At 49.5% G+C, this 57,210-nt stretch carries 54 protein-coding genes and 1 pseudogene (1 of these 55 running past the window's edge); 44 read left to right on the top strand and 11 right to left on the bottom strand.

The window, feature by feature from the left end:
• Nucleotides 1-186: 186 nt before the first annotated feature.
• From AB3Y96_RS15020 to AB3Y96_RS15005, 4 genes are read left to right on the top strand one after another with little or no spacing between them, the layout of a single operon-like run.
• Complete coding sequence (locus AB3Y96_RS15020; RefSeq protein WP_072308440.1) at nt 187-564, top strand: copper resistance protein; 378 nt, start codon at nt 187-189, stop codon at nt 562-564.
• Nucleotides 565-616: 52 nt separating this feature from the next.
• Nucleotides 617-2,644 carry a protein-disulfide reductase DsbD family protein gene (locus tag AB3Y96_RS15015; RefSeq protein ID WP_367299585.1) on the top strand — a complete coding sequence of 676 codons (2,028 nt, stop codon included), beginning with the start codon at nt 617-619 and terminating at the stop codon, nt 2,642-2,644.
• 4 nt (nt 2,645-2,648) lie between these two features.
• Entirely contained in the window at nt 2,649-3,392 is a 744-nt protein-coding gene (locus AB3Y96_RS15010) for a DsbA family protein (RefSeq protein WP_367299584.1), read from the top strand.
• Nucleotides 3,389-3,895, top strand: a complete 507-nt coding sequence (locus AB3Y96_RS15005) for a protein disulfide oxidoreductase (protein ID WP_367299583.1) — start codon at nt 3,389-3,391, stop codon at nt 3,893-3,895. The genes AB3Y96_RS15010 and AB3Y96_RS15005 overlap by 4 nt, the downstream gene beginning before the upstream one ends.
• 594 nt (nt 3,896-4,489) lie before the next feature.
• Here the strand turns inward: AB3Y96_RS15005 and AB3Y96_RS15000 are convergent.
• Nucleotides 4,490-5,419 carry a DMT family transporter gene (locus tag AB3Y96_RS15000; protein ID WP_367299582.1) on the bottom strand — a complete coding sequence of 310 codons (930 nt, stop codon included), beginning with the start codon at nt 5,417-5,419 and terminating at the stop codon, nt 4,490-4,492.
• Nucleotides 5,420-5,571: 152 nt separating this feature from the next.
• Here AB3Y96_RS15000 and AB3Y96_RS14995 point away from each other — a divergent pair, with 152 nt between their 5' ends.
• The 17 genes from AB3Y96_RS14995 to hisP all read left to right on the top strand — a co-directional run bounded on the left by AB3Y96_RS14995 (nt 5,572) and on the right by hisP (nt 21,337).
• A complete protein-coding gene (locus AB3Y96_RS14995) occupies nt 5,572-6,348 on the top strand; it encodes a helix-turn-helix transcriptional regulator (protein WP_367299581.1) in 777 nt (258 codons plus the stop codon).
• Nucleotides 6,349-6,456: 108 nt separating this feature from the next.
• Complete coding sequence (pdxB, locus tag AB3Y96_RS14990) at nt 6,457-7,584, top strand: 4-phosphoerythronate dehydrogenase PdxB (protein ID WP_367299580.1); 1,128 nt, start codon at nt 6,457-6,459, stop codon at nt 7,582-7,584.
• A gap of 244 nt (nt 7,585-7,828) precedes the next feature.
• Entirely contained in the window at nt 7,829-8,839 is a 1,011-nt protein-coding gene (locus tag AB3Y96_RS14985) for an aspartate-semialdehyde dehydrogenase (RefSeq protein WP_367299579.1), read from the top strand.
• A 23-nt stretch (nt 8,840-8,862) separates the two neighbouring features.
• Nucleotides 8,863-9,702: a tRNA pseudouridine(38-40) synthase TruA gene (truA, locus tag AB3Y96_RS14980; RefSeq protein ID WP_367300330.1), complete on the top strand. Its 840-nt coding sequence runs from the start codon at nt 8,863-8,865 to the stop codon at nt 9,700-9,702.
• Between the two features lie 92 nt (nt 9,703-9,794).
• On the top strand, nt 9,795-10,460 hold the full coding sequence (locus AB3Y96_RS14975) for a DedA family protein (protein WP_072308449.1): 666 nt from the start codon (nt 9,795-9,797) through the stop codon (nt 10,458-10,460).
• A gap of 400 nt (nt 10,461-10,860) precedes the next feature.
• A complete protein-coding gene (gene accD / locus AB3Y96_RS14970; protein ID WP_040046406.1) occupies nt 10,861-11,769 on the top strand; it encodes an acetyl-CoA carboxylase, carboxyltransferase subunit beta in 909 nt (302 codons plus the stop codon).
• 227 nt (nt 11,770-11,996) lie between these two features.
• A complete protein-coding gene (folC, locus tag AB3Y96_RS14965; RefSeq protein WP_367300329.1) occupies nt 11,997-13,271 on the top strand; it encodes a bifunctional tetrahydrofolate synthase/dihydrofolate synthase in 1,275 nt (424 codons plus the stop codon).
• Nucleotides 13,272-13,286: 15 nt separating this feature from the next.
• The gene (gene dedD / locus AB3Y96_RS14960) at nt 13,287-14,099 is read left to right on the top strand and encodes a cell division protein DedD (RefSeq protein WP_367299578.1); all 813 of its coding nucleotides are present in this window, start codon (nt 13,287-13,289) and stop codon (nt 14,097-14,099) included.
• 278 nt (nt 14,100-14,377) lie between these two features.
• Nucleotides 14,378-14,893 carry a colicin V production protein gene (gene cvpA / locus AB3Y96_RS14955; RefSeq protein ID WP_367299577.1) on the top strand — a complete coding sequence of 172 codons (516 nt, stop codon included), beginning with the start codon at nt 14,378-14,380 and terminating at the stop codon, nt 14,891-14,893.
• Between the two features lie 21 nt (nt 14,894-14,914).
• Nucleotides 14,915-16,432 (top strand): amidophosphoribosyltransferase, encoded by a 1,518-nt coding sequence (gene purF, locus AB3Y96_RS14950; RefSeq protein ID WP_367299576.1) that lies wholly within the window; start codon nt 14,915-14,917, stop codon nt 16,430-16,432.
• A 232-nt stretch (nt 16,433-16,664) separates the two neighbouring features.
• Nucleotides 16,665-16,970: a type II toxin-antitoxin system HigB family toxin gene (locus tag AB3Y96_RS14945; protein WP_072308476.1), complete on the top strand. Its 306-nt coding sequence runs from the start codon at nt 16,665-16,667 to the stop codon at nt 16,968-16,970.
• Nucleotides 16,971-17,351, top strand: a complete 381-nt coding sequence (locus AB3Y96_RS14940; RefSeq protein ID WP_072308451.1) for a type II toxin-antitoxin system HigA family antitoxin — start codon at nt 16,971-16,973, stop codon at nt 17,349-17,351. It begins immediately after the preceding gene.
• The gene (locus AB3Y96_RS14935; protein WP_367299575.1) at nt 17,348-17,923 is read left to right on the top strand and encodes a UbiX family flavin prenyltransferase; all 576 of its coding nucleotides are present in this window, start codon (nt 17,348-17,350) and stop codon (nt 17,921-17,923) included. Before AB3Y96_RS14940 ends, AB3Y96_RS14935 begins: the two co-directional genes overlap by 4 nt.
• 370 nt (nt 17,924-18,293) lie before the next feature.
• Entirely contained in the window at nt 18,294-19,076 is a 783-nt protein-coding gene (gene hisJ, locus AB3Y96_RS14930) for a histidine ABC transporter substrate-binding protein HisJ (protein ID WP_072308453.1), read from the top strand.
• A gap of 77 nt (nt 19,077-19,153) precedes the next feature.
• Complete coding sequence (gene hisQ / locus AB3Y96_RS14925) at nt 19,154-19,840, top strand: histidine ABC transporter permease HisQ (protein ID WP_072308454.1); 687 nt, start codon at nt 19,154-19,156, stop codon at nt 19,838-19,840.
• A complete protein-coding gene (locus AB3Y96_RS14920; RefSeq protein ID WP_367299574.1) occupies nt 19,837-20,553 on the top strand; it encodes an ABC transporter permease in 717 nt (238 codons plus the stop codon). Before hisQ ends, AB3Y96_RS14920 begins: the two co-directional genes overlap by 4 nt.
• Before the next feature lie 10 nt (nt 20,554-20,563).
• Complete coding sequence (hisP, locus tag AB3Y96_RS14915) at nt 20,564-21,337, top strand: histidine ABC transporter ATP-binding protein HisP (RefSeq protein WP_367299573.1); 774 nt, start codon at nt 20,564-20,566, stop codon at nt 21,335-21,337.
• 706 nt (nt 21,338-22,043) lie between these two features.
• Here hisP and AB3Y96_RS14910 read toward each other — a convergent pair.
• The 3 genes from AB3Y96_RS14910 to yfcG form a co-directional block, all read right to left on the bottom strand.
• Nucleotides 22,044-22,949, bottom strand: a complete 906-nt coding sequence (locus AB3Y96_RS14910; RefSeq protein ID WP_367299572.1) for a TIGR01777 family oxidoreductase — start codon at nt 22,947-22,949, stop codon at nt 22,044-22,046.
• Between the two features lie 70 nt (nt 22,950-23,019).
• Complete coding sequence (gene folX, locus AB3Y96_RS14905) at nt 23,020-23,397, bottom strand: dihydroneopterin triphosphate 2'-epimerase (RefSeq protein ID WP_072308458.1); 378 nt, start codon at nt 23,395-23,397, stop codon at nt 23,020-23,022.
• Between the two features lie 99 nt (nt 23,398-23,496).
• Nucleotides 23,497-24,123: a GSH-dependent disulfide bond oxidoreductase gene (gene yfcG / locus AB3Y96_RS14900; RefSeq protein ID WP_367299571.1), complete on the bottom strand. Its 627-nt coding sequence runs from the start codon at nt 24,121-24,123 to the stop codon at nt 23,497-23,499.
• 211 nt (nt 24,124-24,334) lie between these two features.
• On the opposite strand from yfcG, the pseudogene yfcF reads away from it, so the two are divergent.
• From yfcF to yfcD, 3 genes and pseudogenes are all read left to right on the top strand, one after another.
• Nucleotides 24,335-24,979: pseudogene (gene yfcF / locus AB3Y96_RS14895) on the top strand (glutathione transferase).
• Nucleotides 24,980-25,133: 154 nt separating this feature from the next.
• Entirely contained in the window at nt 25,134-25,682 is a 549-nt protein-coding gene (gene yfcE / locus AB3Y96_RS14890) for a phosphodiesterase (protein ID WP_072308461.1), read from the top strand.
• 122 nt (nt 25,683-25,804) lie between these two features.
• Nucleotides 25,805-26,422 carry an NUDIX hydrolase YfcD gene (yfcD, locus tag AB3Y96_RS14885; RefSeq protein ID WP_072308462.1) on the top strand — a complete coding sequence of 206 codons (618 nt, stop codon included), beginning with the start codon at nt 25,805-25,807 and terminating at the stop codon, nt 26,420-26,422.
• Nucleotides 26,423-26,441: 19 nt separating this feature from the next.
• Here the strand turns inward: yfcD and AB3Y96_RS14880 are convergent, their stop codons facing one another.
• Nucleotides 26,442-27,461, bottom strand: coding sequence for a LacI family DNA-binding transcriptional regulator (locus AB3Y96_RS14880; RefSeq protein WP_072308463.1), 1,020 nt, complete (start codon nt 27,459-27,461; stop codon nt 26,442-26,444).
• Between the two features lie 308 nt (nt 27,462-27,769).
• Between AB3Y96_RS14880 and AB3Y96_RS14875 the strand changes: the two genes are divergently transcribed.
• From AB3Y96_RS14875 to AB3Y96_RS14855, 5 genes are all read left to right on the top strand, one after another.
• Nucleotides 27,770-28,213 (top strand): PTS sugar transporter subunit IIA, encoded by a 444-nt coding sequence (locus tag AB3Y96_RS14875; protein ID WP_072308464.1) that lies wholly within the window; start codon nt 27,770-27,772, stop codon nt 28,211-28,213.
• Nucleotides 28,214-28,297: 84 nt separating this feature from the next.
• On the top strand, nt 28,298-28,567 hold the full coding sequence (locus AB3Y96_RS14870; protein ID WP_072308465.1) for a PTS sugar transporter subunit IIB: 270 nt from the start codon (nt 28,298-28,300) through the stop codon (nt 28,565-28,567).
• A 40-nt stretch (nt 28,568-28,607) separates the two neighbouring features.
• A complete protein-coding gene (locus AB3Y96_RS14865) occupies nt 28,608-29,993 on the top strand; it encodes a PTS ascorbate transporter subunit IIC (RefSeq protein WP_072308466.1) in 1,386 nt (461 codons plus the stop codon).
• Nucleotides 29,994-30,002: 9 nt separating this feature from the next.
• Nucleotides 30,003-30,833, top strand: coding sequence for a transketolase (locus AB3Y96_RS14860; protein ID WP_367299570.1), 831 nt, complete (start codon nt 30,003-30,005; stop codon nt 30,831-30,833).
• Complete coding sequence (locus AB3Y96_RS14855) at nt 30,830-31,795, top strand: transketolase family protein (RefSeq protein ID WP_367299569.1); 966 nt, start codon at nt 30,830-30,832, stop codon at nt 31,793-31,795. The genes AB3Y96_RS14860 and AB3Y96_RS14855 overlap by 4 nt, the downstream gene beginning before the upstream one ends.
• 71 nt (nt 31,796-31,866) lie before the next feature.
• On the opposite strand, the gene AB3Y96_RS14850 is transcribed toward AB3Y96_RS14855, so the two are convergent.
• From AB3Y96_RS14850 to ackA, 3 genes are all read right to left on the bottom strand, one after another.
• Nucleotides 31,867-32,709, bottom strand: coding sequence for a hypothetical protein (locus AB3Y96_RS14850; RefSeq protein ID WP_367299568.1), 843 nt, complete (start codon nt 32,707-32,709; stop codon nt 31,867-31,869).
• 197 nt (nt 32,710-32,906) lie between these two features.
• The gene (gene pta / locus AB3Y96_RS14845) at nt 32,907-35,060 is read right to left on the bottom strand and encodes a phosphate acetyltransferase (protein ID WP_072308470.1); all 2,154 of its coding nucleotides are present in this window, start codon (nt 35,058-35,060) and stop codon (nt 32,907-32,909) included.
• 256 nt (nt 35,061-35,316) lie between these two features.
• Nucleotides 35,317-36,516 carry an acetate kinase gene (gene ackA / locus AB3Y96_RS14840; RefSeq protein WP_072308471.1) on the bottom strand — a complete coding sequence of 400 codons (1,200 nt, stop codon included), beginning with the start codon at nt 36,514-36,516 and terminating at the stop codon, nt 35,317-35,319.
• A gap of 404 nt (nt 36,517-36,920) precedes the next feature.
• Here ackA and yfbV point away from each other — a divergent pair, with 404 nt between their 5' ends.
• The 4 genes from yfbV to AB3Y96_RS14820 all read left to right on the top strand — a co-directional run bounded on the left by yfbV (nt 36,921) and on the right by AB3Y96_RS14820 (nt 40,786).
• Nucleotides 36,921-37,376, top strand: coding sequence for a terminus macrodomain insulation protein YfbV (yfbV, locus tag AB3Y96_RS14835; RefSeq protein WP_025797871.1), 456 nt, complete (start codon nt 36,921-36,923; stop codon nt 37,374-37,376).
• A gap of 256 nt (nt 37,377-37,632) precedes the next feature.
• Nucleotides 37,633-38,127 carry a YfbU family protein gene (locus AB3Y96_RS14830; RefSeq protein ID WP_072308472.1) on the top strand — a complete coding sequence of 165 codons (495 nt, stop codon included), beginning with the start codon at nt 37,633-37,635 and terminating at the stop codon, nt 38,125-38,127.
• A gap of 15 nt (nt 38,128-38,142) precedes the next feature.
• Nucleotides 38,143-38,796: a sugar phosphatase gene (locus AB3Y96_RS14825; protein ID WP_367299567.1), complete on the top strand. Its 654-nt coding sequence runs from the start codon at nt 38,143-38,145 to the stop codon at nt 38,794-38,796.
• Nucleotides 38,797-38,953: 157 nt separating this feature from the next.
• On the top strand, nt 38,954-40,786 hold the full coding sequence (locus AB3Y96_RS14820) for an SLC13 family permease (RefSeq protein WP_367299566.1): 1,833 nt from the start codon (nt 38,954-38,956) through the stop codon (nt 40,784-40,786).
• Nucleotides 40,787-41,400: 614 nt separating this feature from the next.
• On the opposite strand, the gene yfbR is transcribed toward AB3Y96_RS14820, so the two are convergent.
• Together yfbR and AB3Y96_RS14810 are read right to left on the bottom strand one after the other, a co-directional pair.
• Nucleotides 41,401-42,006 (bottom strand): 5'-deoxynucleotidase, encoded by a 606-nt coding sequence (gene yfbR, locus AB3Y96_RS14815; RefSeq protein ID WP_040046426.1) that lies wholly within the window; start codon nt 42,004-42,006, stop codon nt 41,401-41,403.
• 114 nt (nt 42,007-42,120) lie between these two features.
• Nucleotides 42,121-43,341, bottom strand: a complete 1,221-nt coding sequence (locus AB3Y96_RS14810) for a pyridoxal phosphate-dependent aminotransferase (protein ID WP_367299565.1) — start codon at nt 43,339-43,341, stop codon at nt 42,121-42,123.
• 299 nt (nt 43,342-43,640) lie between these two features.
• Between AB3Y96_RS14810 and AB3Y96_RS14805 the strand changes: the two genes are divergently transcribed.
• Together AB3Y96_RS14805 and AB3Y96_RS14800 are read left to right on the top strand one after the other, a co-directional pair.
• Nucleotides 43,641-44,231 carry a carboxymuconolactone decarboxylase family protein gene (locus AB3Y96_RS14805; protein WP_367299564.1) on the top strand — a complete coding sequence of 197 codons (591 nt, stop codon included), beginning with the start codon at nt 43,641-43,643 and terminating at the stop codon, nt 44,229-44,231.
• Nucleotides 44,224-44,844, top strand: a complete 621-nt coding sequence (locus AB3Y96_RS14800) for a CDP-alcohol phosphatidyltransferase family protein (protein WP_367299563.1) — start codon at nt 44,224-44,226, stop codon at nt 44,842-44,844. Before AB3Y96_RS14805 ends, AB3Y96_RS14800 begins: the two co-directional genes overlap by 8 nt.
• Before the next feature lie 55 nt (nt 44,845-44,899).
• Here the strand turns inward: AB3Y96_RS14800 and AB3Y96_RS14795 are convergent, their stop codons facing one another.
• The gene (locus AB3Y96_RS14795) at nt 44,900-46,210 is read right to left on the bottom strand and encodes a rhodanese-like domain-containing protein (protein WP_367299562.1); all 1,311 of its coding nucleotides are present in this window, start codon (nt 46,208-46,210) and stop codon (nt 44,900-44,902) included.
• 212 nt (nt 46,211-46,422) lie between these two features.
• Between AB3Y96_RS14795 and AB3Y96_RS14790 the strand changes: the two genes are divergently transcribed.
• The 9 genes from AB3Y96_RS14790 to nuoH all read left to right on the top strand — a co-directional run.
• Nucleotides 46,423-47,049 carry a TVP38/TMEM64 family protein gene (locus AB3Y96_RS14790; protein ID WP_367300328.1) on the top strand — a complete coding sequence of 209 codons (627 nt, stop codon included), beginning with the start codon at nt 46,423-46,425 and terminating at the stop codon, nt 47,047-47,049.
• Nucleotides 47,050-47,413: 364 nt separating this feature from the next.
• The gene (locus tag AB3Y96_RS14785) at nt 47,414-48,364 is read left to right on the top strand and encodes a LysR family transcriptional regulator (RefSeq protein ID WP_367299561.1); all 951 of its coding nucleotides are present in this window, start codon (nt 47,414-47,416) and stop codon (nt 48,362-48,364) included.
• 674 nt (nt 48,365-49,038) lie between these two features.
• Complete coding sequence (locus tag AB3Y96_RS14780) at nt 49,039-49,479, top strand: NADH-quinone oxidoreductase subunit A (RefSeq protein WP_072309854.1); 441 nt, start codon at nt 49,039-49,041, stop codon at nt 49,477-49,479.
• Nucleotides 49,480-49,527: 48 nt separating this feature from the next.
• Nucleotides 49,528-50,202 carry an NADH-quinone oxidoreductase subunit B family protein gene (locus AB3Y96_RS14775; RefSeq protein ID WP_004092613.1) on the top strand — a complete coding sequence of 225 codons (675 nt, stop codon included), beginning with the start codon at nt 49,528-49,530 and terminating at the stop codon, nt 50,200-50,202.
• 130 nt (nt 50,203-50,332) lie between these two features.
• Nucleotides 50,333-52,129: an NADH-quinone oxidoreductase subunit C/D gene (gene nuoC / locus AB3Y96_RS14770; protein ID WP_025797893.1), complete on the top strand. Its 1,797-nt coding sequence runs from the start codon at nt 50,333-50,335 to the stop codon at nt 52,127-52,129.
• Nucleotides 52,130-52,131: 2 nt separating this feature from the next.
• On the top strand, nt 52,132-52,632 hold the full coding sequence (gene nuoE, locus AB3Y96_RS14765) for an NADH-quinone oxidoreductase subunit NuoE (protein ID WP_004092610.1): 501 nt from the start codon (nt 52,132-52,134) through the stop codon (nt 52,630-52,632).
• Nucleotides 52,629-53,990 carry an NADH-quinone oxidoreductase subunit NuoF gene (gene nuoF, locus AB3Y96_RS14760; protein ID WP_025797895.1) on the top strand — a complete coding sequence of 454 codons (1,362 nt, stop codon included), beginning with the start codon at nt 52,629-52,631 and terminating at the stop codon, nt 53,988-53,990. Before nuoE ends, nuoF begins: the two co-directional genes overlap by 4 nt.
• Before the next feature lie 113 nt (nt 53,991-54,103).
• Nucleotides 54,104-56,854, top strand: coding sequence for an NADH-quinone oxidoreductase subunit NuoG (gene nuoG, locus AB3Y96_RS14755; protein WP_072309855.1), 2,751 nt, complete (start codon nt 54,104-54,106; stop codon nt 56,852-56,854).
• On the top strand, nt 56,851-57,210 hold the 5' portion of the coding sequence (gene nuoH / locus AB3Y96_RS14750; RefSeq protein ID WP_025797899.1) for an NADH-quinone oxidoreductase subunit NuoH. Its footprint extends 618 nt past the window's final position; 360 of the gene's 978 nt are visible here — the first part of the coding sequence; its start codon is at nt 56,851-56,853; the stop codon falls past the right edge of the window. Before nuoG ends, nuoH begins: the two co-directional genes overlap by 4 nt.

Genomic DNA, 57,210 nt, shown 5'->3' with positions numbered 1-57,210 from the left:
TGACGAGTAACTGACGGGGTTACGATCCTCTAGCATCGTTAAAAATGCAAGTTCAGCGCGTAACAGGCGTTTTCCCAGCAGCATAAAACAGACAAACGTAAAGTTACCGCTAATGGGTTGTTTATCCTCGCTTACTCGGTAAGATAAGGCGTATCTATCTTTGGTGGTGAGAAATTTAAACGGTTTATGGTTGAACGGCAGCGTGTGGCTAAGTGGTTTCTGATATTGGCTTGTCTGGTCGTACTAACGTGTACAACTCAGCGCATGGCCGGTATGCACATGCTCAGTAAATACCTTCCCACTGATATTACGGCAACTCAAATGACTGGCGATTCACAGATCGGTGATAGCCAAGAAAGCCCCATTTCTCCCTGTGAGCTCAGTGCTAAGTCATTGCTTGCGGCTAACGGCATGGCGGTTGAACACCTGTTTTTTGCACTGCTGCTGTTTGTTGCTTTATTGCTTGAGCCCGCGCGGCAACTGCAATTACTCATTCCCCCTCTACGGGCGGTCTCTTTGCCCCGCTTGCGAGTACATCTCCGGCTGTGTGTTTTCCGAGAATAAATTTCTACGTAACTAACTGTTAACGTAGCGAAATTATTTTTGGAGAAAATCTATGTTCCTATTATTTAGGGCGCTGGCGTTCAGCCTGAGCCTCTGGTTGCCCATCTCTTGGGCAGCCGATAGTGGATGGTTGCAGAATCCACAAAACGACCATGCACAGGTCCGAATCAGCTCAAACCAGCCTGAAAACGGTATGGTGCGCCTTTTGCTTGATGTGAAGCTTAATGAGGGGTGGAAAACCTATTGGCGTTCACCGGGTGAGGGTGGTATTGCACCAGAAATTAAATGGCAAACGCCAATCGAAAGTATGCACTGGGGATGGCCAACGCCGCAGCGCTTTGACGTTTCTGGCATTTCAACTCAGGGATATCACGGCGATACCGTTTTTCCAATCACCGTAAATATTCCAGCATCAGCCCAGCGGCTACAAGGTGTACTGACACTTTCTACTTGTAGCAACGTTTGCGTGCTCAGCGATTTCCCTTTTGTTTTGGATCTCACACAAGCGGCACCCCAAGAATTTGAGCATGGTTTTACACGCGCTCAGGGAACGCTGCCGCTGGCAGAGGGCATGGTTAACCACGTTCAGGCCGGTTATCACAGCGGTGAACTGCGCGTAAGTGCCCAGAGAGAAGAGGGATGGCAAAAGCCCGAAGTTTTCTTTGATGTGCCAGACGGAGCTGATTTTGCCAAGCCCAAAATCCAAATTGACGGCAGTCGCCTTGTTGCCACGGTTCGCGTGACCGACGGTTGGGAGGGCAATGCGCCCGATCTTCACGGGCAAAAACTAAGTATGGTCTTTAGCGATGCGGGTATTGCCCAGCAGGCTATTCTCACCGTTGACGATCAACTGCCAGCTCCGGTCACCCCTGTTTTAGCACTATCAACGGCCATCCTATTTGCCTTGCTAGGAGGGCTGATTCTCAATCTGATGCCTTGTGTTCTACCTGTTTTAGCCATGAAGCTTGGATCCGTGTTGCAGCTGGAGAACCGTGAAAGTCGGGTCGTTCGTCGCCAATTTATGGCCTCGGCTGCCGGTATTCTCGTGTCGTTTTGGGCATTAGCCGGTGTGATGACGGCGTTGAGGCTAAGCCAGAGAGCGGTTGGTTGGGGGATCCAATTCCAAAGTCCGTGGTTTATCGGACTGATGGTGGTGGTCACGGCATTATTTAGTGCCAACTTGCTCGGCTTCTTTTCCATTCGCTTAGGCAGTAATACCACAACGCGGATAGCAACAGCCGGTGGCAACGGTAACAGCAGCCATTTTTGGCAGGGTGTTTTCGCCACGTTATTAGCCACGCCTTGCTCTGCACCATTCTTAGGTACGGCACTGGCGTTTGCGCTGGCGGCACCGATGACCGATCTCTGGCTAGTGTTTACGGCTTTGGGTATTGGTATGAGTTTGCCGTGGCTGCTGATTGCCGCTTTCCCGATCGCTGCAAAAATGCTGCCGAAGCCAGGACAATGGATGAACCGCTTACGCATCGTGCTGGGGATGATGATGCTGGCCTCAAGCCTGTGGCTGATTAGCCTGCTCACAGCGCATGTCGGAATACTGGCTGCGTGGTCTCTTTGTGCAGCGCTGCTGGTGGTATTGCTGATCCTAACGGGAATTCATTACGGGCGTCGGCAGTTGCTGATCTGGGGAGCGATATTGCTCTTGCTGACTGGCGCGACGCTAGCGGCGGGGTCGTTAAGCGCCGAGCATTGGCGCACGCCAATGACCGATAGTGTGCAGTGGCAGCCTTTAAGTGAAGAGGCTATTTCACAGGCGTTAAGCCAGAACAAAAGGGTGTTTGTTGATGTTACGGCAGACTGGTGTGTGACCTGTAAAGCGAATAAATACAACGTATTACTACGCGATGATGTGCAGAAGGCGTTGAATGAACCTGATGTTGTGGCTCTACGAGGTGACTGGACGACGCCATCATCTGCGATTAATCAATTCCTTCAACAACGCGGCGCAGTCGCGGTTCCGTTTAATCAAATTTATGGTCCAAACCTGCCAAACGGTGAGGTGCTTTCCCCATTGTTAGATCGTCAAATCCTACTTAAAACGCTGTCGAATGCTAAGGAATAATGCCATGAAAACCAAAATAACGATGCTAATCCAGAGTGCGTTGTTCTCTATTGCTGCCGTGAGTTTTACGGCTACTGCCGCTCCATTAACGGTTGAACAGCAGAATCAGGTGCGTGAATTAATACGCGAGACCTTAGTGAATAACCCACAGATCTTGGAAGAAGCGGTGACCGCATGGCAGCAGCAGAGTGCGGAACAGGCCGGAGCCCAGTTAAGTAAAGTGATTGAGCAAAACCATGATGCACTGTTTAACGACGCCGCCAGCCCACGTATTGGGGCTAAAAACGCCAAGCTTACGCTGGTTTCTTTCACTGACTATAACTGCCCTTACTGTAAACAGTTCGATCCACAGCTTGAGAAAATCGTTAAAAAATATCCAGACGTTGCGATTGTGATCAAGCTCTTACCTTTCAAAGGGGAAACGTCACAAAGCTCTGCACAATATGCTTTAACGCTGTGGCAGCAAAATCCCGCACGTTTTGAAGCGCTACATCAGCGACTGATGTCTAAAAAGGGCTATCACACCGACAGCAGCATCGCGAGCGCGTTAAAATCAACGGATAACGCTGGGCTGAAAATCGATGACAAAACCTTAGATGAAGTTCGTAGCAGCCTGCGTTTGGCCGATGTGATGGGGGTACAAGGAACGCCTGCAACGCTGATAGGTCAGCAAATGATCCCAGGAGCGATTAGCTATGACGATCTGGAGCAGGTGGTTAAAGCTGAATTAGCACGGGTATCCTCATGATGCGGCTAAAAAAATGGGCCAAGGAGCTGGCCATTTTTATGGTGGTTTTAGCTGCCTTCTCATGGGGAATGGATCAATGGCGCAAACCACAGCCGCCTGAGGTGATGCATTTGCCTGATGTCACGTTAGTTAATGGTCAAACAGTTTCATTAGCCGCGCTTAGCGCTGAAAAACCGCTGCTGATTTATTTTTGGGCGACGTGGTGTGGCGTATGCAAGCTAACTTCACCGATGGTTGAAGAGCTCCATAAGGACGGCGTGAACGTGCTTAGCATCGCGATTCGCTCTGGAGATGATGAACGTCTGATGCGAGGCATGGCGGCGAAAGGCTTAACTTTCCCTGTTGTGAACGATCGGTTGGGGCGCATGGGGGCAGAGTGGGACATTGGCGCGACGCCAACGTTTGTGATCCTTGATAAAGGCAACATGGTGAGTAGCACCAGCGGATGGAGCAGCGGTTGGGGGATCAAAATGAGGATGTGGTGGGCGGGCTTTAGTGGGTGAGTAGGGTTTCGTATGCTGGATAGATGTAAGGTTTAGACCGCCGATCATCTGTGAGCTTACGGTGTAAGGTTTCGACCGCCTATCAGCACCGGTATTCACATACAAACTAAGTCTAAGGCGTCCGATAAGGGTGGGCCAGAGCGCCCACCCTTAACCCGCGCTCTTTTATCCGCAATGCCATCTCCGCGCCGGGTCGGCATGCGCCATCCCTGGCGCCTCCTCCCCTTGTGGAAACCTCCTGTTTCCACTGCTCTAACTGCCAAGGCTTAAACAATTTAAAAGATAAGAAAGACAGAAATGTCTTTTGTCTTTTTTATGTTTAAAGAAAGCATTTTAGAGCCGCCAGCAGGGATGCTGGTGGCAGGTTGAGGGCGCACAGGACGTGCGCTCCGAGACCGGTCGGTCAAACGACTCAGTTAAAAGCGCGCGAGTTGAGAGTCCCCGCGCAACGGGACTCTCATCGGACGCCAACGCCAGTGGTTTCATAGAAATGTATTTGCTAATTGGCGTACGAAACCTTTCACCAATATCAGCATATGCGACCGGCGTCCGAAACCTTTCACCGTGCTAAATCTAAACAAAGTAACACTTAGGTTAATCAGCCGACGAGCAAACGTCCTTCTCTGTGTTATTCACGCTTTCAGATTTTTTTTTACGCGTTAGCGGAGTACGCAGGCGCTGAGCGACTACCACGCCGAGCAGGGCAATACCGCCGCCGATCAGATGATAGCTATGCAGCTGTTCGTGCAGGAACGATACGGCAATGATGGCGGTGAATACCGGCGTTAGATTCATAAAGATAGACGCTTTGTTAGCGCCTAATCGCACGACGCCTTGGATCCACAGAAAAGGCGCAATAATCGAAGCAGGAATACCGGCAAACAGAACCAAGGGAATATTTTGCGCGTTCAAACTTACGTTGTTGGTCAGCATAAAGTTAGGGATTAATAGCAACACACCAAAGACGATCTGAATATAAAGCGACTGCCAGTTGGGTAAATTGATATTCCAGCGTTTGGTTAACACGCCGTAAAGCGCGTAAGAAGCTGATGCCGCGAACATCATCAACTCGCCAGAACCAATGCCGTGAGTCAGCAGCTGTTGTGGATTACCTCCGCTCACCAGCCACACGAGGCCAAAGAATGACATCACGCTACCCAGTGCGATACCGACCGTGGGCACAATACGTAGCAGCCAAATGCTGATCAACACCGTTAACAGCGGGATAAGGGAGCTTAAAATACCCATAAACAAGGCGCTGACGCTGTGTGCGGCGTAATAAGCCAAGCTTTGATACAGCACCATGCCGAGCAACCCCAGAATCAGTAATTTTCCAAGATGCGGTCGAATGGCCTTTCGGTTGCGAATCACGCCGGGCAGTACAAAAGGCGTCAGTACTAACAACGCTAACACCCAACGATAAAATGAGATGGCCGCTGGATCGATAGCGCCAGCCGAAACCTTACTGACAATGGCGTTGATTGACCAAATCAGTACGGCAAAAAGTGGAAACAGTGCATTCATGATATTTCTTCTCAAAACATTATTGTCGACAACAGTGGCGACGAGCGTTAGTTTACGCGTGTCTGGTTTGTTAGATATAGTGATAACCAGACAAAATTTAATGAAATCCAGACAAACTGAATTATCACTTACTGTGATTGGGGCAAAGCGTTATGGCTCAGCAGCGCACATTTCCGACCTCTGAGGTGAGCTCGGTACGCAACTTGTTTTTCCGCTGCGAAGAGGTCAACGCGGATACCGAATATCTGCCACATAGTCATCCGTGGGGGCAGCTTATTTATATTAGAACCGGCGTATTGGCGTTGAACGTTGGCGACCAGCGTTTTCTCGCGCCGTCGAAATTTGCCGTTTGGTTACCGGTTGGCATTGAACATTCAAGCTACAACCGCAAACTGTCACAGTTTCGTACTATCAATATTAGTGCACGACTGTGCAAAGACTTACCTCCGCAGGCCTGTTTGCTTAACGTTAGCCCGCTGTTTAATGCCATTGTGGATGATTGCTTTGAGCGTGAACTGATTTTGCCGGAATCCCGTGAGGACATTCGCCTTTGCCGAGTCTTGGTGGATCAACTGAAACGGGCGCCGGTTCATCAAACCTATTTGCCCACTTCACAGGACAAATTTTTAGCGCCGGTGCTGCGTGTATTGGAAAGCTGCCCGTCAGATAACACGCCGCTCAGCGTTTGGGCGCAGCGGGTATACACCACCGAGCGCACGCTCTCTCGCCGTTGCCAGAATGAGCTCGGCATGTCCTTTAGCGAATGGCGCCAGCGCCTGCGTTTTCTGCACTCTTTGCCTTTATTAGAGCAGGGGAAAACCGTGCAGGAAGTCGCGTTGGAGGTGGGATACAGCTCGTCTTCGGCGTTTATTGTGATGTTCCAGCAAATTTCAGGCACAACGCCCGAACGATATCGAAAAGTCAGTTAATCAATGAAAGCGTGCTGACTTATTTGGGCTCCACCCCTAATTGGTGGCAAAATAGCGCTTCAATCATTTTCTTATTTACGCAGCGCAGTGCGCCGGCGGGAGAATTACGTGAAAATTCTGGTCGATGAAAATATGCCTTATGCGGGTGAGTTATTCAGCCGCTTAGGAAATGTACAGGCAGTCCGCGGGCGTCCATTGCCTGCCGAGGCGTTGGTTGGCGCAGATGCGCTGATGGTGCGTTCGGTCACTAAGGTGAATGCTGAGTTACTCAGCGGTACCAGCGTTCGCTTTGTCGGCACCGCCACTGCGGGCACCGATCACGTTGATGATAAATGGTTGAGTGATAACAATATTGGTTTTTCTGCGGCGCCAGGCTGTAATGCCATTGCCGTCGTGGAGTATGTCTTTTCTGCTTTAATGATGCTGGCCGAACGCGATGGTTTCGACCTGCGTCAAAAAACAGTGGGTATCGTCGGCGTGGGGAACGTGGGGTCGCGGTTGAATCGCCGCCTGCAAGCATTGGGTGTGCAAACGTTGCTTTGCGATCCACCTCGTGCGGCGAAGGGCGATGCTGAAACATTTTATCCGCTGGAAAAATTGGTTCAGGATGCCGATATTCTGACTTTCCACACGCCGTTGAATAAAACGGGTGAGGACAAAACGCTGCATTTGGTCGATGCTGAACTGCTGGCGGCATTGCCTGAAAATCGCATTTTGATTAATGCGGCGCGTGGCCCGATTGTTGATAATGCGGCTTTGCTGGCCGCGTTGAAAAACGGTAAAAAACTGAGCGTGATCCTCGACGTGTGGGAACCTGAGCCAGAGCTTTCTTTAGCGCTGCTGGATTTGGTTGATATCGGTACGCCGCATATCGCCGGTTATAGTTTGGAAGGCAAAGCGCGCGGCACTACACAGGTCTTTGAAGCCTACAGCGAGTTTATCGGGCAGCCACAGCACGTTGCGTTAAGCGAGCTGTTACCGGTGCCAGAAATCGCGAGCGTAACCGTTCATGGTGCGCTGGATCAGGCAAAGCTCAAACGTCTGATGCATCTAGTGTATGATGTGCGCCGCGACGATGCGCCGCTGCGTCGTGTTGCAGGACAGGCCGGTGAGTTTGACCGCCTGCGTAAGCATTATCAGGAGCGCCGTGAATGGTCTTCGTTATGCGTGAAATGTGACGACAATGCGAGCGTTGAGCTATTGAATGCGCTGGGGTTTAGCGCCGAATTAATCTAGTGAGTGTGGCTTAGCTCTTATCCGCTTTTGTGATGAGAGAAATGACCCCACCCCAACCCTCCCCTTGTCAGGGGAGGGGGCTTATCGAGTTTATCGAATGAGATCTCAGCTCGACTTCTTTCCAAGCGAAGGGGAGGTTGGGAGGGGGTCTAGTTCATAGTGACTCAACGTTTTGTTTTCCAGCGCCCGTTTTGCTTAACCAAGTGATGTCGGGCGCTCTGTATTTTTGCTTTTGGAGAAGAACATGACTGACGGCTGGAATATCGCCTTGTTAGGAGCGACCGGTGCGGTAGGTAGCGCACTGATGGAACAGTTGGCGGAACGTGAATTCCCGGTAGGAGAATTATTCCCTCTGGCTAGCGAGCGCAGCGCAGGTGAATCTGTGCGCTTTAACGGCAAGCAAATCCTGGTAGAAAACGCGGCCGAGTTTGATTGGTCACAGGTACAGTTGGCATTCTTCGTCGCCGGACCAGAAGCGTCTTTGCGCTATGCGGAAGAGGCCGGAAATGCGGGCTGTTTAGTGATTGATAGCAGCGATGCGTTTGCTATGGAACCTGATGTTCCGCTGGTGGTTCCAAGTGTGAACCCACAGGCGCTGTCTGAATATCGTAACCGCAATATCGTGGTTGTCGCTGATAGCCTAGTGAGCCAATTATTGACGGCGATCCGTCCGTTGACCGACGAAGCGGGCCTGTCTCGCATTCACGTTACCAGCCTGTTGTCTGCTTCGGCGCACGGCAAAGCGGCGGTTGACGATCTTGCAGGGCAAAGCGCCCGTTTGCTAAACGGCATTCCTTTCGAGCCAGGCTTATTCCAGAAACAGCTGGCATTTAACCTGTTGCCGCTGGTGGCTGATGCGCAGGGCAGCGTACGTGAAGAGCGTCGCATGGTCGATCAGGTACGTAAGATTTTACAAGATGAAAGCCTGCCGATGTCGGTTAGCGTGATCCAGTCTCCGGTGTTTTATGGCCACGCGCAAACCGTGCACCTCGAGACACTGCGTCCGATATCTTCTGAAGAAGCGCGCGATGTGTTTGGCCGTTTAGACAGCATCGAGTTAAGCGAAGAGAATGATTACCCAACGCAGGTGGGTGACGCATCGGGTAATCCGCTGCTGAGCATCGGCTGTGTGCGTAATGACTACGGTTCACCTGATGTGGTTCAGTTCTGGTCGGTCGCGGATAACGTGCGTTTTGGTGGCGCTTTGATGGCTATCGAAACAGCGGAGCGCCTGATTCAGGAGTACATGTACTAATGTCTGATGTGTCGTTATCCGGTATGGATGCAGATGTAGCAGCGGCAGAGCCAGAGGCTCTGCCAGCCAAACCGGTGTATAAAATCGCGCTCGGTATTGAGTATGACGGCAGCCAATACGCAGGATGGCAGCGCCAGCTTGATGCACCAAGCGTGCAGGAGTGCCTTGAAAAAGCGTTGAGTAAGGTTGCCTGCGAGCCGATTACGGTCTCTTGTGCGGGCCGAACCGATGCTGGCGTTCATGCCACCGGACAAGTCGTCCATTTCGAGACGCATGTTGTGCGTAAAGATGCGGCGTGGACGATGGGCGTGAATACCCATATGCCAAAAGATATTGCGGTACGCTGGGTAACAAGCGTCAGCGAAGATTTTCACGCACGTTTTAGCGCTACGGCTCGCCGTTATCGCTATGTCATCTACAATCATCGCTACCGTCAGGCCGTTTTACAAAGTGGTCTGACGCATTTTTACCATCATTTAGACGCAGAACGGATGGAGCGAGCAGGGCAGGCTCTGCTGGGCGAAAATGACTTCACGTCATTTCGTGCCTCACAGTGTCAGTCACGAACGCCGTGGCGTAATGTGTCGCACCTGAAGGTAACGCGTTTAGGTGATTACGTGATTGTTGATATCAAAGCCAATGCCTTTGTCCATCATATGGTGCGTAATATCGTGGGTAGCCTGATGGAAATTGGCTGTGGTAATCAACCTGAAAGCTGGATGGCTGAGTTGTTGGCGGCCAAAGATCGCAAGTTGGCAGCGGCAACGGCTAAGGCCGCCGGATTGTATCTGGTGTCTGTTGATTATCCTGAACACTTTGGTTTACCTAAGGTTTCGATGGGGCCGCTGTTTTTAGCAGATTAGTTTTTAGCCGATTAGTTTTGAGCTAATGAGTTTTTTGCGGCCCGTTTTTTGGCTGGTGGATGCCGCCAGCGTTATTTGGAGAGTGAAGTGCCATGGAATACATTCACTGGGTAATCGATTTTATTCTGCACATTGACGTGCATCTGGCCGAGTTGGTTGCACAGTATGGCGTGTGGGTTTATGCCATTCTGTTCCTGATCCTATTCTGCGAGACCGGTTTGGTGGTAACGCCATTCTTGCCGGGAGATTCTTTGCTGTTTGTGGCGGGAGCGCTGGCGGCGTTGCCCACTAACGATCTCAACGTGCATACCATGGTGGCGTTAATGATCGCCGCGGCCATTATTGGTGATGCGGTGAACTACACTATCGGTCGAGTGTTCGGAGAGAAGTTATTTAGCAACCCGAACTCCAAGATTTTCCGTCGTAGCTATCTGGATAAAACCCATGCGTTCTACGATAAGCATGGCGGGAAAACCATTATCTTGGCGCGATTTGTTCCTATCGTACGTACTTTTGCGCCGTTCGTTGCAGGTATGGGGCATATGTCCTATCGCCACTTTGCGATGTTCAACGTGATTGGCGCATTGCTGTGGGTTCTGCTATTTACCTACGCCGGCTATCTGTTCGGGAATGTGCCGGTGGTGCAGGAAAACTTGAAACTGCTGATCGTCGCGATTATTGTGCTCTCTATTCTGCCGGGTGTGATCGAGGTATGGCGTCACAAGCGTGCAGCAAAAAAATCAGCATCTAACGGATAGGTCGCTGTCACAGTTGAGAAATAAATTGTGTTTATTGTTCACTCAGAGTGTTCAATAAATGTAAACTCCACGCGGTTCGACCAGTTTTTTATCCACAGAGTCGAACCGTTGTGGTTTAATGAACGGCATTTATGGTCTGTTCCTGCTGGTATATCCGTCATCTTTCACGTTGCAGGTGTGTTGGCCGCACGCGTTCATCCGAATCACTGACTGATGTCAGCCTATCGGAATTTATGCGCTTGCCGCTTTCCTGCACCATGAAATATATAGGGTATAGTCTTGAGCGTTTTGATCCCAAAGCCGATTGGCTACGGTGATTTTAAAGACTATAGCTACAACGTTACATAATGGCATGAACAGAGGACTGGCATTTCGCCAGGTTCAAACAGAAAGGTCATCGATGAGCTGGATTGAACGAATTCTTAACAAAAGTAATATCACGCAAACCCGCAAGGCGAGCATTCCTGAAGGTGTCTGGACCAAATGCGACAGCTGCGGTCAGGTACTTTATCGTGCCGAGCTGGAGCGTAATCTAGACGTTTGCCCAAAATGCGATCACCACATGCGTATGTCTGCGCGTATGCGTTTGCATACTTTGCTGGACGAAGGCAGTGAGGTTGAGCTGGGAAGCGAGCTGGAGCCGAAGGATATTCTTAAGTTTAAGGACTCCAAAAAATATAAAGATCGCATCTCTGCGGCGCAGAAAGAAACCGGTGAAAAAGACGCATTAATCGTGATGAAAGGCACCCTGAAAGGTATGCCTGTCGTTGCGGCGTCATTTGAATTTGCCTTCATGGGCGGTTCAATGGCTTCTGTGGTCGGTGCGCGCTTCGTGCGTGCGGTTGAGCAGGCGCTGGAAGATAACTGTGCGCTAATTTGTTTCTCTGCCAGCGGCGGTGCCCGTATGCAGGAAGCATTGATGTCCCTGATGCAGATGGCAAAAACCAGTGCTGCATTGGCTAAGTTGCAAGAACGCGGTCTACCTTATATCTCGGTACTGACTGACCCAACCATGGGTGGTGTTTCTGCAAGTTTGGCGATGCTGGGTGACATTAACGTCGCTGAGCCAAAAGCGCTGATCGGCTTTGCCGGCCCTCGCGTGATCGAGCAGACCGTGCGTGAGAAATTGCCAGCAGGTTTCCAGCGCAGTGAGTTCCTGATCGAGAAAGGTGCGATCGATATGATTGTCCGTCGTCCAGAAATGCGCGATAAATTGGCAAGCCTTGTGGCTAAAATGACAGGGCAACCAGAACCTGTCAGCAGTGAAGTCGTTCGCGAAATCCCTGTTGAAGGCGAGACTCAAGACTAAGTCTTTTCTCCTCCTCTGGTTGTATACCCTCACCATACGGGTTGCAGAAAGTCGGCAAATTTGTAGATACCTAGAGCATCGATCGTGATGTGCCTAGGGAAATTGCTTAGTCGATGTATATGCAGCCTGTCGTCATACGGGTATAGCAGTCTTATATCATAGCCCCATTCGGGGCTTTGTTGACTTCTTGAACCGGTTTGAACGGGACTCATGAACGATCAATGACTATGAACAATCTCCCTATCCCCCAAGCCACGTCGAACTTGAACGAATGGCTGCACTATCTAGAACACCTGCACAGTAAAACGATTGAGTTGGGACTGGATCGCGTTAAGCGCGTCGCTGAAAAGCTCGATTTACTCAAGCCTGCACCTACCGTATTTACCGTTGCCGGTACCAATGGCAAAGGCACCACCTGCCGAACCTTAGAATCGATCCTAATGGCCGCCGGCTTTCGTGTGGGCGTATACAGTTCCCCACATCTGCTGCGCTATACCGAGCGAGTACGTATCCAGGGTGAAGAGCTCAGCGAAGCCGACCACTGCCGCTCGTTTGCAGCCTTAGAAGCTGGGCGCGGCGATATCTCTCTGACCTATTTCGAATACGGCACGCTTTCGGCACTGCAGCTGTTTAAACAGTCAGCGCTGGACGTGGTGATCTTGGAGGTCGGTCTCGGTGGTCGTTTAGATGCAACAAACATTGTTGATCCTAGCGTGGCGGTGGTGACCAGTATTGCGCTGGATCATACCGACTGGCTGGGGCCGGATCGTGAAAGTATCGGGCGTGAAAAAGCAGGCATTTTCCGTGCAGGTATTCCGGCGATTGTGGGTGAGCCTGATATGCCGCTGACAATTGCCGAGGTTGCCGTAGAAAAGGGCGCGCAGCTATATCGCCGTGGTCACGATTGGAACTTCAGTGCCACCCAGCTCGATTGGCAATGGCAGGATGCAGACACCACGTGGTCGCACCTTCCACTACCGAAGGTTCCACTGCCTAATGCCGCCACTGCGCTGGCCGCGCTGCGTCACTGTGCGCTTAAGGTTGATGAATCGGCGATTCGCCAAGGGCTTGAAACCGCGCAGTTACCCGGTCGATTCCAAATTATCAGCGAGCAGCCTGTGCTAATTTTGGATGTGGCACATAATCCTCATGCGGCCGGTTATTTGGCGGGGCGTTTGCAGCAGTTGCTAGAACAGCGTCCGACTACGCAGCCACGGCGCGTACGTGCCGTCGTGGGCATGTTGGAAGATAAAGATATTGCGGGCACGCTGGCGTGTTTAAAACCACTGATCGATGAATGGTACTGCGCGCCGCTGGAAGGCCCGCGTGGTGCTCCAGCAGAGCGTTTGGCCGAACATTTGGATGAACCAAACGTGTTTGCCGACGTCGAAAGTGCATGGCAAAAAGCGATGCATGATGCGGCTCCACAGGATATTGTGATTGTTTGTGGCTCATTCCATACCGTTGCGCATGTTATGGCGGTATTAGAAACGCATCATTAGAAACGGAGAGAGCGAGTGGCAAGTAAGTTTCAAAATCGACTGGTTGGCACGGTCATTATCGTTGCGCTGGGCGTCATCGTTTTGCCCGGTTTGTTAGACGGGCAGAAAAAACATTATCAGGATGAGTTTGCTGCTATTCCGCTGGTGCCAAAGCCAGGTGAGGATGATCCTACAGACGTTATTCCTCCGGTAACTCAACCTCTGAGCGAAACGCCTCAGACACCGCAGGAAGGTGCGAATGCGCAGGCACCAATGGATAACGGCAACGTGCCGACTCAAGACCGTGAAGGGGCAAGCACGGCGGTTTCGCCTAATACCCATCAAGGGCGCGGAGATATGGTTGAACTGAAGCCGGTTGAAAGTAAGCCGGTAGAAAATAAACCTGTTGAACAGCCTAAGCCGGTGAAGAAACCTGTCGAGAAGCCGAAGCCAGTCGAACCGCCGAAAATGGTAGAAGCTAAACCTAAGCCGGTCGAGAAGTCTGTTGAACAGCCAAAACCGGTTGAGCAACCCAAGCCAGTCGAACAGCCTAAACCCGTAGAGCAAGCCAAACCAGCGGCGGTGCCGGAAGAAAAAGCACCGGCGGGGCAAGCGTATGTGGTACAGCTGGGGGCATTACGTAATGCGTCTAAAGCGAGTGAGATTGTGGCTAAGCTGCGGTTGTCTGGTTACCGTGCTTATACGGTGCCGGCGACGCCGGTTCAGGGCGAAATCACTCGTCTGTTTGTAGGGCCAGATGCCTCTAAACAAAAACTACAGTCTGCTCTGCCTGAACTGAATAGCATTAGTGGCTTGAATGGTCAGGTGCGCAGCTATAGCGGCAAATAGCGGTCAATAGGCGTTTAGAACGTCAATTCATCTAAACAATGAGTTGTGTTCGATTTTACAGCAGCTTTGTTCCCAGCAATGAGAGCAGGGCTGTTGTTCTATTTGGATTGATACATTTGGGCGTTGGTTTAGCCGAGGGTACTGGCTGAATCTGTGTCAAATTTTTATGAGAATAAAATTTGCGAACAGGAAGGGAAATCCTCTACGCAAACGTTTTCTTTTTCTGTTAGAATTCGCCGCGAACTGGATGCCGAGGCAATTCTTGAATTGGAATAGTCATGGTTTGGATTGATTGGGTCATTATTGGCATCATCGGATTTTCGGCGTTAGTGAGCCTAATCCGAGGGTTTGTGCGAGAAGCGTTGTCACTGGTTACGTGGGGGGCAGCATTCTTTGTCGCCAGCCATTTCTACACCTATCTCGCTGTCTACTTCACTCGTTTCGAAGATGCGCTGGTGCGCAACGGCATTGCGATTGCGATCTTATTTGTTGCAACGTTGATTGTCGGCGCCATTGTTAACTATGTGGTTGGTTCGCTGGTAGAGCGAACCGGATTGAGCGGAACCGACCGCGTGCTGGGCATCTGTTTTGGTGCGCTGCGTGGGGTGCTGATTGTTTCAGCGATTCTGTTCTTTTTGGATACCTTTACCTCGATGGCGCAAAGTGCGGACTGGAAACAGTCACAGCTCATCCCGCAGTTCAGTTACATCATCAGGTGGTTCTTTGACTACCTGCAGAGCACGTCGAGTTTCATACCGGAGCATTTGCCTTCTATTCCGCTCCCGCTCCGGTAACGCTGATGAGGAAATGACAACATGTGCGGTATTGTCGGTATCGCCGGTTTTACACCGGTAAACCAGTCGATTTATGATGCGTTAACGGTGCTTCAACACCGTGGGCAAGATGCCGCAGGCATCGTCACTATTGATGCCAATAATGGCTTCCGTTTGCGTAAGGCGAACGGTTTGGTGAAAGATGTGTTTGAAGCACGGCATATGTTACGCCTGCAAGGCAATATGGGTATCGGCCACGTGCGTTACCCAACGGCAGGCAGTTCTAGCGCATCCGAGGCGCAGCCGTTTTATGTCAACTCCCCATTCGGTATTACTTTGGCGCACAATGGTAATCTGACCAATGCGCACGAGCTTAAGCAGAAACTGTTTGAGCGTGCGCGTCGCCACGTCAATACCACGTCTGATTCTGAAATTCTGCTGAATATCTTTGCTCACGAGCTGGATCGTTTTGACCACTATCCGCTGGAGTCTGATAACGTGTTTGCTGCCGTGGCGGCAACGCACCAGCAGATCCGCGGCGCTTACGCCTGCGTGCTGATGATCATTGGCCACGGCATGGTCGCTTTCCGCGATCCAAACGGCATTCGCCCCTTGGTGATTGGTAAGCGTGATTTAGAAGATGGCCGTGTTGAGTACATGGTGGCTTCTGAGAGCGTGGCCTTGGATACCTTGGGCTTTGAGTTCATCCGTGACGTTGCACCGGGTGAAGCGATTTATGTCACTGAAAAAGGGCAGCTGTTTACCCGCCAGTGTGCAGATAATCCGAAGAGTAATCCTTGCCTGTTTGAGTATGTGTACTTTGCTCGCCCAGACTCCTTTATCGACAAAATTTCCGTTTACAGCGCTCGTGTGCGCATGGGGCAGAAATTAGGCGCGAAAATCGCCCGTGAGTGGGAAGATCTGGATATCGACGTCGTTATTCCAATCCCTGAAACGTCGTGTGATATCGCGTTGGAGATTGCACGTATTCTGGAAAAACCGTACCGCCAAGGGTTTGTCAAAAACCGCTACGTGGGACGCACGTTTATCATGCCGGGTCAGCAGGAACGCCGCAAATCAGTGCGTCGTAAATTGAATGCGAACCGCGCAGAGTTCCGTGATAAAAACGTGCTTCTGGTTGATGATTCGATCGTGCGCGGCACCACATCACAGCAAATTATGGAAATGGCGCGTGATGCAGGCGCAAAGAAAGTTTATTTAGCCTCTGCGGCACCTGAAATTCGTTTCCCTAACGTGTATGGCATTGATATGCCAAATGCGAATGAGCTGATCGCACATGGCCGCGAAGTGAATGAAATTGCCAAAATCATCGGTGCCGATGGTTTGATTTTCCAAGATCTCGACGATCTGATCGAAGCGGTACGTGAAGAAAACCCAGATATCGAACAGTTTGAATGCTCAGTATTTAACGGGATTTACGTGACGAAAGATGTGGATCAGGGCTATCTGGATTACCTGCAGTCCCTGCGCAGCGACGACGCAAAAGCGATTCGCGGTCAGGAAGAAGCAGAGAATCTTGAGATGCATAACGAAGGGTAATTGCTACTGTAAGCAGAGTTAGGGTTTTGCATCCGATTCTTAGTTGCTGCTCGCATTTACTTGCATTGACAGCGCGATAGCTGGCTCATAAATTAGAAATACACTAATACCCCGCATGAAGAAATTTACGTTGAAGTAGATTTTCATCATGCGGGCTTTTTTTTTGCCTTGTCATAGTCCCAATATGGGATATAGTTCACTTGTCCTAAAATGGGACATCATGGATGTTATAATGCGGATAATCGCAATTGGGTGTTTGAAATCGTTTTGGGAACGGTATCCTGAGGTCGAGCAGCCGTTAAGGTCATGGATTGATGAGGTAAAAAACTCTGAATGGACAATGCCAAGTGATATTAAGCGCCTCTATTCGACGGCCAGCGTACTGAAAGGTCGCCGAGTTGTTTTCAATATCAAAGGGAATGAATATCGTTTAGTCGTTGCTATTGCCTATCAGTACCAGTCAATTTATATCAAATTTATCGGCACACATCGGCAATATGATGCAGTTGATGCTAACAGTGTAGAAATGGAGTGGTAGATGAATATTCGCCCCATCCGTAATGAACAAGATTACAAAGCTGCGTTGAAAGAGGTATCGCCCCTTTTTGATAATCCTCCAAAACCGAACACGCCTGAAGGGGATAGTTTTGACGTTATGCTTACTCTGATAGAAGCATATGAGTCTAAACATTTTCCAGTTGATCTTCCCGATCCTGTTGAAGCAATCAAGTTTCGCATGGAGCAATCTGGTTTGACAGTTCGCGATCTGACTGCGGCGATTGGCAACCCAAATCGAGTGTACGAAGTATTAAATCGTAAACGTAATTTAACGTTACCGATGATCCGACGGTTACACACGCTGTTTGGCATTCCTGCCGAATGCCTGATTAAATCTGCAAAAGTAGGCCAACACTCATGAAACGTTTAATTATCGGTATCTCTGGTGCCAGTGGTGCAATCTACGGTGTACGTTTACTGGAAGTGCTGCAGGGTGTGCCTGATATCGAAACTCACCTCATCATGAGTAATGCCGCTCGTCAGACGTTGGCATTGGAAACCGACCTGCAGCTGCGGGACGTACAGAATTTAGCCGATGTAGTGCACGATTCGCGTGATATTGCCGCCAGCATTTCATCGGGATCGTTCAAAACGGCGGGTATGGTTATTCTGCCTTGTTCAATGAAAACGCTGTCGGGTATTGTTCATAGCTATACGGACAATCTGCTAACCCGTGCAGCCGACGTAGTGTTGAAAGAACATCGTCGTTTAGTGCTTTGTGTGCGAGAGACGCCATTGCATCTGGGGCATTTGAGAATGATGACGACCGCAGCCGAATTAGGCGCGATTGTTATGCCACCGGTCCCCGCGTTCTATCATCGCCCGCAAACGCTGCAAGACATTATCGATCAAACCGTTAATCGCGTTATCGATCAGTTCGATATTGAAATGCCTGAAGATCTGTTTACCCGCTGGGGCGGTGGACATAAATAGTAGTAACACCCGTGCAACATTAGTGCATTTTTGCAACATTGATCACCTTTGGTGCATAAAGTCTGTTTTTCCCCCTCTTGAACCTGTCGTTTTGCTATTGCTGCTCTATCTTTGCTAAAGCGAGGCAGAGTAGCCCATTTCTCTGAAGCCTGTTATACCGCGTAGTTCTGCATATTCTCAGCGCCGTTTGTGCAGAACGTTTCGTCGCGGAATACGGGATGGCATGAAACCTGCTAAAGATTTCAATGCACGCCTCGCTTGCAAACCTATAACAATTTTAAGTCTAACCATTGAGTTCGACACGCTGCATCACGGTGATGCAGTCAACACAAAACATCACGACCATAAACCGTTTTCTTGAGGGTAGAGTATGAAGAAGCACGTCCTAGCGGTATCTCTGTTTTTGGCGATGGTAGGTTCTTCCAGCGTGTTTGCTGCGGTTCCCGATCACATCCGTGTGGGTACCGATCCAACCTATGCGCCGTTTTCCTCTAAAAATCCGCAAGGCCAGCTGGTTGGGTTTGATATTGATTTGGCTAAAGAGCTGTGCAAACGAATCAATACCCAATGCACTTTCGTGGAGAGCGATTTTGACGCGCTGATCCCTTCACTGAAAGCCAAAAAAATCGACACCATCATTTCGTCCCTGTCGATTACCGAAAAGCGCCAGAAAGAAATCGCCTTCACTGAAAAACTCTACGCGGCAGATTCTCGCCTCGTAGCAGCTAAAGGCTCGCCGATTCAGCCAACGTTGGACTCTCTTAAAGGTAAGCACGTAGGCGTATTGCAAGGCTCGACGCAGGAAACCTATGCCAACCAGCATTGGCGTCCGCAGGGCGTTGATGTGGTGCCTTATCAAAATCAGGATTTAATTTACGCTGATTTGGCCGCAGGCCGAATTGATGCCGCGTTTCAGGATGAAGTTGCTGCGAGCGAAGGTTTCCTGAAACAGCCAGTCGGTAAGGATTATGCGTTTGCCGGACCGTCGGTAAAAGATAACGCCATTTTTGGCGTGGGTACCGGAATGGGTCTGCGTAAAGATGAAACTGAACTGAAAGTTGCCTTGGATAAAGCGTTTGATTCAATGCGTAAAGATGGCACCTACGATAAGTTCGCCAAAAAGTATTTTGATTTTAACGTTTACGGCGGTTAATCCGAGGTCAGGCACCCACCGCTTTGAGGCGGGTGCCTGTGGGTTAAGTGGTACGCTATGAAATGGCAGGTTGAATAATGCTACAAGGCTACTCCCAACTTATTCTTAATGGTGCCCTCGTTACGCTGGAACTGGCCGTGAGCTCGGTGCTGCTTGCCGTTGCGATCGGTTTAATTGGGGCCGCCGCCAAGCTCTCTCGTTCATCCGTCCTTGCGACGATCTTTGAAGGTTACACCACGCTGATCCGCGGCGTTCCCGATCTGGTGTTAATGCTGCTGATCTTCTACGGCCTACAGATGATGTTAAACCAGCTGACTGATTTATTGGGCTGGTCGCAGTTTAATATCGATCCGCTGGTCGCTGGCGTGATCACGCTGGGTTTTATCTATGGTGCCTATTTTACCGAAACTTTTCGCGGCGCATTTATGGCGGTGCCAAAAGGTCAGATAGAAGCGGCTACGTCACTTGGTTTTTCCAGCAGCAAGATTTTTCGACGCATTTTGTTTCCCGCGATGATGCGGTATGCCCTGCCGGGGATTGGTAATAACTGGCAGGTGATCCTGAAAGCGACAGCGTTGGTTTCATTACTTGGCTTAGATGATTTGGTGAAAGCTACTCAGATTGCAGGTAAGGGGACTTGGCAGCCGTTTTACTTCGCCATTGTGGCTGGTGTTGTCTATCTGCTGTTTACCACGCTGTCGAATGGCGTGCTGTTGTTGCTTGAGAAGCGTTATTCAGCGGGCGTGAGAAGGGCCGAGCTATGAATGAGATTATTCATGAGTATTGGAAATCATTGCTCTGGACCGATGGTTTTCGTTTTACTGGGATCGCCATCACGCTGTGGTTGTTGATTGTCTCGGTGGTGATGGGGGGCGTGCTTGCCGTCTTGCTTTCTGTGGCGCGAGTCTCACCGAATCGCTGGATTTCAACGCCGGTTTGGTGTTTCACATGGGTGTTTCGTGGCACACCGCTGTATGTTCAGCTGTTGGTTTTTTATTCAGGTATGTACACGCTGGAGATTGTGAAAGGAACCGAAATGTTGAACGCGTTTTTCCGCAGCGGGCTTAACTGTACGCTGCTGGCATTAACCTTGAATACCTGTGCCTATACCACTGAAATCTTCGCCGGAGCGATACGTGCGGTACCTCATGGGGAAATCGAAGCTGCCAATGCTTATGGATTCTCGCGTTTTAAACTCTATCGCTGCATCATTTTGCCATCGGCATTACGCACGGCGTTACCCGCGTACAGCAATGAAGTGATTCTGATGTTGCATTCGACGGCGCTGGCGTTTACTGCCACGGTGCCGGACTTGCTGAAGGTGGCGCGGGATATTAACTCTGCAACCTATCAGCCATTTACCGCGTTCGGCATTGCCGCAGTGTTGTACCTGACCATTTCTTATGTGCTCATTCGGTTGTTTCGTAAAGCGGAAAAACGCTGGATGGCGCACGTAAATCCCTCGTTAACTCACTGAGCTGCCGTTTATGAACCCAATAAAACTTAACGTTACCGAATTGCATAAACGCTATGGCGATCATGAAGTGCTTAAGGGCGTGTCGCTGACCGCTCAGGCAGGCGATGTGATTAGCATTATCGGATCTTCCGGATCGGGGAAAAGCACGTTTTTACGCTGCATTAATTTTTTGGAAAAACCCAGCGAAGGATCGATTGCCATCAATGGTACTGATATCGGCTTAGTGAGAGATACGGACGGTCAATTAAAAGTGGGTGATAAAAAGCAGCTGCGATTGCTGCGTACACGTTTGACGATGGTATTCCAGCATTTCAATCTGTGGAGCCATATGACGGTGTTAGAAAACGTGATGGAAGCGCCGATTCAAGTGCTTGGTCTGAGTAAATCAGAGGCACGCGAGCGAGCTATCCGCTATCTGGAAAAAGTAGGGATTGATGAAAGAGCACGAGGTAAATACCCCATCAATCTTTCTGGTGGCCAGCAACAGCGCGTGTCCATCGCCCGTGCATTAGCGATGGAACCTGAGGTGCTGTTGTTTGATGAGCCGACGTCTGCGCTCGACCCGGAACTGGTTGGTGAGGTGTTGCGTATTATGCAAAAGCTGGCCGAAGAGGGGAAAACGATGGTGGTTGTGACGCATGAAATGGGCTTTGCCCGTAATGTCTCTAGCCACGTGATCTTTTTGCATCAGGGCGTGATTGAAGAACAGGGGCCACCAGAGTTGGTATTTGGCAGCCCGAAGAGTACGAGGTTGCAGCAGTTTTTGTCGGGGGCAATGAAGTAGGGGGAGTTTCAGTGATTTATATCACTCCAGTGTAATATTCCGCCCGCCAGCGTCCATGCTGGCGGCTCTAAAATGCATTTCATCTAACACAGAAAGGACAAAAGATAATTTTGTCTTTTAGATAGCTCAAGTCTAGGAAGTGAGGGCAGTGAAAGGTTTCGTACGCCTGTGAACATTTGCGTTTTTATGAAGCTGTTGGCGTAGGCGTCCGACGAAAGGTTGCTGGCGCGCAACCTCTCGACTCTCGCGCTTTTTACCGAGTTGTTTGGCCGACCGGTTTCGGAGCGCACGTCCTATGCGCCCTCAACCTGCCGCCAGCGTCCCTGCTGGCGGCTCTAAAATGCATTTCATCCAACAAGGGAAAGATAAAAGATAATTTAGTCTCTTTGTCTCTTTGTCTCTTTGTCTTTTTAATGGTTTAAGTCTTGGTAGTGAGAGCAGTGAAAACAGGATGTTTTCACGAGGGGAGGAGGCGCCAAGGATGGCGCATGCCGACCCGGCGCGGAGATGGCATCTCGGATAAAAGCGCGCGAGTTGAGAGCCCCCGCGCAACGGGGCTCTCATCGGACGCCTACAACTCAGTTCATATATGAATGCCGTTATGGAAAGGCGGACGAAACCTTACACGAAGGTTACATACACACTTGGCAGACGAAACCTTACACGAATGCATCATAAGCAAAAGTGGTTGAAACCTTTCCCCTACTTAAAACTCCTTCCCCAACACATTTCTCAACGCATCTTCCAGTTCAAAATATCTGAACCCAAACCCAGCTTCTTCCAGCCTTTTGGGAATAGCTCGCTGTCCACTGAGGACCAGTACGCTGGCTTCACCCATGAGGGTTTTTATTGCAAACGCAGGGGTACGCACCACCGTAGGGCGGCCTAAAATCTCGCCTAGCGTGGCGATAAACTGTTCATTGTGAACGGGATAGGGCGAAGTCATGTTGAACGGACCGTTGAGCGTTGGACACTCCAACAAGTAGAGAATGGCGTTGACCATGTCATCAATGTGGATCCACGGCATATATTGCCGACCATTGCCCATTTCGCCACCTAAACCGAGGCGGAAAAGAGGAAGCATTTTACTTAATGCGCCACCCTCTGAGGCCAGAACGATTCCGGTGCGCATCAGGCAGACGCGCGTTTTGTCGCTGGAGGCCTGTAACGCAATGCCTTCCCAACGCGCGCAGAGATCGTGGGTAAACTCATGATGCGGGGTATCTTCTTCGGTGACTAACGCTTCACCTTGGTCGCCATAATATCCCACGGCCGAACCGGAAAGCAGCGATGAAGGCGGCGTGGCGCTGTTATGAATCAGTTCGACAAGGCGTTCGGTAATATCCCAGCGGCTATGGCAAAGACGCTGTTTCTGCTCTTCCGTCCAGCGTTTATCCGCGATAGGCTCACCGGCCAGATTAATCACGGCGTCGTAGCCATCCAGCGTTGAAAGCGCTTCCAAAGATGTTACGTAGTGAACGTTATCGCCGAGCTTTTCCCTCGCTTTCTGCGGATCGCGGGTTAAAACCGTGAGCTCGTGGTGCAGCGTCAGCAGACGTTGGCAAAGAGGTTTGCCGATAAGCCCCGTTCCGCCAGTGATAAAAATACGCATAAGCCTTCTCCAAGATCAGGGATATGTCTATCACCCTTGATATAACACGAGTTATTTAGGGTATATGTCGCTATTCATTAGCCTTGCGGTAACGCATGGTCATCGAGACAGAATCTGCATAGCGTAGGGCGTAAAGCTTATCGACCTCTACTTCAGCATAGGTGACCCAGTGGTGTTCACAAGCGATGTTGAGGACATCCTGAGTTAATTTTTCCAGCAGCGCGAAACGATGATCCTCAACGTGTGCAATGATACGTTTCGTTATCGTACGATAGTTGAGCGCATCGGCGATATTCTCGCTTTTCCGCGCCTGCTCTGCTGGGTAATGGATCACAACGTTGATAACAACGTCTTGTTTATTCTTGATTTCTTCTTCGTTTATCCCAATGAAAGTGCGCAGCCGCAGGTTTTTAATACGAATAATGGCATCAGGCTGTAAAAAGCTCATAGGGTGTCCTTATCAAATGCGATGTCGCATTCAGCATACAGGGAAAGCATTACGATGATAATAGAGAAGAAGTGGCCAGCATCAGCTGGCCTATATCGATTAGTCTTGCGGCAAACTGTAGGCTTTCTTCGTTGCAGGACGGGCTGAGATGCGTTCAAACCAGTTACGTACGGCAGGAAAATCCTCTAAATCGATGCGTTGGCGGGCATGTGGAACTACCCACGGATAAATCGCCATGTCCGCGATGCTGTATTCATCACCCGATACATAGGCATGCTTTTTCAACTGTTTGTCGAGAACGGTATAGAGGCGTTTAGTTTCAACCTGATATCGTTCAATTGCATAGGGAACGGGCTGTGGCGCGTAGTGATTGAAGTGGTGGTTTTGCCCCAGCATTGGGCCAAAGCCGCCGACTTGCCAGAATAACCATTGTAGCGTGGCCGCGCGTGAACGTAATTCTTGGCTCATGAAACGGCCCGTTTTCTCAGCGAGATAAAGCAGTATTTCACCTGATTCAAACAGGCTCAGCGGTGCGCCACCATCTACAGGCTGTCGGTCTACAATGGCTGGGATTTTGTTGTTAGGGGAGATGGCTAAAAACTCAGGTTTAAACTGATCGCCAGCGCCGATGTCGATGCGATGAATTTGATAGGCTAGGCCAGATTCTTCGAGGAAAAGAGTAATTTTATGGCCGTTTGGTGTCGGTGCGTAATACAGGTCGATCATGATGTCTCCCAGAAAAATCAAGCGGTAAGAGGAAGCTTATCTCTCTGACTATAGTCCAAAAGGCTCGGTGGTGAAAGCGGTGATGTTGCAAAAATGTATAATTCAGACAGAGTGAAATATCACCTGAACAGGGGTAACTTCAGCGCTGCAAAAATACACAAACGTGTAATACTGAGATTCCAATGACTGCCAAGTGTCGACAGGAGAGAAGATGAGCCAGCCGAAAATTACGCTGTATTCTGATAGCAACTTTTTCAGTCCGTATGTGATGTCTGTTTATGTGGCGTTAAAAGAAAAGGGAGTTAGATTTGAACTTGAGCCGGTTAATTTAGCTGAGAGTGAAAACTAGCAGGAGGCGTATGCCGAGCTCTCATTAACGCGCAGAGTGCCGACGCTGTTACATGAAAATTTCTCTCTTTCTGAGTCTTCGGCTATCACTGAATACCTTGATGAAGTTTTCGCTGCGCCTGACTTTGCTTCTCTTTATCCAAGAGATAAGCAAAAAAGAGCCAAGGCGCGCGAAATCCAAGCGTGGCTGCGCAGCGATTTAATGCCAATTCGACAAGAGCGCTCCACCGAAGTTATTTTTGCCGGGCTCAAACCGCCCGCGTTGAGCCTAGAAGGCGAATATGCGGCAGCCAAGCTAATTGCAGGGGTTGAGCGATTGTTGATTGAAGGACATCAGAACTTATTCGGAGAATGGTGCATTGCGGATACGGACTTAGCTTTAATGCTAAATCGTTTGGTGATGGCGGGGGATCCTGTGCCAGAACGTATCGCGGACTATGCGCATTTCCAATGGCAACGCGCATCAGTGTGCCAATGGCTGGCCTTATCGGCGGCAAAGCGGCGTTAAAAGCAGCAACTAATGAAGCAATCAGGTTAAAAGTAGGCAAACAATGCGTTGTATGCTGGCGGGCGATGATAGCCATCGTTACACTATGGCCATTCGCTACACTATGGGCATTTGTAACGCCATAGGGATTATTCTTATTTAACGAGAACCGTATATGAAGCTGATGTTTGCCTCTGATATCCATGGATCTCTCACCACGACCCAGCGCGTGCTTGAGTTGTTTGAACAAAGCGAAAGCCAGTGGCTGATTATTCTGGGAGATGTGCTCAATCACGGCCCACGAAATCCGCTACCTGAAGGCTATAACCCGCCGCAGGTTGCAGAGCAGCTAAATAAGTTTGCTGACAAGATCATCGCAGTTCGCGGCAATTGCGATAGTGAAGTCGATCAGATGCTGCTGAAATTCCCGATGATGGCGCCTTGGCAGCAAATTTTGCTCGATAATCAAAGATTGTTTTTAACCCATGGTCACCTTTATCATCCAGCGGAGTTACCACCATTAAGCCCAAAAGATGTGCTGGTCTACGGACACACGCATCTACCGGTGGCAGAACAACGCGGTGATATCTACTGCTTCAATCCAGGCTCTGTTAGCTTACCCAAAGGTGGGCATGTGCCTAGTTTTGGGATATTTGAAAACGGGGTCTTAAAAGTGTGCGCCCTGTACGGTACAGAGATACTGGCAGAAGTCGTAATCGACTGATTATTTATGGCATTTTCGGTAGGATCTGCTTTCACCGCTGTAGCGTCTACAGATGTGAACCATAAAGCAGGTGCGATGAACAAACCGCGTACAGCAGTACGCTAAGAAAAAGGTTTCAGAGGATGGTGGAACAAACGCTTAACACCGAGTTGGAGTGGGTTGATATTGTTGATGAAAACAATGATGTCATCGCGCAATCAACTCGCGCGCAGATGCGCGCGCAATGTCTGCGTCACCGTGCAACCTATATTGTGGTTCACAATGGAATGGGGCAGATCCTGGTTCAGAAACGCACTGATAACAAAGATTTTTACCCTGGATGGCTCGATGCTACCGCCGGCGGCGTGGTGCAAAGTGGTGAAAATATGTTGGAGTCAGCGCGCCGAGAAGCAGAAGAGGAGCTTGGCATTGCAGGCGTTCCCTTTGCCGATCACGGTATGTTCTATTTTGAACAAGACAACTGCCGCGTATGGGGTGGGCTGTTTAGCTGTGTTTCTCACGGCCCGTTTGCGCTACAGGAAGAAGAGGTTGAGTCGGTTCGCTGGATGACCCCAGAGGAAATCACTGCGGAGTGCGATAGCTTTACCCCTGATTCACTGAAGGCTCTCTCTTTGTGGATGACGCGTAATAGCGATAAACACTACCAGCCGATGTGTATCCAAAAAACCACATCATCGGCGAAAGCGCCTAGCGAATCTGAAGCGGAAAACGGTGTGCCGCAGAACGAAAGCGAAGAGTAACGATTCCAGTACTGTCAGCTTAGCAACTGCTCCGTTTGCATAACACTGAGCTGACAGGAATAGTGACTCTGGTTGCTTGCTGATTCAGGCGCGCCAATAGGGCGTTGGCGGCCTGAATACCAATCTCTTTAAAAGGTACGGCGGTTGTGGTTAACGGCGGCTGACATACCTGACTCACATCCCGATTACCGAAACCCACAACGGCTAGCTGGCTTGGTATACGGATATGCCGTCTTTGGCATTCATACAATACTCCGCAGGCTAATTCGTCAGACGCACAGATCAGCGCATCAATTTCTGGCCAAGCCAGAATAAATTCGGGTAACAGGTTTGCGCCGGTTGAGAAATTGGCGGGTTCAGCAGCGTTAATAACCCGATGCGGTGAGAAATGGCTACGCAACAGCGCCTGATGCCAGCCATGAAGGTGCTGCTGAAATACCCACGGCTCTTGATTCGCACAGAGTAAGCCAATGTTTTCATATCCTCGCTCGATGACATAGCGTGTCAGATTAAACATCGCGTCGGCATAATCTATCCCAATATTGATATCGATGGGATCTTCGCGCATGGCGCCGATTTCAACCACCGGAATTTCTGCATTTTTCAGCCATTGACGGGTGTTATCGCTTTGCTCGGTGCTAAGTAGCACCACCGCGGCAAGGCTGGCCGAAAGCAGGTTTTCTAGCATGTTGGCTTCGCGCTCTTCATCTCGTTGGGATTCTGAGAGTGTCAGTTGGAATCCTGCCGGTTGTAATACGCTTTGTAGCCCAGCCAGCATTTGAGCGCAGCCTGCTTCGGTAAACGAGGGAACCACTACCGAAATAGTGCGGCCAGCCCCAGACGCTAAAGCGCTGGCGGCAAGATTTGGCACATAGCCCAGTTCGCTAACGGCAGACTCAATTTTTTCTCTTAGCTTGTCCGATACCTGATCGGGCGTGCGTAGAGCACGTGATACGGTCATTGAACCAACACCAGCATGGCGGGCTACATCGGCCAGCGTGACTCTGCCGGTACTACGTCGTTTTTTAATAATGGACATGCTTGTTCCTAACGGAGCCTAGGCTGCAATGGCGCTATTTTAGCTAAAAAAAGAGATTAATCATAAAACTACTACAGGCTTTGGTAGCGATATTGCCATGTACTTAGCGTTATGAGATATGCGTCATCTCTGTTCATAGATTAAGCATCTATTTTTGATAGCGCTATCACAAATCTAACAGATAGCGTTTTTGGTAGCGCTATCTTTAAAGGTATCGTCTCTTTACACCACCCCATTTGCTGATAATCAATGGTCAAAATGGCCGGCAGTTAGGGTTATCAACAGAGGTCATCCGCTTAGGAGAGACAATGCTGAATACTTGGTTAACTGATGACACCATACAAATTCGCGAAAGTGTGGATACGTGGCAAGAGGCTGTGAGGCTCAGCGCCCAGCCGTTATTACAAAAAGGTATTATTACTCCCGATTATCTTGCCGCTATTTATCTGCAACATGAAAAGCTGGGTCCCTATTATGTTTTAGCTCCGGGTATTGCGATGCCGCATGCAAGGCCAGAAGAAGGTGCCAAGTCTTTAGGGCTTTCATTGCTGAGCGTGAAACAAGATGTTTTATTCTATTCCGCTGACAACGATCCGGTTAATTTAATTGTGATGCTCTCAGCGCCTGACAGCCACAGCCATATTGAATTGATTTCTCATCTGGCAGAGTTTTTCTCAGATGATGATGCGGTAAAAAAAATTCACAATGCCGCTACGCGAGAGGAGATTAAATCTATCATCGAGAAATTTTAAGAGCTATTTAAATCAATAACCCCATAAAAATAACAGGATTCCCTGTGGGATCTCTGTGTTTAAAAACTCACCGAGGATTGAATAATGAAGATTATGGCGATATGTGGTTCAGGTTTGGGCAGTAGTTTTATGGTGGAAATGAATATTAAAAAAGTGCTTAAGAAAATTGGCGTTGAGGCTGATGTTGAGCACTCCGACCTTTCATCGGCTATTCCCAGCGAAGCCGACTTGTTTGTAATGGCGAAGGATATTGCTGCCAGTGCCAGCATCCCAGATAACCAGCTAATTGTTATTACCAATATTATTGATATTAATGAACTTGAAAAAAAGCTACGGGCTTATTTCAATAAATAAAATAATCGACAACTTCTCTTAGATAATTAGCGAGGCGGATATGTTTATCCAAGAAACGCTGAAGTTCATCGTTGATATATTAAAAGTTCCTGCAGTTCTCGTCGGTATTATTGCTCTTGTTGGTTTATTGGCTCAGAAAAAATCTTTCAGCGATGTTGTGAAAGGAACCGTAAAAACTATTCTAGGTTTTATTGTTTTAGGCGGTGGTGCTGGAGTTCTTGTCAGTTCACTCAACCCATTGGGAGGTATGTTTGAGCATGCCTTTAATATTCAGGGCATCATTCCTAATAATGAAGCGATAGTCTCTATTGCATTAGAAAAATATGGTGCTGCGACTGCGCTAATCATGGCGTTCGGTATGGTTGCTAATATTGTGGTGGCACGCTTTACCAAGCTTAAGTACATATTCTTAACCGGACACCACACGTTTTATATGGCGTGCATGATCGGCATTATATTGACCGTCGCCGGATTTGAAGGTGTGCAATTAGTCTTTACGGGGGCATTAACGCTCGGTTTAGTTATGGCCTTTTTCCCTGCTTTGGCGCAGCGATATATGCGCAAAATTACCGGCAATGACGATATCGCTTTTGGCCATTTTGGCACATTAGGCTATATCCTTTCCGGCTGGATCGGTGGACGCGTGGGTAAAGGATCGCGCTCAACCGAAGAGATGAATCTGCCTAAAAACCTTAGCTTCTTACGCGACAGTTCCATCTCCATCTCTCTGACCATGATGGTGATTTACCTGATTATGGCGGTGAGTGCAGGCTCTGATTTCGTCGAAGCCACCTATAGCGCCGGCCAAAACTATTTGGTCTATTCCATCATTATGGCGATTACCTTTGCGGCTGGCGTATTCATTATTCTGCAAGGCGTTCGCTTAATTTTGGCTGAAATCGTTCCTGCATTTACAGGTTTTTCTGAGCGTTTAGTCCCCAATGCACGTCCTGCGCTTGATTGCCCCGTGGTTTATCCTTACGCCCCTAACGCAGTGTTGATTGGTTTCCTATTTAGTTTCCTTGGCGGGCTGGTGGGGTTGTTCCTCTTAGGCCAATTTAATCTGGTGCTGATTTTACCAGGCGTTGTTCCTCACTTCTTTACGGGGGCAACGGCAGGGGTCTTCGGCAATGCCACCGGTGGCCGCCGTGGTGCCATGATCGGCGCATTTGCTAATGGCCTGCTGATTACCTTCCTGCCGGTTCTATTGTTGCCAGTTCTAGGCGCGCTCGGTTTTGCCAATACCACGTTCTCGGACGCCGATTTTGGCGGCATTGGTATTGTGCTAGGCAACATGGCGCGCTTTATGAATAAAGACATGATTATGGCCGTCATTATCGCGATATTCGTAGCGCTGGTGGCACATAACTACTTCTTCTCACGCAAGAGCTCTCCATCCACCTCCGCTAATGGCGCCAATAAATAAGGGGTAACTATGCTTAACCTGAAAGAGGTTCAACGCTACGCAACAGAAATTCGCGTAGAAACCTTAAAAGCGTTAACGAATCTGGGCTTTGGTCACTACGGTGGCTCAATGTCGGTGGTTGAAACGTTGGCGGTATTGTATGGCGCAGTGATGAAGGTTGATCCTGCTCAGCCACAGTGGCCTGAGCGCGATAATTTTGTGCTGTCTAAAGGGCATGCAGGGCCCGCGTTATATAGTGCTTTGGCGTTAAAAGGCTATTTCCCTCGTGAAGAGTTAGCCACGCTAAACGAAAATGGAACCCATTTCCCCAGTCATCCCGACCGTTTGCTAACTCGTGGCGTTGATGCGACGACCGGCTCGTTAGGGCAGGGTGTTTCAATTGCGACAGGGATGGCGCTGGCACATCAGCTGGCAGGACGTAAAAACCGCGTATTCTGTATTTTGGGCGACGGCGAATTGAATGAAGGTCAGTGCTGGGAAGCTTTCCAGTTTATCGCCCACCATAATCTGAATAACCTGACGCTGTTTATTGACTACAACAAGCAGCAGCTGGATGGCACCTTAGATGAGGTCATCAAGCCATTCGATCTCAACGCGAAATTTAGCGCATTCGGCTTTGATGTGCTCAGCGTGAAAGGCGACGATATTGCCGCTATTTACGAGGCCATTGCTCCTGTTCGAAGCGGCGAACAGCGCCCGCAAGTGGTACTTCTCGACAGCATCAAAGGTCAGGGCGTTCCGTATATTGAGCAACTGCCCAATTCACATCACCTGCGCCTAACTGACGATATTAAAGCGGAAATGCAGCAAGCGATCGCAACACTGGAGGCAACGCTATGATCCATGAATTCCTGCCGTTACAGAAAGATAAAATGGAAATGCGCAAGGTTTATGCCCAGGCGATGCGCGATCAGTTCATCGCGAATACGCCGGTAATAGCGCTAGAAGCTGATTTGATGAGCTCTATGGCCATGGACAGCGTTCACCGCGATTTCCCCCATCAGGTTATTAACTGTGGAATTATGGAGGCCAACGTTATCGGTACTGCGGCAGGCCTCTCTTTAGCCGGACGCGTTCCGTTTGTGCATACTTTCACTGCTTTCGCTAGTCGCCGCTGTTTTGATCAGCTGTTTATGTCGGTTGATTATCAAAAAAATAATGTGAAGGTGATTGCATCGGATGCTGGCGTCAGCGCTTGCCATAACGGCGGAACTCATATGTCTTTTGAAGATATGGGGATTGTGCGTGGTCTTGCCCACTCCGTGGTGATGGAGATGACGGATGCCACGATGTTCCAAAACATTCTACGCCAACTGGTGGATTTAAAAGGTTTTCACTGGGTGAGAACCATCCGTAAGCAGGCATACACCATTTATCCTGACGGTACAGAATTCACCATTGGCAAAGGCAAGGTTTTACAAGATGGCAAAGATATCACGCTGATTGCCAATGGGATTATGGTGGCTGAAGCTCTGCAAGCGGCACAAGTGCTTGCTCAGCAAGGTTACAGCGCTGCGGTTATAGACATGTTTACGCTTAAGCCTATCGATAAAGATCTGATTATTGAATACGCTGCGAAAACAGGGCGAATCGTTACCTGTGAAAACCATAGCATTCATAACGGGCTTGGTTCAGCCGTGGCAGAAGTGCTGGTGGAAAACCATCCGGTGCCGATGCGACGCGTTGGAGTAAAAGAACGCTATGGGCAGGTGGGGACACAGGATTTCCTGATGCAAGAATATGAACTGACGGCGGAGGATATTGTGAAACAGGCGCTGGAGTTGCTTAAAAATAGCCGATAGTTTGCTTTGAAAGTATGATGTAAAAACAAATGCCATATATTATGGCATTTGTTTTTTAGGTGCAGGGCCTACTATGCTGCCGTGCCAATTTTGTCTTTATTTATTATCTGATTAACATCACTTTTAAGTTTCGATATATTTTCTTTAGTTATGATATCGACAATATCTTGATTGCTTAGCAATTTATTAACGTCATTGACGACCTCAGCATACTCTGAACCTTCACCTGTATTTTTCAATTCAAAGTGTGGGACGATCGATTTTCCTGGCGACAAGCGATAAAGGCTTATCATCGCAATATCATCAAAGATAATGACAGACATGGTATTAAACATGCTGTGAATGTAAATTTTGAAGTCATGATCTTTGTGTACCTCATAATCATGGAATATTTCATCAAAAATGTTAATCAGCTTGCGTTGATAATACTCAGAGTCGCTTTTCCCATTCTTTCTATTCAGCAAGTTTATAAATTCAGATCTAGGGTCAAGCAGTACTAGGTTGGTTTCCTTGCCAGGTATATTGAGTCTTTTCTTAAAAATAGCAGAGTTTGCGCTAATGAATGATTTACCATCATTCATCACTACGGTTAATTTTTTACTGTTAATGATTTTATCTTGATAAGTATCGAGCTCAAAGGAATCGGATATATTTTCAATACCCCGTTCTTTCATTTTTAAGTAGATAGGTATTTTTTTGCCGATGATCTCTTCAAAATATTTGTCGCCGCGGCTGACATAAATATATTCATATACGCACATAACAAGACCGGTGGCAAAGACGGAGATAGCGATAGTTTTAATTAACTCCTCTAATGGTAGCTTGGCAATGAATGCATAAGCAACTAGAGATATGAGTGAGATAAAAAGTAATACAAACAAGCGAATGTACTTCTGAATCCTTTGTGTAGTCATTAGACAATTTAACTCCATATTTATTAGCAATGTTAATCAATGCTAACAAAAAAATATGATAAAACTTTGAGCTTGTTTGCATAATGAAAGAGCAATTAAATTTTAGGAATTTGTATTTTCAGGAGCAAGGTGCATATGAAGGGAATAGAAATAAAAAAGGCTCCCAATTAGGAGCCTTTTGAACGCGTAATCAGAGATTACTTAGCAGCATCGGCAGCTTGTGCAGCCTGAATCGCCGTCAGAGCAACGGTGTAGACGATATCGTCTACCAGCGCGCCACGGGACAGGTCGTTAACCGGCTTACGCATGCCTTGCAGCATTGGCCCGATAGAGACCAGGTCAGCAGAACGCTGTACCGCTTTGTAAGTGGTGTTACCGGTGTTCAGGTCTGGGAAGATGAACACGGTTGCTTTGCCTGCAACTGGGGAGTTAGGCGCTTTAGACTTAGCCACGTCAGCCATGATCGCCGCATCATACTGCAGCGGGCCATCGATGATCAGGTCAGGGCGTTTTTCCTGAGCCAGACGTGTTGCTTCGCGAACTTTCTCAACGTCGCTACCCGCACCAGAGTTACCGGTTGAGTAAGAGATCATGGCTACGCGAGGTTCGATACCGAATGCAGCGGCAGAGTCTGCAGACTGGATAGCGATTTCAGACAGCTGTTCTGCGGTTGGGTCTGGGTTGATCGCGCAGTCGCCATAAACCAGAACCTGATCAGGCAGCAGCATGAAGAACACAGAAGATACCAAAGAGCTGCCCGGTGCAGTTTTGATCAGCTGCAACGGTGGGCGAATGGTGTTAGCCGTGGTGTGAACCGCACCAGAAACCAAACCATCAACCTGGTTTTGTTCCAGCATCAGCGTGCCCAGAACAACGTTGTCTTCCAACTGTTCGCGAGCAACAACTTCGGTCATGCCTTTGCTTTTACGCAGTTCAACCAGACGTGGAACGTATTGCTCACGTACTACGTTTGGATCAACGATTTCGATGCCTTTACCCAGAACAACGCCCTGAGCCGCTGCAACGCGCTGGATTTCTTCTGGGTTACCCAGCAGGACACATTCAGCGATGCCGCGTTCAGCACAGATAGCCGCTGCTTTAACGGTACGTGGCTCGTCACCTTCTGGAAGAACAACGCGTTTGCATGCTTTACGCGCCAGCTCGGTCAGTTCGTAACGGAACGCCGGAGGAGACAGGCGACGTGAACGCTCAGAAGCCGCAGACAGGGAATCAATCCACTTGCTGTCAATGTGGCTTGCGACGTAGTTTTGCAGTTTCTCAACGCGCTGATGGTCGTCAGCAGGAACTTCCAGATTGAAGCTCTGCAGGCTCAGCGAGGTTTGCCACGTGTTGGTGTCCACCATGAAGACTGGCAGGCCGGTCTGGAATGCACGTTCGCACAGCTTAGCGATGCGCTCGTCCATATCGTAACCGCCGGTCAGCAGGATCGCGCCGATTTCCACGCCGTTCATTGCAGCCAGACAAGCGGCAACCAGAACGTCAGGACGGTCAGCGGAAGTCACCAGCAGTGAACCCGGACGGAAATGTTCCAGCATGTGAGGAATGCTGCGTGCGCAGAAGGTCACAGACTTGATACGACGCGTTTTGATGTCGCCTTCATTCACGATACGTGCTTTCAGGTGATTCGCCATATCGATTGCACGCGTGGCAATCAGTTCGAAGCTCCATGGCACACAGCCCAGAACTGGCAGTGGGCTATTAGCAACCAGCTGTGCAGTATCCAGATTGGCAATGCTTGCTTTGTTGGAATCATCGAAGATTTCAGACAGGTCTGGGCGAGTACGGCCCTGATCGTCAACCGGTGCATTCAGCTTGTTGATGATAACGCCGGTGATATTTTTGTTTTTGCTGCCACCGAAGCTAGAACGAGCCAGTTCGATACGCTCTTTAACCTGAGAAGCGGAGTCGTTGCCCAGCGCCATAACGAAGACGATTTCAGCGTTCAGGGTTTTGGCGATTTCGTAGTTCAACGCGTTAGCAAACTGGTGCTTACGGGTTGGAACCAGGCCTTCAACCAGAACAACTTCTGCGTCTTTGGTATTTTCGTGGTAACGAGCAACGATTTCTTCCATCAACACGTCCTGCTGGTTAGAGCTCAGCAGCGTTTCAACGTGAGACATGCGCAGCGGTTCAGCGGCAGGAATAGAAGAGTTAGCGCGGATAATGGTGGTGGTCTGATCTAAAGAATCGCCGCCGGTGCGTGGCTGTGCGATAGGTTTGAAGACGCTCAGACGAACACCTTTTTGCTCCATAGAGCGAATGACACCCAAGCTAACGCTGGTCAGGCCAACGCTGGTGCTGGTGGGGATCAGCATAATTGTACGTGACACGATAAAACCTCTTTACGGTTGTTCAACAGGCCGAACGAACGACGGTTGGTACAGCGCGGTGAACTTGGTCGGATAGTTTATCCCCGTCGCCTTTCAAGATGCAGGGGTGTTGGCTGCACTCATTCACCCGAATCACTTACTTATGTAAGCTCATCGGGATTCATTCGATTGCCGCCTTCCTGCATCATGAAATACTTGGGTATATAAGCCGTTTAAATAACACCGCCAGCCTTGGCTGACGGTGTTGAGATGCGTCTTATGCAGTCAGACGAGAGGCGTCTTGTGCAATAACCAACTCTTCGTTGGTTGGGATAACCACGGCCAGACGGCTGCCATCTTTAGTGATGGTGCCAGATTTGCCGAAGCGTGCAGCCAGGTTGCGTTCGTGATCGATTTCGAAGCCCAGCAGACCCAGTTTGTCCAGAGTCAGTTCACGTACCATCGCTGCGTTTTCACCGATGCCGCCGGTAAATACGACTGCGTCCAGACGACCGTCCATCAGCGCAGTGTAAGCACCGATGTATTTAGCCAGACGGTGGCAGAATACGTCCATTGCGCGCTTAGCGTCAGCTTTGGTTTCGTAGTTATCTTCAACATAACGGCAGTCGCTGGTGACTTCGGTCAGACCCAACAGGCCAGATTCTTTGGTCAGCAGTTTGTTGATTTGCTCAACGCTCATACCCAGAGAGTCATGCAGGTGGAAGATGATAGCTGGGTCGATATCGCCAGAGCGAGTCCCCATTACCAGACCTTCCAGCGGAGTCAGACCCATAGAGGTGTCAACACATTTACCGTTACGAACCGCAGTAACAGAACCACCGTTGCCCAGATGGCAAGTGATCACGTTCAGTTCTTCAACTGGCTTGTTCAGCATTTTCGCTGCTTCTTGGCTAACGAAGAAGTGGCTGGTGCCGTGTGCGCCATAGCGACGTACACCGTGGTCTTTGTACAGGCTGTACGGCAGGGCGTACAGGTAAGACTCTTCCGGCATAGTGGTATGGAAAGCAGTATCAAATACAGCAACGTTTTTGTCTTTCAGGTTAGGGAAAGATTTGTACGCTTCAGCGATACCGATCAGGTGCGCAGGGTTGTGCAGAGGCGCAAACGGGATCGCATCTTTAATACCTTGCAGTACTTCATCAGTAATCAGCGCTGATTCAGTAAATTTCTCGCCGCCGTGCACGATACGGTGACCGATAGCGGTCAAAGATGCAGACAGTTCAGGCTTCTGTGCCAGAATAGTATTAACGATGAAGTTCAGGGCTTCGCTATGAGCAGCGCCAGCGCCTAAGGCTTCTTCGTGCTTAGCGCCGTCCATTTTCCATTTAATACGGGCTTCAGGCAGGCTGAAACATTCTGCTAAACCAGACAGGTGTTCTTCACCGTTGGCTGCGTTGATGATAGCGAATTTCAGTGATGAACTGCCGCAGTTAAGAACCAGTACCAGCTTCGACATGGAAGTACCTACTTGTTATGCGTGGTTAGAAATTGAGTCAATCAGACATTAAGCGTAGCGTAATATGTCGTCGACATTTATGATTAACATCATGCGTAGTGTTAATTCGTCATGATGAAGAACATCGCATTAAAAAACCGCGGTGCTCAAAAAAGCATTGCGTTGCCGGCAAGGTTTTCGCCAGACGCTGTCAGATTGTACAGGGTCTTAATGCTGAAAACTTAGCTTTAAGAAGCAGTCGTTAATGAAACACTTTATTAACGTTGTTTTTGCTTCTACAGGCCTCAAGGCCGCGCTAGGATACCGATTGCGGATGCCAAAAACAAAATAAATTTAAGACCGCTAAGTATACGTTGTGATTTTACACTGTTTTTTGATTTTTTATAAATGAAGTTGAGGTTCCTATGACATCTAAGCCAACCGGCCACGTAGGGTGGTTCCAGATTTTTCAACGCGGCCAGACATATATGAAGACGTGGCCGAGTGATAAACGCTTGGCACCGATGTTTCCTGAAAATCGTATTGCGAAGGTGACGCGCTTTGCCGTGCGCTTCATGCCGCCGATCGCCATTTTTACGTTAACTTGGCAGATTGCGTTGGGCGGCCAGCTTGGCCCTGCGATTGCCACGGCGCTGTTTGCCTGCAGTTTGCCGATGCAAGGGCTTTGGTGGTTAGGTAAACGTTCTGTGACGCCGTTGCCGCCAACCTTATTGCAGTGGTTTCATGAAATTCGCGCCAAGCTGGTGGAAGCAGGAAAAGCACAGGCTCCGGTGGAAGGAACGCCAACCTATCAGTCACTGGCCGATGTTTTGCAGCGCGCATTTAAACAGCTAGATAAAACGTTTTTGGATGATATTTAAACGATGGAGGCGTGTGTTTTTGCTCGTTTGAGTTATCGATTTGTAGCAAAAACACACTTCTTTTGCTAAAAAAATACCCAGCTAGCAATTTACAGCAGTTTCTCATTCATGAAACCCCGTTCCAAATCAAAAAAGTGATGTTCAGCACTATTTAGAATGTCAGGCTTATGCCATGCTGCGAAACATACAGTTCACCTTTTACATGACTTGACCCCGGCCTAGGTTCGACCTTCGCCGCTCGATGAGGATATCAAAGATGGAAATGACTAACGCGCAACGCCTGATTCTTTCTAACCAATACAAGATGATGACCATGATGGATCCGGATAACGCCGAGCGTTATCGTCGTTTACAAACCATCATCGAACGCGGTTTTGGTCTGCAGATGCGCGAACTCGATCGTGATTTTGGCGAGCTGAGCGAAGATACCTGTCGCACGATTATCAATATTATGGAAATGCACCATGCACTGCAGGTGTCTTTCAATAATTTAAAAGAAAAACAAGATATTGAGCCTCGTCGTCTTGAGTTCTTGGGCTTTGATGCGGCAACGGAATCGCGCTATCTCAGCTATGTGCGCTTTATGGTGGGTACTGAAGGGCGTTACACTCACTTCGATTCAGGTACGCATGGATTCAATGCCCAGACCAAAATGTGGGATAAATACCAGCGTATGCTGTCAATCTGGCAATCATGCCCGCGCCAGTATCATCTGAGCGCAGTGGAGATTGCACAAATTATTAACGCGTAAAACAGAGGAATGCCTGTGAAGTGCAAAGGTTTTTTGTTTGATTTGGATGGAACACTGGTGGATTCGCTGCCGGTCGTTGAACGCTCGTGGGTAAACTGGGCGAAACGTCAGGGCGTGGACCCACAGGAGGTTCTGGATTTTATCCACGGCAAACAAGCCATCACCTCGCTGCGGCATTTTATGTCTTGTGAGAGCGAAGATCGTATTCAACAAGAATATGATTGGTTGGAAGAAATTGAATCACGCGATACGGATGGTGTTACCGCGTTGCCCGGGGCGAAAGCGTTGCTGGATCGCTTAGATGAGCTCAACATTCCATGGGCGATCGTCACATCAGGATCGATTCCCGTGGCCTACGCCCGCCGCGCTGCAGGCCAGCTGCCAAAGCCGGATGTGTTTATCACGGCGGAGCAGGTTGCTCGCGGTAAACCTGAGCCTGATGCTTATCTACTGGGTGCGCAAAAACTGGGTCTGGCGGTGAGTGATTGCGTGGTTGTTGAAGACGCCGCGGCAGGGATCCTTTCTGGGCTGTCGGCGGGCTGTCAGGTGATCGCGGTTAATGCACCTCAGGATGCACCTAAGCTGGATTTGGTCGATCTCAACCTGACTTCGCTAACGCAAATAGGCGTTGAGAAGGAAGGGGATTACGTGGTAATCCATGCGTTATAAAGAGTAATTGATCTAAATATGATTAAGCCCCGTGATTACGGGGCTTTTTTTATGGCATTCTTAAGCTGTTTCTATCCCATGCCATCGGTATTGCAGTCCATCAATGCGGCCTCTGGCGTACAAAGTTTACCGGAGTAAATTCACAAAGGGAGATGTCGTGAACGGCGAATTATTGTGGGTTTTGACGTTATTGCTGATTGCCATTGTTCTTTTTGCTACCAACAAGTTACGCATGGATGTCGTAGCATTGCTGATCATTATTGCCTTTGTGCTCAGTGGAGCACTGTCACTGAGTGAGGCAACCGCCGGATTTAGCGATCCCAACGTTATTTTGATTGCTGCATTATTCGTTATTGGTGACGGCCTTGTTCGCACCGGTGTTGCCTATCAGGTTGGCGATTGGCTGGTGAAGGTCGCGGGCGATAGCGAAGCTAAAATGCTCGTTTTGCTGATGATCACCGTCGCGGCATTGGGGGCGGTGATGAGCTCGACGGGGGTGGTGGCCATATTCATTCCGGTGGTGCTCAGCGTGGCCGCACGGATGAAAATATCACCGGCACGTTTATTGATGCCCCTGAGTTTTGCTGGACTGATTAGCGGCATGATGACGCTGGTTGCGACGCCGCCAAACATGATCGTCAGCAGTGAATTAGTTCGTGAAGGATTTCATGGCTTAAGCTTCTTTAGCGTGACTCCGGTGGGGATTATCGTTTTGCTGATGGGCGTGGGCTACATGCTGGTGGCGAGAAATTGGCTGGCGAGTGGCAAGGACGACAACGATAAAGACAGCTGGAAACGCCGTACCTTCCGCGATCTTATTCGTGATTACAAACTCACAGGGCGAGCTCGTCGTTTGGCTTTGCGCAGTGGTTCACCGCTCATCGGCCATACGCTAGATGAGCTGCATTTGCGTAGCCGCTATGGCGCTAACGTGGTGGGAATTGAGCGCTGGCGTAAATTCCGTCGCGTGATGGTGAGTGCGATCGGTAATACCGAGCTGAAAGATCGTGATGTGTTGCTGATTGATATGTCAGATTCAGAAGTGGATTTACGCGAATTTTGTGCCGAACAGATGCTTGAGCCTATGGTACTGCGCGGCGAGTATTTTTCTGAGCAGGCACGTGACGTTGGCATGGCTGAAGTCACGATTGTGCCGGATTCCGATCTGATTGGAAAAACGCTGAGTGAAATGGCGTTCCGTACTCGCTATGGGCTTAATGTTGTCGGTATCCGCCGCGATGGCGTGCCGATGGAAGGTAAATTGGTGAATGACCCCCTCCAGCTGGGTGACATTCTACTGGTTATTGGTAATTGGAAGCAGATACGCCAGCTCCAGCTTCAACCTCGCGATTTCATTGTGTTGCATCTTCCGGCAGAAGTAGATGACGTCGCTCCGGCGATAAGTCAGGCGCCGCACGCGTTATTTTGTCTGGCGTTGATGATTGCCATGATGTTGACGGATGAAGTGCCTAACGCCATTGCTGCGCTGATTGCCTGCATGTTAATGGGCAAATTCCGCTGCATTGATATGGAAAGCGCCTATAAATCTATCCACTGGCCAAGCCTGATACTGATCGTGGGAATGCTGCCGTTTGCTTTGGCTTTACAAAAAACCGGCGGCATTACGCTGGCGGTTGATGTGCTGATGGATTTAGTCGGCGGCATGGGGCCAAGGATTGTGCTGTTGAGCCTGTTTGTATTCTGCGCGGTGACGGGGCTGTTTATTTCCAACACGGCAACCGCGGTGCTGATGGCACCGATAGCCATTGCAACGGCCCATGCTATGCATCTTTCGCCATATCCGTTTGCCATGATCGTGGCTATATCCGCGTCGGCAGCGTTTATGACACCGGTATCTTCACCGGTGAATACGCTAGTGATGGGGCCGGGGAATTACAGCTTTGGTGATTTCGTCAAAATTGGGGTGCCGTTCACTATCTTGGTGATGATTGCCAGCGTGATTGTGGTGCCGTGGTTGTTTCCGTTTTGATGGGGAATTTTGTATGCATAAGGTGTTGAGTTAATCTCTTACTTAGATGCAGTGCATATTACGTCCGCCTAAAATACCGAGTCTTGCATATACATCGTGCAGGCGTCCGTGTTAGGGGGCCAATCACCGCCCCCTAACAACCCGGCTTGGCACCCCCTTCCAGCCCGCTACGCGGGTTCCCTCATTTCATCATTTCGGTCTTAACGGAACGAACGGCAATCGCCATCCTGGCTCCTCCGTTCTTTCGCCTACATCCCTGTAGGCGAATCCTAACCTGCATGATTCACTCGGCTGTCCGGTAACGTGCCGGAAAAGGTCAACCCCAAAAGACAAAAGACAAAAGACAAAAGACAAAAACTTTATCTGTTTTTTAGTTTAAGTCGTGGCATTTAGAGCAGTGAAAACAGGATGTTTTCACGAGGGGAGGAGGCGCCAGGGATGGCGCATGCCGACCCGGCGCGGAGATGGCGTCTCGGATAAAAGCGCGAGGATTGAAGGGGCGCGCGCTGGCGCCCCTCATCGGTCGCCTTCGATTTAGCTATATGTGATAGCTGTTATTGATAGGCGAACGAAACTTTACACCAAGGCCGCATAAACACTTGGCAAATGAATTCCTACATCACCTCATCCTGACTAATCTCATCCAGCGACAGGCTAAAACTCGGAATAAAGACTTCCATAAAGTATTCCATCTCAGGGCTTGAGCGCATATCCAATGTTTTTTCTAAGCGTGCTTTGGCCAGCTTAAATTCATTATTACCGGCTGATAGTTCTTCCAAACATTTGAGATAGGCGCACAGGGCATCAGCCTGTTTAACGACTAACTTCTCATCTTCGGTGTAGTAGTGTTCATCCAGCAATGGGCGGAAATCGTTTTGTAACTCCGGTGGCAGCATTTCGATCAGTTTTTGCTGCGCGACTTTCTCAATTTTTTTGTATTCGTGCGCAATTTGCGGATTGTAGTATTTGATAGGCGTAGGCATATCGCCTGTCAGCACTTCGCTTGCATCGTGGTACATCGCCAGCAGCGCCACGCGTTCAGGATTAACATTGCCATTGAACTTGCGATTTTTAATGATGGCGAGGGCGTGAGCGACAAACGCGACCTGCAAACTATGTTCAGAGACGTTCTCGGTGCGAACGTTGCGCATCAGCGGCCAGCGGCTAATCAGTTTTAATCGGGACAGATGGGCAAAAAAGTGGCTTTGATTCTGGCTCATAACGCTCTCTCAATAAAACAGGTAGTGGAAAGACGAAGTCTATTGTGGGCGGTGATGGGGGAGGATGCAAATAAGAAACGGCACCAGAAGGTGCCGTTATGTCATGCGAAAAAATCAATATTTCTGATGGTAGCCAGAGAAGAAACGGCCCAGTTTGTGGATAGCCATATCTAAGTCATCTACGCGTGGCAGCGTGACGATTCGGAAGTGGTCCGGCTCAGGCCAGTTAAAAGCAGTACCTTGAACTAATAGCACTTTCTCTTGTAGCAACAGGTCGAGAACCATCTTTTGATCGTCGTGAACGTTGAAGCGCTTAGCATCGATTTTTGGGAACATATACAGCGCGCCGCGTGGTTTCACGCAGGATACGCCAGGGATTTCGTTAATCAGTTCCCAAGCACGGTTACGCTGTTCATACAAACGGCCGCCCGGTTGGATAAACTCATTGATGCTCTGGTAGCCGCCGATAGCGGTTTGAATTGCATGTTGCATCGGAACGTTAGCGCATAAACGCATCGACGCCAGCATTTCCAGACCTTCAATGTAGCCTTTAGCATGCTTTTTCGGTCCACTCAGAACCATCCAACCCTGACGGAATCCCGCCACGCGGTAGGTTTTGGATAAACCATTAAAGGTGACAACCAGCAGGTCAGGTGCCAATGAGGCAATAGATATGTGTTCAGCATCGTCATATAAGATCTTGTCGTAGATCTCATCGGCGAAGATGATCAGGTTGTTTTCACGCGCGATGGTGACAATCTCTTCCAACAACTCTTTGCTGTAGACCGCACCGGTTGGGTTATTCGGGTTGATAATCACGATACCACGCGTGCGCGGGGTAATTTTGCTGCGGATGTCGTTCAGATCGGGGAACCAGTCGGCTTCTTCGTCACAGCGATAGTGCACGGCGTTGCCGCCTGATAACGAAACAGCGGCGGTCCATAATGGGTAATCTGGAGCGGGGACCAGCATTTCGTCATCGCTGTTGAGCAGTGCTTGCATCGACTGCACGATCAGTTCAGAAACACCGTTACCAATATAGATATCTTCTACGGTAACATCATGGATATCACGCGCTTGATAGTGCTGCATGATCGCTTTACGCGCGGAATATAGCCCCTTGGAATCACAGTAGCCCTGAGCCGTTGGCAGATTGCGAATGACGTCCACCAGAATCTCATCAGGCGCTTCAAAACCGAACGGTGCCGGGTTGCCGATGTTTAATTTCAGGACTTTATTGCCTTCTTCTTCGAGTCGTTTTGCTTCTTTCAACACCGGCCCACGAATGTCATAGCAGACGTGATCTAGCTTGCGGGATTTTTCAATAGGGGACATAAAACAGCAGCCTTTATAATACGTAGCCAGAATAAAATTCGGCATTGCGCGTGGAAATGCGTGTCCATACGAGTAGAACACTGCGATGTAAAATAATGTACTCCCCGTAGCAGGGGTTTTGAAGGGTACAGGCTGTTTTTGGTGCAAAACGTTAGCTTATCCGTTAGTCATAACCGATAACGCGTAATAATGACTTGTTAGTTAGCGTTTAAAACTTAACAATAAAGAAAATGCAGTGAAAAATTCCATGAAAAATCACTGGGGTTGTAAAAATAACGCCACATAACAGGAGATGTTGGGTGAAAAATAACGATAACCAACCGTGGATCTCACCGCTGAAAAAAATCCCTACGGTCTTAACGCCTATCGTTCGAGCACAAGAGAAACATTATGGGCAAATTTTGAACCCTACACGCTGGTGGGGGCGGTTTCCTTTTCTGTTCTGGCTGGTGGCTTTTTTCGTCGGCTTTTTGGAAAGAAGAGGCTCAGGGGTTTCACCTACGCTACGAGCGTTGGTGATGACGCGTGTATCCCAGCAGTGTGATTGTGCTTTTTGCATTGATGCTAACAGCTTGAGATTGGCCGAGCGCAGCGGCTCGCTAGATAAAGTAATGTCAGTTCAGAATTGGCAGGCAGCGGATTGTTTCGATGAGCAGGAGCGTGCAGCATTAGCGTATGCAGATGGTATGACGGCGACGCCTCCGCGAATTGATGATGGCCTGAAAGCTCAGCTGAAATCTCATTTCAATGAAAAAGCGATCACCGAACTTACGGCGCTGATTGCGTTTCAGAATTTATCAGCGCGCTTTAATGCCGCGCTGGATATTCCTTCTCAGGGGCTTTGCGTGCCTGAAACTGCGGTAAAACGTAAGGGAGCACCACGTGTTTGACCGTTACTTACACCCTCGGGTTAAACCACTGCTTAATCAGATTGTAATTCATCTCGATCGTCCAGCGATCACGCCGGATCGAATAAGCCTCGGCGGATTCGTCGTTGGCGTTTTGGCTCTGCCTTTTTTGGCGATGCAGTGGTATTACGCTGCTTTAATTGCCATTGTGATTAACCGGCTATGTGATGGGCTAGATGGCGCTTTGGCGCGCAGAAGGGGCCTATCAGACGCGGGGGGCTTTTTAGATATAGCGCTGGATTTCTTGTTCTATGCACTGGTTCCGTTTGGCTTCGTGCTGGCCTCACCCGAGCTGAATGCGGTTGCGGGAGCATGGCTATTATTTGCCTTTATCGGCACCGGCAGCAGTTTTTTAGCTTTTGCGGCGGTGGCGGATAAGTATCAATTAGAAAATTTAGATTACCCGCATAAATCATTCTATTACCTTGGCGGGCTCACCGAGGGCGCGGAAACCATATTGGTGTTTATTCTTTTTTGTCTGTTCCCTGCTTATTTTCCGCTGATGGCGTGGGTGTTTGGTGGCCTGTGCTGGTTTACAACCCTTACGCGTGTTTGGGGGGGATATAAGACGTTGAAGAGAGTGGAGAAGGTTTAGGTTTCATCCTGATAGCCCCATCCTCTGTATTAGGGACGGGGCTACGTTTTAGTGATTACTTCCAGCTACTATCTGGACCACGCTCTCCGGTGGCCACGGGATTCTTAGGATTTGCGCTCCATTCATACCAGCCGCCATCGTAAACGCTGATGGAAGGCCAGCCCATTGCACGGGCATACATGAAGGTTTCTGATGCTCTCCAGCCGGTACCGCAGTAGAAAGAAACGTGTTGATCCGGCGTGATATGCCACTCTTTCCACATCGCAGCAATATCATCTGCTGAGCGCATGGTGCCGTCTGGGTTATGGAAATCTTCCATATGCGTGGAGTCGCTGCCTGCATGTCCCCAACGCGCGCCCGCAATTTCGCCTTTTGGCTTGATGTAGCTGTAACCGCTGGTTTCACCGGTAAATTCAGGCCATGAACGAATGCTGACTAAAGAAGCATCTTTACGATTTAATAACCCACGCGCTTGCTCTTCATTCAGCATGATCTGAGGCTGTCCAGGGATGGCTGCGCCAAAGTCTGGCGCTGGTTTTGCCTCTTTCGGCAGGCCGCGTTCGACCGGTAATCCCGCCGCTGACCAAGTCTGCCAACCGCCATCCAGTAAGCGAACGTCTTTGACTCCCGCATACAGTAGGATCTGCGCCACACGGGCGGCGGCATAGACGTCGCGGCCATATAGGATCACGGTGGTATCGTGTTTGATGCCCTGTTTGGCCATCAGCGCTTTTAGTTTGTCATCAGACACTTTATTCCATAGCGGTTCACTTTCGACGTCATTGGTATCGATGTAGCCCGCGTTGGGAATATGGCTGATGAGGTATTTTTTAGGTGCGCCCCATGCAGCTTCAATCACTTTCCATTCACCGGCAGGTTTGGCGGCAACGGCTTTTCCCTGCTGAAGATCGTAAATCCACTGTGGATAGACTAATTGTTCAAAGTGCGGCATGCGCTGTAAGCGCTTAGGCTGGGCTAATGCATCGCTGAGCAGCGTGACATCGGCATAGCCGAGTTTAGCTAAACGTGTTTGTACCGCAGCCGTTTGTGCTGCAGTCCCGTAAAGAGCCACTTTACGGTCAGGAGTGATCTGGTGCTGAGTTGCCCACTGCTGTAACTGCTGATCGTTCATTACGTCTAACCAGCCAGCCGAGAGATTTACCGCCTGAGCTTCATGGCCGGAGGTGCCGTTAATGCTCTGCGGCCAGCCGTTGTAGAATGCGCTAGGGCGAGTATCAACAACCGCACCTTTTTGGGATTGGACATCGGCCAGCGTGGTTTGAGTCATGGGTGTGGTGGCAGCGTTTGCCACTTGTAGCCAGCCGAGCAAAAGCGCCGAAGTGGCTAACTGGGAAGAGAGTTTCATTAAGGTTCCTAACAAATAAACGGGAGAAGTCTATTTTGGCGGAACATTTTGTCGTGTTCTTTGTGCGAACGCACAATGTTTTACATTATTGCGTAGGCGATAATATAAATTCGCTGTTCTATTAGTAGTTTAACTAATGAGGAAATGAAGTCGCCATGTTTAAGCGCCGCCAGAGGAATGTCGTCATTTTATTGTGTCTGATAGTGGCCGCTATGATGTGGTTTGAACCTGTACGTCACCAACTGAAAGTGCTATGGGTGCTTTTTTCATCATTGGATGTGAATGCGATGATGGAATATTTACGCAGTTTCGGGCCATGGGCCATGGGCGTCTCATTTTTGTTAATGATTTTTCAGGCGATTGCTGCACCATTACCGGCTTTTTTGATCACGTTTGCGAACGCAGCTCTGTTCGGCTGGTGGCAAGGCGCTTTGCTGTCATGGTGTAGTTCAATGGTTGCCGCATGGTTATGCTTTGTGCTTGCGCGATGGTTGGGCCGAGACACTATCGAAAAATTTGTCTCTGAAAAGGCCTTAGACAGTAGCGATCGTTTTTTTGAACGTTATGGCAAACACACCATCTTGATTTGCCGCCTGTTACCGTTCATCTCGTTTGACATTATTAGCTATGCAGCGGGGTTAACCTCAATTAAAGTAAGGACATTCCTAATAGCCACTGGAATAGGGCAGCTACCTGCAACCCTCGTTTACTCTTATGTTGGAGGGATGCTTACGGGAGGTTTACAGTGGTTTATCACAGGGCTATTAATTATGTTTTCTTTGAGTATTCTGATTTTTGCTTTAAAAAAGAAAAAACTCTCTCAAGGAAACAACAGCTAAGCTTAATGAAACCGGTCTCTGTTATTTTTATTACATTAGAATTATTAATTTATTTATTACTGGTGGCAGATAACCACAAGAAAAATAAAACTACTGCCATTATAAAGCTATTGTAAAACAATCTTTTAGTTGATTGATGGTCGAGTATCTGACCTAATTAATAAGAGACACTCAACAATGCAAATCTTTTTGCGTATTTTATGCTTTAAATTTGTTTTTAAGCCATAATTAAACTTGCTGAAAATTTTAATTAAGTATTTTCAGTTGTTGCTAACAGCAATGAGGGGAGGGTGCCGTTTATCTAGGTAGTAATACGTTTTAAATACCAGGGTTTATAGTCGCTGACTAATAATGAGAAATAGATATGATAAACACACATCGTCCTACGATTAACTTAGATTTAGATTTGCTGCGAACGTTTGTAGCTGTCGCCGATGTGAAGACTTTTGCTGCAGCAGCCATTGTGGTGCAAAGAACACAATCTGCGGTGAGCCAGCAAATGCAACGTTTGGAGCAACTGGTGGGCAAAGAACTTTTTGCTCGCCATGGGCGAAACAAACAACTGACGGAACACGGAGTACAGCTATTAGGTTATGCGCGTAAAATTTTACGCTTTAATGATGAAGCCTGTAGTTCATTGATTTACAACCATCTACAGGGTTCACTGATTATCGGTGCAACTGATGATACTGCCGATAGTATCCTGCCATTTCTTCTAAGTCGCTTTACTAGTTTGTACCCCAAACTGGAAATAGACGTTAGGGTCAAGCGCAGTCCAGACATGAGGCAATTACTCAAAGACAGAGAAATAGATCTAGCTATTACCACGATGGGGTTCGATGAGTTTTCTTATGAAACCTTAAGACGCTCTCCGACCGTATGGTTTTGTGCCACGGATTACGACTTTCAACCCAACGAACCGGTGCCATTGGTTGTACTGGATGAACCAAGTCCTTTCCGAGCGCTTGCCATTAAGCACCTCAATGAGGCGGGAATTCCATGGCGTATTGCCTATGTGGCTTCCACGCTTTCAGCGGTACGCGCCGCAGTGAAAGCAGGTTTAGGCGTAACCGCACGCCCTATTGAGATGATGAGCCCGGAATTACGCGTTCTTGGTTTGTCTGAGCGTCTACCTAAGTTACCTGAAACTGAGTATGCGCTTTGCTTAGCACCGAGCTGTACTAATGAGCTAGCTACAATATTGTTCAGTTCATTAAAAGCAGGTTCCGACCCTTATATTGAGGGAGGTGCAGGCGTGACGGTACAGACTGAACAGGAGGGCTCTGTTTCAAGCGGACCAGAAGATGTGGCTTGAAATTGAGATCTCTTCGCTCATCTGAGCTTAATTTCACACACCGGCAGAAGTGCATAAAAATGCCGGTGTGTGACTATTCTTCTTTTGACAAATAAATTTAACATCTCTCAGCCAACGATACCTATCCCGCATTACTGAACCGATTCCGCTTTGCCATCAATTAGTTAAATGAAAACCATTCTCACTAAATGGGGTCTGTGCAAAATACGCACAATTTTTGTTAAGCAATCTTCCGGCCATGCCTTCCTGAATGAATATTCATTTGTCTGCTTATCATTGTTAATGTGATCTGCGTCATAAAAATGCCCGAGATACCCACGATGAAGAACGGGTAATACCTAAGAAAATGGTATAGTGGCTACCAAACATTCACTTTTGTTTACATAATCGACACGTTACTGATGCAACTTGCAAACCTTATTAAGGATGTTAATACGTCGTGCAGACGCATCAAATGTTAAGTAAAATGTGGTGTTGTAAATTAATGTGTTGTTACCTTTGTCAAAGTTGACAAAAGGTTATAGAAAGGAGTAAAAAGCCCACAGTAAAACTCTGTTTAATCATTAAAAACAGGTGTTTTCTTGTGGTCCTTTTCCTTCCCTTAGTCGTTGTGGTGCACCTGCATTTCTTCAATGCAGCGAGACGCATCACGTTTGATGAGTAAGCATAAGAGTATGTCAACAGCCACTGAAGTAATCGCTCATCACTGGGCATTCGCCGTATTTATCATCATCGCACTCGGGCTATGTGGGGTTATGCTTCTTGGAGCATATGCACTCGGTGGGAGAGCACGCGCGCGCTCGAAAAATACGCCTTATGAATCCGGTATCGACTCAGTAGGTTCGGCGCGTTTGCGTCTGTCTGCTAAGTTTTATCTGGTCGCCATGTTCTTCGTCATCTTTGATGTGGAAGCCTTGTATCTATATGCATGGTCTGTCTCCATCCGGGAGAGTGGATGGGTTGGCTTTATCGAAGCGGCAATTTTCATTTTGGTGCTGTTAGCAGGCCTGTTCTATTTGGTGCGTATTGGCGCGCTTGATTGGACGCCGGCTCGTTCCAAGCGCCGTGTAGAGCACGAAAGTACCGTTACGAATACCGATAGCCGCCCGCAGTAAGTCTGGCCTATTAGTCACCATTTATAGAGAAAGAATTGAGGCATAAAGATGGATTATACGCTCACCCGCATCGATCCGGACGGTGAGAACGACCGTTACCCCCTGCAAAAACAGGAGATCGTAACCGATCCTCTGGAACAACATGTTCACCGCAGTGTTTACATGGGCAAACTCGAAAATGCCCTGCATGACATGGTGAACTGGGGGCGTAAAAACTCGCTTTGGCCGTATAACTTCGGCCTTTCTTGTTGTTATGTGGAGATGGTGACGTCATTCACTGCGGTGCATGACGTTGCGCGTTTTGGTGCGGAAGTACTGCGTGCTTCACCGCGTCAGGCCGACTTTATGGTGGTTGCAGGAACCTGTTTCACCAAAATGGCACCGGTCATCCAGCGTCTTTATGACCAAATGCTGGAGCCAAAATGGGTGATCTCAATGGGTTCCTGTGCGAACTCCGGCGGCATGTACGACATCTATTCTGTGGTGCAGGGCGTGGACAAATTTATTCCGGTTGATGTGTATATCCCGGGATGTCCGCCGCGTCCAGAAGCCTATATGCAGGCATTGATGCTGTTGCAGGAATCTATCGGTAAAGAACGCCGCCCATTATCGTGGGTTGTCGGCGATCAAGGTGTTTACCGTGCCAACATGCCATCAGAAAAAGAACGTAAGCGTGCTGAACGCATTGCAGTAACCAATCTGCGTTCACCAGACGAAATTTAATTTGCGCCTTGTGCAGTCTACTGAAGATGTGAGCGTCAGAAGATGGATTGCAGTTTTGAGTAGCGAATGATTTAGCCCGTTAGTTTGCTGGTTTCCCAGCAAGTAAAGTAAAAGCGTGGTGATAAAAATTATGACAGATTCGACGACGCAAGATCTGAATTTGCCTGCCTGGCAAACCCGCGATCATCTCGATGATCCGGTGATCGGTGAATTGCGCAACCGTTTTGGGCCCGATGCCTTTACCGTTCAGCCCACCCGCACCGGAATGCCTGTTGTTTGGGTGAAGCGTGAGCAATTACTGGAAGTTATGACCTTCCTGAAGAAACTGCCTAAGCCGTATGTCATGCTGTTTGACTTACACGGCATGGACGAGCGCCTGCGTACTCATCGTCAGGGCTTGCCAGAAGCAGATTTCTCGGTCTTCTACCACATCATCTCTATTGAACGAAATCGCGACATCATGCTCAAGGTGGCATTGTCTGAAAAAGACATGCACCTACCGACCGTGACCAAGATTTTCCCTAACGCCAACTGGTATGAGCGTGAAACCTGGGAAATGTTCGGTATGACTTTTGATGGCCATCCTCATTTGACGCGCATTATGATGCCGCAATCTTGGGAAGGTCATCCGCTGCGTAAAGATTACCCAGCGCGTGCAACAGAATTTGATCCGTTTGAACTGACCAAACAGAAACAAGATCTGGAAATGGAGTCGTTAACCTTCAAACCTGAAGATTGGGGAATGAAGCGCAGCACTGAAAACGAAGACTTTATGTTCCTGAACTTGGGGCCTAACCACCCATCTTCTCACGGTGCGTTCCGCATCGTGCTGCAGTTGGACGGTGAAGAGATTGTCGACTGTGTGCCAGACGTGGGCTATCACCACCGTGGCGCAGAGAAGATGGGCGAACGTCAGTCATGGCACAGCTATATTCCGTATACCGACCGTATTGAATACCTCGGCGGGTGCGTGAATGAAATGCCTTACGTGCTTGCGGTTGAAAAACTGGCGGGTATCGAAGTGCCAGAACGCGTGAAAGTGATCCGCGTTATGCTGTCTGAACTGTTCCGTATCAACAGCCATCTGCTGTATATCTCTACCTTTATTCAAGACGTTGGCGCAATGACGCCGGTATTCTTCGCCTTCACCGACCGTCAGAAAGTGTATGACGTGGTTGAAGCGATTACCGGTTTCCGTATGCACCCAGCATGGTTCCGTATCGGCGGTGTCGCACACGATCTGCCACGTGGTTGGGAACGCTTGCTGCGCGACTTCCTTGACTGGATGCCAAAACGTCTAGATTCATACGTGAAAGCCGCACTAAAAAACACCATCCTGAAAGGGCGTTCTGTCGGCGTTGCTGCTTACAATTCCAAAGAAGCATTGGATTGGGGCGTAACGGGCGCAGGTTTGCGTGCGACGGGTATTGAGTTTGACGTGCGTAAATGGCGTCCATATTCAGGCTACGAAAACTTTGATTTTGAAGTGCCTGTCGGCCACAACGGTGACTGCTATGACCGTGTGATGCTGAAGGTGGAAGAGCTTCGTCAGAGTCTGCGTATTCTTGAGCAGTGCTACAAAAACATGCCGGAAGGTCCGTTTAAAGCCGACCATCCACTGACCACGCCGCCGCCAAAAGAGCGTACGCTGCAGCATATCGAAACCCTGATCACCCACTTCCTACAAGTGTCGTGGGGGCCGGTTATGCCTGCAAACGAATCGTTCCAGATGGTCGAAGCGACCAAAGGGATCAACAGCTACTATCTGACCAGTGACGGCAGCACCATGAGCTACCGTACGCGCATTCGTACTCCGAGCTATGCGCACCTGCAACAGATCCCAGCGGTAATTCGTGGCAGCCTGGTATCCGACCTGATCGTATACCTCGGCAGTATTGATTTCGTTATGTCAGATGTGGACCGCTAATCATGTCAGATCAATCTTTAGCTAAAGAAGAGGTTTTCGTGCTCAGCGATAGCGCCCGTGAGGCCATCGAGCATGAAAAACATCACTATGAAGATCCGCGCGCCGCGTCGATTGAAGCACTGAAAATTGTGCAAAAAGAACACGGTTGGGTTCCCGATGGCGCGATTTATGCCATTGCCGAAGTGCTGGATATTCCTGCCGCCGACGTGGAAGGTGTGGCCACATTTTACAGCCAGATCTTCCGTCAGCCGGTAGGGCGCCACATTATTCGCTATTGCGATAGCGTGGTGTGCCATATCAATGGGTATCAAGGTATTCAGGCCGCGCTGGAGCGCAAGCTGAACATCAAACCGGGTCAAACCACGTTTGATGGACGCTTTACGCTGCTGCCAACCTGTTGTCTGGGTAACTGCGACAAGGGGCCGAATATGATGATCGATGAAGATACTCATGCTCACCTGACGCCGGAGAACGTCGTCGAATTGTTGGAGCAGTATAAATGACAATTCCTTCAGCTTTAGTTCCAACACGTTCAGCGGAAAGCCATCCGCTGACGTGGCGTTTACGCGATGACCGCCAGCCAGTGTGGCTGGATGAATATCGCAGTAAAAGTGGCTATCAGGGTGCTGAAAAAGCGCTCAAAGGCATGGCTCAGGATGAAGTCGTTAATCTGGTTAAAGACGCTGGCTTGAAAGGGCGCGGCGGTGCAGGTTTCTCCACCGGTTTGAAGTGGAGCCTGATGCCAAAAGATGAATCCATGAACATCCGTTACCTGCTGTGTAACGCCGATGAAATGGAGCCAGGTACCTACAAAGATCGTCTGCTGATGGAACAGATGCCGCACCTGCTGGTGGAAGGCATGCTGATCGCGGCGTTCGCGTTGAAATCCTACCGTGGTTATATCTTCCTGCGCGGAGAATATGTTGAAGCTGCGGTAAACCTGCGTAAAGCGATTGAAGAGGCCAAAGCGGCTGGCCTGCTGGGTAAAAATATCCTCGGCAGCGGCTTTGACTTCGAACTGTTTGTGCATACCGGTGCGGGTCGTTATATCTGCGGTGAAGAAACCGCATTGATTAACTCGCTGGAAGGTCGTCGTGCAAACCCACGTTCAAAACCGCCATTCCCTGCAAGCTCAGGGGTATGGGGTAAACCAACGTGCGTCAACAACGTTGAAACTCTGTGTAACGTACCTGCAATTATCGAGCACGGCGTAGACTGGTACAAAGGTCTGTCTGCCGGTAAGAGCGAAGATGCGGGTACTAAACTCATGGGCTTCTCCGGCCGTGTGAAGAATCCAGGCCTGTGGGAACTGCCGTTTGGCACCACCGCACGCGAGATTCTGGAAGATTACGCCGGTGGTATGCGCGATGGTTTAACGCTCAAAGCGTGGCAGCCAGGCGGGGCAGGGACTGACTTCCTGACCGGCGATCATCTGGATCTGCCAATGGACTTTGCCAGCATTGGTAAAGCGGGTAGCCGTTTAGGTACCGCGTTGGCAATGGCCGTGGATAACGAAATTGGCATGGTGCCATTGGTACGCAACCTAGAAGAATTCTTCGCTCGCGAATCCTGCGGCTGGTGTACACCATGCCGTGATGGTTTGCCGTGGAGCGTAAAAATCCTGCGTGCCCTTGAGCGTGGTGAAGGTCAACCGGGCGATATTGAGACGCTAGAACAGCTGTGCCGTCATTTAGGCCCAGGTAAAACGTTCTGCGCGCATGCGCCAGGTGCGGTTGAGCCACTGCAAAGCGCCATTAAATATTTCCGCGAAGAGTTTGAAGCAGGTATTGCCGCGAAAGATTACGGCAACTTGAATGCCATTAAGGGCATTCAGCCAAACCTGCTGAAATCGCGCTGGTAATTTTAGCCCCACCCCAATCTGCTCGATAGACGGCAGGTTTGCTCCTCCCTCTGCGAAGAGGGAGGTTGGGAGGGGGTTTAGGGTCAAAGTTTTCTTATTTTGGAAGCATGCTAATGGCTACAATTCATGTAGACGGCAAAGAGTATGAAGTTAACGGGGCGGAGAACCTGCTACAGGCATGTCTCTCTCTCGGACTTGATATTCCTTACTTTTGCTGGCACCCGGCGCTGGGCAGCGTCGGTGCTTGCCGCCAGTGTGCGGTTAAGCAATACCAGAACGCGGAAGATACCCGCGGTCGTCTGGTAATGTCATGTATGACACCCGCGCAGGATGGAACCTTTATTTCCATCGATGATGCAGAAGCGAAAACGTTCCGTGAGAGCGTAGTGGAATGGTTAATGACTAACCATCCGCATGACTGTCCTGTGTGTGAAGAGGGCGGTAACTGCCATCTGCAAGATATGACGGTGATGACCGGTCATAGCTTCCGTCGCTATCGCTTCACCAAACGTACTCACAACAATCAGGAACTGGGGCCGTTTATTTCTCATGAAATGAACCGCTGCATCGCCTGTTACCGCTGTGTGCGTTACTACAAAGATTACGCTGATGGCACCGATTTCGGTGTGTATGGCGCGCACGACAACGTCTACTTTGGTCGCCCAGAAAGCGGCACGCTGGAGAGTGAATTCTCCGGTAACTTGGTCGAAGTGTGCCCAACCGGCGTATTCACCGATAAAACGCACTCCGAGCGTTATAACCGTAAATGGGACATGCAGTTTGCCCCAAGCATCTGCCAGCAGTGCAGCGTGGGTTGTAACACCAGTCCGGGCGAGCGCTACGGTGAAATTCGTCGTATCGAAAACCGTTTTAACGGCACCGTTAACCATTACTTCCTGTGTGACCGTGGCCGTTTCGGCTATGGCTATGTCAACCTGAAAGATCGTCCTCGCCAGCCGCAACAGCGTCGTGGTAACGACTGGATCCACCTGAATGCCGATCAGGCCATGCAGGGTGCGGCGGATCTGCTGCGTCAGGCGAAGAAAACCATCGGTATCGGCTCTCCGCGTGCCAGCCTCGAAAGCAACTATGCGCTACGTGAACTGGTAGGCGCGGAAAACTTCTACAGCGGCGTTGAAGCGGGTGAATTGAGCCGTTTGAATCTGATGCAAAAAATCCTGCGCGAGGGCGGTATCTATACCCCAGCTCTGCGTGAGATGGAAAGCTACGATGCGGTGCTGATCCTCGGTGAAGACGTGACCCAAACCGCTGCGCGTATCGCGTTAGCGCTGCGTCAGGCCGTGAAAGGCAAAGCGCGTGCGATGGCAGCGGCTCAGCGTGTGGCAGACTGGCAGATTGCGGCGATTCAAAACATTGGCCAACGTGCCAAGTATCCGCTGTTCATGACCAGCATTGACGACACTCGTTTGGATGATATTGCTGCGTTGAACTATCGCGCACCGGTCGCCGAACAAGCACGTTTAGGCTTCGCTGTGGCTCATGCGTTGGATAACTCAGCCCCTGCGGTTGAAGGTTTATCAGACGACGTGCGCAAGCAGGTTGAGGTGATCGTTCAGGCATTGGCTGGAGCGAAAAAACCGCTGATCGTAACGGGCAGCAATGCCGGTTACACACCGCTGATTGAAGCGGCAGCGAACGTTGCTAAAGCGTTGAAAGCGCGCGATCTGGATGTCGGTATCACCTTTATTGCCGCCGAAGCGAACAGCATGGGTCTGGCAATGATGAATGCACCGTCGATTGACGATGCGCTGGTTGAGCTGGAACAGGGCAACGCTGATGCCGTTGTGGTGTTGGAAAACGATCTTTATCGCCATGCGCCAGCCGCGCGTGTTGATGCCGCTTTGGCGAAAGCCCAAAGCCTGATCGTGGTCGATCATCAACGCACAGAAATCATGGATAAAGCCGATCTGGTGCTCTCTGCGGCAAGCTTTGCCGAAAGTGATGGCACCTTGGTTAACCAAGAAGGTCGCGCACAGCGCTTCTTCCAGGTTTACGATCCGGCTTATTACGACGATCCGAAGAAAAATACGCCGTCCATTATGTTGGAAAGCTGGCGTTGGTTGCATTCCCTGCACACCACCGTCGAAAGCCGCCATATCGACTGGACGCAGCTGGATCAAGTGATTGAATCTTGTGTGAAAGCCTACCCACAGCTGCAAGGCATCGTGGACGCGGCACCGGACGCAAGCTTCCGTATCAAAGGTCAGAAACTGGCTCGTGAACCGCACCGTTATAGTGGCCGCACCGCAATGCGCGCCAACATTAGCGTGCATGAACCGCGCCAGCCGCAGGACAAAGACACCGCGTTTGCGTTCTCAATGGAAGGGTACAGTGGTCCATTGGAAGATCGTCAGCAGATCCCATTTGCTTGGGCTCCGGGCTGGAACTCACCGCAGGCATGGAACAAATTCCAAGCCGAAGTCGGTGGGCATCTGCGCCACGGCGATCCGGGCGTGCGTTTAATCGCGGCCGGTGAAGGCTCATTGGCTTACTTCGACGCGGTACCTGCTGCCTATCAGAATGCGGGTTGGGTAGTTGCTCCTTACTACCATCTGTTTGGTAGCGACGAGATGACTCAGCGTGCACCGGTTATCCAAACCCGTATGCCAGAAGCGTACGTGATGGTAAATCCGGCGGATGCGGCGCAGTTGGGCGTGAACAGTGGAACGGTTCTGGAGCTGACTGTTGCAGAACAGAAACTGACGCTGCCAGTGCGCTTAAGCGATAATTTGCAGTCAGGTCAAATCGGTCTGCCTCTGGGTCTGCCAGGGATCTCTCCGGTGCTGAACGGAAGCAAAATTGACGCTATTCAGGAAACGAAAGTGCGGGAGGCAGCATTATGAGTTGGCTAACGCCAGACGTGATCGACATCATTCTCACCGTGCTTAAAGCGGTGGTGATTTTGCTGGTGGTGGTCACCTGTGGGGCATTTATGAGCTTCGGCGAACGTCGTTTGCTCGGCCTGTTCCAGAACCGTTATGGACCAAACCGTGTTGGCTGGGGCGGCTCGCTCCAGCTGGTTGCGGATATGGTCAAAATGTTCTTCAAAGAAGACTGGGTTCCACGCTTCTCCGATCGCCTGATCTTTACCTTGGCGCCGATGATTGCGTTCTCCTCTCTGTTGCTGGCTTTCGCAATTGTGCCTGTAAGCCCAACGTGGATGGGGGCCGATCTGAACATCGGTATTCTGTTCTTCTTG

The organism is Hafnia alvei, from assembly GCF_964063325.1.
Classification (GTDB): Bacteria; Pseudomonadota; Gammaproteobacteria; order Enterobacterales; family Enterobacteriaceae; genus Hafnia; species Hafnia alvei_B.
The sequence above is the reverse complement of the archived record's forward strand: the minus strand, read 5'-3'. Positions and strand labels throughout refer to the sequence as shown.

Excerpts from the sequence above, each read along its gene's own strand:
- purF (WP_367299576.1), top strand. The coding sequence starts at position 14,915 with ATGTGCGGTATTGTCGGTATCGCCGGTTTTACACCGGTAAACCAGTCG.
- nuoF (WP_025797895.1), top strand. The coding sequence starts at position 52,629 with ATGACAATTCCTTCAGCTTTAGTTCCAACACGTTCAGCGGAAAGCCAT.
- folX (WP_072308458.1), bottom strand. The coding sequence starts at position 23,397 with ATGAGCTTTTTACAGCCTGATGCCATTATTCGTATTAAAAACCTGCGG.
- AB3Y96_RS15015 (WP_367299585.1), top strand. The coding sequence starts at position 617 with ATGTTCCTATTATTTAGGGCGCTGGCGTTCAGCCTGAGCCTCTGGTTG.
- yfbV (WP_025797871.1), top strand. The coding sequence starts at position 36,921 with ATGACATCTAAGCCAACCGGCCACGTAGGGTGGTTCCAGATTTTTCAA.
- AB3Y96_RS14995 (WP_367299581.1), top strand. The coding sequence starts at position 5,572 with ATGGCTCAGCAGCGCACATTTCCGACCTCTGAGGTGAGCTCGGTACGC.
- hisJ (WP_072308453.1), top strand. The coding sequence starts at position 18,294 with ATGAAGAAGCACGTCCTAGCGGTATCTCTGTTTTTGGCGATGGTAGGT.
- nuoC (WP_025797893.1), top strand. The coding sequence starts at position 50,333 with ATGACAGATTCGACGACGCAAGATCTGAATTTGCCTGCCTGGCAAACC.
- AB3Y96_RS14785 (WP_367299561.1), top strand. The coding sequence starts at position 47,414 with ATGATAAACACACATCGTCCTACGATTAACTTAGATTTAGATTTGCTG.
- AB3Y96_RS14860 (WP_367299570.1), top strand. The coding sequence starts at position 30,003 with ATGCTTAACCTGAAAGAGGTTCAACGCTACGCAACAGAAATTCGCGTA.
- yfbR (WP_040046426.1), bottom strand. The coding sequence starts at position 42,006 with ATGAGCCAGAATCAAAGCCACTTTTTTGCCCATCTGTCCCGATTAAAA.
- yfcG (WP_367299571.1), bottom strand. The coding sequence starts at position 24,123 with ATGATCGACCTGTATTACGCACCGACACCAAACGGCCATAAAATTACT.
- AB3Y96_RS15000 (WP_367299582.1), bottom strand. The coding sequence starts at position 5,419 with ATGAATGCACTGTTTCCACTTTTTGCCGTACTGATTTGGTCAATCAAC.
- ackA (WP_072308471.1), bottom strand. The coding sequence starts at position 36,516 with ATGTCGAAGCTGGTACTGGTTCTTAACTGCGGCAGTTCATCACTGAAA.
- AB3Y96_RS14775 (WP_004092613.1), top strand. The coding sequence starts at position 49,528 with ATGGATTATACGCTCACCCGCATCGATCCGGACGGTGAGAACGACCGT.
- AB3Y96_RS14855 (WP_367299569.1), top strand. The coding sequence starts at position 30,830 with ATGATCCATGAATTCCTGCCGTTACAGAAAGATAAAATGGAAATGCGC.
- AB3Y96_RS15020 (WP_072308440.1), top strand. The coding sequence starts at position 187 with ATGGTTGAACGGCAGCGTGTGGCTAAGTGGTTTCTGATATTGGCTTGT.
- AB3Y96_RS14910 (WP_367299572.1), bottom strand. The coding sequence starts at position 22,949 with ATGCGTATTTTTATCACTGGCGGAACGGGGCTTATCGGCAAACCTCTT.
- AB3Y96_RS14940 (WP_072308451.1), top strand. The coding sequence starts at position 16,971 with ATGAATATTCGCCCCATCCGTAATGAACAAGATTACAAAGCTGCGTTG.
- AB3Y96_RS14870 (WP_072308465.1), top strand. The coding sequence starts at position 28,298 with ATGAAGATTATGGCGATATGTGGTTCAGGTTTGGGCAGTAGTTTTATG.
- AB3Y96_RS14920 (WP_367299574.1), top strand. The coding sequence starts at position 19,837 with ATGAATGAGATTATTCATGAGTATTGGAAATCATTGCTCTGGACCGAT.
- AB3Y96_RS14875 (WP_072308464.1), top strand. The coding sequence starts at position 27,770 with ATGCTGAATACTTGGTTAACTGATGACACCATACAAATTCGCGAAAGT.
- AB3Y96_RS14975 (WP_072308449.1), top strand. The coding sequence starts at position 9,795 with ATGGAATACATTCACTGGGTAATCGATTTTATTCTGCACATTGACGTG.
- AB3Y96_RS14935 (WP_367299575.1), top strand. The coding sequence starts at position 17,348 with ATGAAACGTTTAATTATCGGTATCTCTGGTGCCAGTGGTGCAATCTAC.
- accD (WP_040046406.1), top strand. The coding sequence starts at position 10,861 with ATGAGCTGGATTGAACGAATTCTTAACAAAAGTAATATCACGCAAACC.
- AB3Y96_RS14945 (WP_072308476.1), top strand. The coding sequence starts at position 16,665 with ATGCGGATAATCGCAATTGGGTGTTTGAAATCGTTTTGGGAACGGTAT.
- nuoG (WP_072309855.1), top strand. The coding sequence starts at position 54,104 with ATGGCTACAATTCATGTAGACGGCAAAGAGTATGAAGTTAACGGGGCG.
- yfcD (WP_072308462.1), top strand. The coding sequence starts at position 25,805 with ATGGTGGAACAAACGCTTAACACCGAGTTGGAGTGGGTTGATATTGTT.
- AB3Y96_RS14795 (WP_367299562.1), bottom strand. The coding sequence starts at position 46,210 with ATGAAACTCTCTTCCCAGTTAGCCACTTCGGCGCTTTTGCTCGGCTGG.
- yfcE (WP_072308461.1), top strand. The coding sequence starts at position 25,134 with ATGAAGCTGATGTTTGCCTCTGATATCCATGGATCTCTCACCACGACC.
- AB3Y96_RS15010 (WP_367299584.1), top strand. The coding sequence starts at position 2,649 with ATGAAAACCAAAATAACGATGCTAATCCAGAGTGCGTTGTTCTCTATT.
- AB3Y96_RS14790 (WP_367300328.1), top strand. The coding sequence starts at position 46,423 with ATGATGTGGTTTGAACCTGTACGTCACCAACTGAAAGTGCTATGGGTG.
- AB3Y96_RS15005 (WP_367299583.1), top strand. The coding sequence starts at position 3,389 with ATGATGCGGCTAAAAAAATGGGCCAAGGAGCTGGCCATTTTTATGGTG.
- AB3Y96_RS14865 (WP_072308466.1), top strand. The coding sequence starts at position 28,608 with ATGTTTATCCAAGAAACGCTGAAGTTCATCGTTGATATATTAAAAGTT.
- nuoE (WP_004092610.1), top strand. The coding sequence starts at position 52,132 with ATGTCAGATCAATCTTTAGCTAAAGAAGAGGTTTTCGTGCTCAGCGAT.
- hisQ (WP_072308454.1), top strand. The coding sequence starts at position 19,154 with ATGCTACAAGGCTACTCCCAACTTATTCTTAATGGTGCCCTCGTTACG.
- AB3Y96_RS14850 (WP_367299568.1), bottom strand. The coding sequence starts at position 32,709 with ATGACTACACAAAGGATTCAGAAGTACATTCGCTTGTTTGTATTACTT.
- AB3Y96_RS14880 (WP_072308463.1), bottom strand. The coding sequence starts at position 27,461 with ATGTCCATTATTAAAAAACGACGTAGTACCGGCAGAGTCACGCTGGCC.
- AB3Y96_RS14810 (WP_367299565.1), bottom strand. The coding sequence starts at position 43,341 with ATGTCCCCTATTGAAAAATCCCGCAAGCTAGATCACGTCTGCTATGAC.
- hisP (WP_367299573.1), top strand. The coding sequence starts at position 20,564 with ATGAACCCAATAAAACTTAACGTTACCGAATTGCATAAACGCTATGGC.
- truA (WP_367300330.1), top strand. The coding sequence starts at position 8,863 with ATGGATGCAGATGTAGCAGCGGCAGAGCCAGAGGCTCTGCCAGCCAAA.
- cvpA (WP_367299577.1), top strand. The coding sequence starts at position 14,378 with ATGGTTTGGATTGATTGGGTCATTATTGGCATCATCGGATTTTCGGCG.
- folC (WP_367300329.1), top strand. The coding sequence starts at position 11,997 with ATGAACAATCTCCCTATCCCCCAAGCCACGTCGAACTTGAACGAATGG.
- AB3Y96_RS14985 (WP_367299579.1), top strand. The coding sequence starts at position 7,829 with ATGACTGACGGCTGGAATATCGCCTTGTTAGGAGCGACCGGTGCGGTA.
- AB3Y96_RS14780 (WP_072309854.1), top strand. The coding sequence starts at position 49,039 with ATGTCAACAGCCACTGAAGTAATCGCTCATCACTGGGCATTCGCCGTA.
- AB3Y96_RS14830 (WP_072308472.1), top strand. The coding sequence starts at position 37,633 with ATGGAAATGACTAACGCGCAACGCCTGATTCTTTCTAACCAATACAAG.